Here is a 57,042-nt window from a genome sequence, read left to right as displayed (position 1 = left end):
AGGAGGCGATCTACATCGGGCAAGGCGGGCAGGGTGTCGTGTTCGGCAGCGACGATCGCGCGCATCCCGCGAAGTTCTACCTGAACTGCGCACCGGCCCACACCGCGTATCCGACGCGCACGATCACGCTCGCGCAGGCATCGCCCGAAACGCTCGGCGATGCGGCCACGAGCAACCGCCGCACGATCTACAAGTTCATCGTGCCCGACGTGCTGCCCACCTGCCAGTTGTCGATGGGGATGACGAAGCTCGAGCCCGGCAGCCTGTGGAACACGATGCCATGCCATACGCACGAGCGCCGGATGGAGGTGTATTTCTACTTCAACCTCGCCGCCGACGCGGCCGTGTTCCACCTGCTCGGCGAGCCCCACGAGACGCGCCACGTGGTCGTGCACAACGAGCAGGCGGTGATCTCGCCGAGCTGGTCGATTCATTCGGGCGTCGGTACGAAGGCGTACACGTTCATTTGGGGGATGGCGGGCGAGAACCAGGTGTTCAAGGACATGGATCACGTCGCCGTTGCCGACCTGCGCTGACATCATGAAACGCGATACGCCCGATCTTCCTGCCGCCGATACGCGTGCCGCGCTCGCCGGCCTGTTCGACCTCACCGGCAAGGTCGCGATCGTCACCGGCTGCAACACGGGGCTCGGCGCGGCGATGGCCGTCGCGCTCGCGTCGGCGGGATGCGACATCGTCGGTGCGAACCGGTCGGCGCCCGACGAGACGTCGGCGCGCATTGAAGCGGCCGGCCGGCGTTTCGTCGACGTGCGCGCCGATCTGTCGACGCTCGAGCCGGTCGAGCGGATCGTCGGCGGCGCGGTCGACGTGTTCGGTCACGTCGACATCCTCGTCAACAACGCGGGCATGATCCGCCGCTGCGATGCGCTCGAATTCACCGAAGCCGACTGGGACACCGTGATCGACGTGAACCTGAAGAGCGTGTTCTTCCTGTCGCAGGCCGTCGCGCGCCGGATGGTGCAGCAGGGGCGCGGTGGCAAGATCGTGAACGTCGCGTCGATGCTGTCGTTCCAGGGCGGCATCCGCGTGCCGTCGTACACGGCGTCGAAGAGCGGCGTACTGGGCCTCACTCGCCTGCTCGCGAACGAATGGGCTGCGCGCGGGATCAACGTGAACGCGATCGCGCCCGGTTACATGGAAACCGACAACACCGCGCAACTGCGCGAGGACAGCCGGCGCAGTGACGAAATCCTCGGCCGCATCCCGGCCGGCCGCTGGGGCGTGCCGGACGATCTTGCGGGCGCGGCGGTGTTTCTTGCGTCGCGCGCATCGGACTACGTGCACGGTCACACGCTTGCCGTCGACGGTGGGTGGCTCGCGCGCTGACCGCGCCGCACGGCGAACGCGTTATGCTCTCCCGATTTGCCTCTCACGGATTCACGGACATGACAGCAACGCCCAGACAGCGCAAAGGCGATCAGGCGAACCAGGGATCCGAAGCCGATCCGTCGGCGGCAGGTGCGGCCGAAAAGGCCGACTCGGTTGCCGCCGTCGGCAAGGTCTTCACGATCCTTGCCGCGCTCGGCGATCGCCGCGAGATCGGCATCAGCGAACTGTCGCAGCATCTCGGCATGTCGAAGACGACGGTGCATCGTTTCCTGCAGACGCTGAAGACGCTCGGCTACGTCGCGCAGGAAGGCGAGACCGACCGCTACCGGCTGACGATCCGGCTGTTCGAACTCGGCAGCAAGGCGCTGGAGAGCGTGGACCTCGTGCGCGAGGCCGATCTCGAGATGCGCCGCATCGGGCAGCTGACGCGCGAAGCCGTGCATCTCGGCGCGTTCGACGAGGATGCGATCATCTACATCCACAAGATCGACGCCGATTACGGCCTGCGGATGCAGTCGCGGATTGGCCGGCGCAACCCGCTGTACAGCACGGCGATCGGCAAGGTGCTGCTCGCGTGGATGACGCCCGGCGAAGCGCGCACGGTGCTGGCCGGCATCGAGTTCAGGAAGTCGACCGCGAAGACGCTTGCGTCGGCGGATGCGGTCATGAGCATCCTGCCGCACGTGCGGCAGCAGGGCTATGGCGAAGACAACGAGGAGCAGGAAGATGGCCTGCTGTGTCTCGCGGTGCCCGTGTTCGACCGTTTCGATCGCGTGATCGCGGGATTGTCGCTGTCGTTCCCGACGATGCGGTGCGGCGCGGACACGAAGGCGCATTACGTCGCGCTGTTGAAGGAGGCAGGGCAGGCGATTTCCGAGCGGCTTGGCCATCGCCCGGAGGCGGCTGGCGTCGAGCAGGCGACGGTCGCACAGGATTGAGCACGTGCCGGTAGAGAGCCGGCAAAACGATACGACAATACGACGTCAATAACGGATCATGCAGATGAAAATGACGAAGCGCATCGCGATCGCGATGCTCGCGATCGGCGCGTGCGTGGGCACGAACGGTGCGTACGCAAAAAGCGCGGTGGACTGCACAAAGCTCGACGCGGCAACGAGCGGCCCGGACGACAACTTCCGGCCGCCCGCTTCGGGCACGGTCATCGGCGCGGGGCGCGCATACTTCTTCTCGGCGCCCGATGCACAATGCATGACGAAGCGGACCTTCATCATTCCCGGCGATTCGGTGACCGTCTACAAGTCTCACGGGCGCTGGTACAACATCATGTACATCAACGGCAAGACCGGCGACGACTTCGAAGGCTGGGTCGAGCAGGGCCGCGTGCGCCTGGGCGGTCAATACGGCGCGCAGTAATCGTCGGCGTGCAGGGGGCGGCGGCAACGCCGCTACACCGACACCCACGCACGATCCAGCTTCAAATGCTCCACCCGCTGCGGCCGCTGATACAGATAGCCCTGCGCATACTGAATCCCGACCGCATGCAGCGCGCGATGCTGTACTTCGGTCTCCACACCTTCCGCGATGATCTTCAGATCGTAGTGGTGCGCAACGGACGCGATCCCCTCGATCAACCCGGCACCCCCGCCGTTCAGTTGCGAGACGAACTGGCGATCGATCTTCACGTAGTCGAACGGAAAGCGCGACAGCATGTCGAGATTGCTGTGATGCGTGCCGAAATCGTCGATCGCGAACTTTGCGCCTTTCGCTCGTAGTGCATGGAACATCGCGGTGGTCCGCGCATTCCTCTCGAGCAGGATGCGCTCGGTCACTTCGAGCACCAGCGTAAAGCCGGGTGGCAGCGCGCGGATCGCCTCGTCGACGACGGATACGAACCGCGTGCGCTCGAGATCCTTCGGCGCGATGTTGATTGCGATGCGCAGCGGCACGCATGGTGTCAGCGCGGACAGTTCCGCAACGGCTGTCCGCAGCACGAATTCGGTCACTTTCGGCAGCACCGCGCTCGACTCGACCTGCGGGATGAACACGGCCGGGCTGATGGCCCCCCACTTGGGATGTTGCCAGCGCAGCAGCGCCTCGACACCGACGGTCCTGCGCGTTTCGACATCGACGATCGGCTGGTACATGACATGGAGCTCGTCGCGCCTGAGTGCATTGCGCACCGCCTTCAGCAACAGCCGGCGCGGCGCCATCGCGAGCAGGTAGGCCGCCATCACGAGGCCGTCCGCCAGCAGCACGATCGTGATGCCGATCATCCGATAGTGCTGCCGGACCTGCGACGCATAGTGCGCGGATGCGGCAACCTGCACCGTGAACGGCCAGCGGGGCGACACGATCGTGCTCCCGCCTGCGGGTTCCGTGGCCGACTCCGGCGTGAACTTCCCGTGTTGATCGAGATGGCCCGAACCCGCGATCGACAGCGTCGCGGTTTCCGTCCCGTAGCGGGCGCCGTGCGCGAGCGCGTCGGCCACGTAGTCGCCTTCGATCAGGTAGAGCACACCCGCGCCGGGTGCGGTCGCGTAAAACACCGGCAGCACCGGAATGCCCTGCTGGAACGGCGTCTGGCGCAGCAGCGTGACGAGCGTCGAGCCCGGTTCCGGCTCATGGGTATACGCGTCGAGCGGCAGGTCGATCGCCCCCAGCGCCGACGAGCACATGACACGGCCCTCGTGCACCAGCGCGACGGCGCGCAGATAGCGCAGGCGCGTGCCTATCTCGGCGAGCGTCCGGAATACCGCCGGGCACGGCCGCCCGACGAGCGCAGTCAGTTCGTCCACATGCCGCAGGCGCGCACCGTCCAGGATGCGGTCCACCGAGGCCACGATGTCGTTTGCGATGATGCGTTCATGCTCGGTGACGGTGTCGCGCGCGTAGCGATCGGCAAGCGCGATCGCGAATGCCGGCACGAGCACGCAAACGATTACGGCGGCGAAAAAGGCGACCCGCGGCCATGTGCCGCTGCGCTGGAAAACGGCCTTCGAGCCTGGCGTGAACGCTGACATTCCCGCGGTCGCCTTTGGTGTTGTGTGTATGGAGAGGCGAGTCGAACCGGTCGATACACCCACGGCGCGCGTGCGTCATGCCGGGTTCGGGCCATGCGCGGTGCGTACCGGTATCACAAAGCGATCGATGCTACCCGTCGCCATCGGCCAATCATTCCGGAGGCTTGCCTCTGTAAACATGTGCATATGGCGCATGTATATAGACGTAGCACACCGAAAAAACCCCCGGCCGCATGGTCTTGCGGCCGGGACGAAAAAACACCGTCTCTTTGGCACGAGGATGGTGCGCGGCAAGTATAAGATGTGATCAGAGATTGCGAAATATTGTTATTCAACAATTGGTGTAGTTTTGTCATTGTGTCTCGACAGGAAACATTCTTTCGGGATGCTGTCTTCATCGACTTGCCGGTGGCGTTCGCGCGGTTGCTGCGCGGTACGGTCGCGTTTCTTGCTGATGGTTCGGAATGGAAGAAAGTGCCGTGCCCACGGTCATCGTGACCGATGGTGCCGCCGCAGCCGACGGCGGCTCGCTGTGGATCCGGATTGCCGTGGACGGGCAAGCCCGCCACTACTCACTCGACCGCGCGCTCGCTTCGCGCGGTACGCCGCGCTACAACACCATCAGCGGCGCACATGGGCCGCTTTCGAAAGGTGAACGAAAGGAATTGCTCGCGCTGCTGCGCAGCATCGCCGACCCCGTGATGTGGGCGGCCATGGTCGCCACGTTCATCCAGGTCCTGCAGGCGTCGGAAGACACGTGAAGGATGCGGGGCCGGCGCGTCGCGCGCGGCCGCGATTCAGAAATCGTTGCGCATCTTGCGCAGCAGGTCACCGCCCGACTGATGCGTATCCACCGCGGTGAGCACATCGGTCAGGAACCACGGCAGGTTCAGTTGCGTATTGGAATCGCTGACGCATACGCGGATCGGCGGTGCCTTCGACGGCGAGCGCGCGTCGGGCGTGGCGTCGCGGGACGGCACGCAGTTTCTTGCGTGCGCTTGAACGGGCGCGGGCTCGGCGCTGCCGGACGGCGCACCGGCGGCGGCCGGCAAGCTGAAGACGGCCAGCAGGGTCAGGACAGCGATAGCAGCAGCGCGTTTCATGGAATTCTCCGGCGATGCTCGTTCGACCGCGCGGGCGGACGCGAGTTCGTCGGCGGCACGCTTGCGTGCCGCGCTCAGCCGCGCGCGACGTTCGCGGCCCGCGCCGGTTGCCGGCTGCGCCACTGCTGCGGCGATTCGCCGGTCCAGCGCCGGAAGGCGCGGGTAAAGGCGCTGTGCTCCGAATAGCCGAGCAACCACGCGACTTCCGCGAGCGTCAGGCGCGGATCGTTCAGGTGGTCGATCGCGAGCCGCCGCCGCGTGTCCTCGCGCAGTATCCGGAAATTGAGCCCGAGTTCGGCAAGGCGCCGATGCAGCGTGCGCGACGACACATGCAGGTCTGCGGCGATCTGTTCGAGGCTCGCTTCGCCTTGCGTCAGCAGGCGCGCGACGGCTTCGCGCACCGACTGTTCGAGATCGTCCGTCTGCCGCAGCTCGGCAAGCAGCGCGCTCGCCTGGCGTTCCATCATCTGCAGCAGCGCGTCGTCCGGCTGGCGCAGCGGCTGCATGAGCAGGTGCAGCGGGAAGGCGAGGCGGTTCACGGGCTGGCCGAATCGCACCGGGCAGCCGAAATAATCGATGTACGGTTGCTCGTCGCCGGGCGACGGATGCATGAAGCAGACCTCGTCGGGCCCGTGATGCGTACCGGTGATGTTGCGCGCGAACTGGACGACGGCAGTCAGCGCGACTTCGTCGACGAGCGGGCCGAGCGGCTCGGGCGCGTCGTGCCATTCGATCGCGACCGACGTTGCCTCGATCCGCACTTCCATGCGCGCGACGTTCGCGATCAGGTGTTCGTACTGCTGCCAGCGTGCGAGTGCGGCGCCGGCATCGCGGCACGCATGCAACGCGTAGCCGAGCGCACCGAGATGGGCGGGCGTGATTCGCTGGCCGACGTGCAGGCCGAGCAGCGGATCGTCGAGCGCGCGCGTCGCGCATTCGAGCAGGCGCCGCCAGTGGGCGCTCGCGTACAGCGTGAGCCCGCGATCGTCCTCGGGTGGCCGGGCCTCGCCGAGCACGTGCACGGCATCCTTGCCCTGCTCGGACAGATAGTCGAACAACAGCCGCACGTAGGTGCTCGAGTAGTAGACGCGCTGCGTCGATAGCGGGGAGGCGGCGGGCATGGCGGAAAGTGTCAAGTAATCGTCGGCAAGTGTCAACGCGGGGCGGCCCGTGCGCGACCATACTGCCGGTCAGTTCTTGATCGAGGCCGCGAACATGCCGACCGAGTTGATGACGTGGCTCCATGCGTTCCTGGGTAACGACGTGGACTGGAAGCAGGTGCTGCTGATCGGCATGACGCCGATCTTCCTGATCGCGTTCGCGATCGAATACGCGGTGATGGCCGGGCGCGGCCGCCGCGAGCCGTTTCGCTGGAAGGAGATCGTCGCGAACCTGTCGCTCGGCGCCGGCTATCAAGTGGCCGAGACCGTGATGGGGCTCCTGTTCACGGGCGCGATCTTCGCGTGGGTCTACCGGCACCGGCTGTTCGACGTGCCGGTGAACGGCTTCACGATCGTGCCGATCTTCGTCGTCGTGGAGTTCTGCTACTACTGGTTTCATCGCACGTCGCATCGCGTGCGCTGGTTCTGGGCCGCGCACGTGCCGCATCACAGCGGCGAAGTGATGAACTTCACGACCGCGATGCGGCAGTCGCTGCTGAATGCGTTCGTGGGCGTGTTCGTGTTCTACCTGCCGCCGGTGTGGCTCGGCATCCCGCCGTCCGTCGTGCTGTTCCTGCTCGCGGTCGATCTCGCGTACCAGTACTTCGTGCATACCGAAGCGATCGGGCGGCTGCCGCGCTGGTTCGAGTACGTGTTCGACACGCCATCGAACCATCGTGCGCATCACGGCCGCAATCCGCGTTATATCGACAAGAATTACGGCGGCGTGCTGATCATCTTCGATCGCCTGTTCGGCACGTATGTCGAGGAAACGGAGCCGGTCGACTACGGGATCACGCAGCAGATTCGTTCGTATAACTTCCTGGTGCTGAACCTGCACGAGTTCGTCGACATGTGGCGCGACGTGTTTGCACCCGGGCCCGTCCTGCAGCGGCTGAAACACCTGTGGATGCCGCCCGAATGGGAGCGGCCGGGGCATCGGCCGATTCATACGTGGAGTGTCGAGCGCAAGGGGGAGGACGCGATTCCGACCGCATCGCTTGGCGTGCCTGACGAGGGTGCGTCGCCGCCAGGGCGCAAGATCGTACAAGCCACGCGTACTCGCTCGAGCTAACCTGCGTGCTTTCCTCGGCGAAAGGCACGGCGGGTAATGACGAAGAAAGTGTTCTGGGACGATCCCTACCTGACCACGCTGGATACCGTCGTCAGCCGCGTCGATGGCGATCGCGTGCGGGTGGACGCCACCATCTTCTTTGCGTTTTCGGGCGGGCAGGAAAGCGATGCGGGGTCGCTCGGCGGCTATCCGGTCATCCAGGCGGAAAAGCAGGGCCTCGACATCGTCTATACGCTGCCGCACGATCATGCGCTGAGCGTCGGCGATCGCGTGACCTGGCGCATCGACTGGACGAGGCGGTACCGGCTGATGCGTCTGCACTTCGCGGCCGAAATGGTGCTGCAGCTCGTCTACCGGCTCAGGCCCGGCATCGAGCGCATCGGCGCGCATATCGGTCAGGACAAGGCGCGTATCGACTTCGCGAGCGACACGAGCGTGGCGCCGCTGTTGCCCGGGATCGAATCGGCAGCGGCCGACCTGTCGAAGCGCGACCTGCGCATCGTGACCGATTTCAGCGATGTCGATGCACAACGCCGGTTCTGGACGGTCGACGGCTTCGCGACGATGGCGTGCGGCGGCACGCATCCGGCGTCGACCGGCGAGGTCGGCATGCTGACGCTCAAGCGCAGGAATACCGGGAAGGGCAAGGAGCGGATCGAGGTGATGCTGGTCGAGCCGGAGGTGGCCGGCGGGCAGCGCGATGAGCGGGTTGCGTAACCCGTTGCCCGCGTCACCTCACTGATACCCGTAACACTGCTTCAACCCCGCGTAGTCGTAGAAGTGGCTGCCCGGCGCGATCTTCGCGCCGTCGCACGCGGCCTGGAAATCCGTTTCGCGCTCGTTGTACAGCATCTTCACGATGAGCCGCGAGCCATTGCGATAGACATCCCACTGCATGTTCGCGGCCATCGGCGACACCTGATCACCGCGCCACGGATTGTTCGCGTACGTGTACGTCTGCGCCTGCGGCGTCGGTACGAACACGTTCTTCAGGTTCATGATCGACGCGAACGGAATCACGATCTCCGCATGCGTGAAGCGCAGCTTCGCGGCGCGGGTCAGGTCGCCGCGCGCGATCGCATCGACTTCACCGAAGAAATCGTCCTGCAGCACCTTCGCCATCCGGTACGTGACAGGGTTCGCTTCCTGGATGCCGGGCCCCTTCTGGTAGTAGTCCTCGGCATCCTGCAGATACGCGAGATACTGCGCCTGCTCCGCGCCGATGTACTTCTCCATCGTGACGCCGCCGGTCTCCGCCGTCATCGCGGGCGCGACCTGCAGCAGGTTGTACAGCACGTTCACCGCATCGACGGCCGTCGCGATCTTCGTCTTGCCGTCGCCCTTCAGCGTGTTGGTGAACTTGCCGTCCGCTGACGTGAATGCATAGGTGCCCGTGTTCGCGAACGTGTAGCCATCGGCGCCGAGCTTCGCGAGGAAGGCCTGCGAAACGAGTGCGGACAGTACCGTTTGCGCGACGTCGGCCGCCTGCGGCGCAGCCTTGATCGCGTTGAGTTTCGCAGTCACCGCCGCATCGTTCGAATAGGCCTGGTATGCCTGGCTCGCCTGATAGGTCGCGTAATACGGATTGCCCGAATCGGCCACGAGATCGGTGGCAGGCTTCAGCGAGTGGAAATACAGCAGGAAGCGGTTGGTGCCGGCCGGCTGCGCAACCGGCGCGTTCGCGGGATAGCCGGACGGCGCGGCGGGCAGCGTGATCGCCGTGGCCAGCGCGGGCTGAGCGGCCACGAGCGACGCGGAGAAATACGTCGAGCTGTCGACCGCGCGATCCTGGCCCGAGTTGACGACGACGACTTGCCGGTTGCCGGCCGCGAACAGTGCGGGCAGCCGCTGCGCGAGCCGCGCGGCGAGTTGCTGGTGTTCGCGGATGCCGGTTTGCGTGAGGTTGCCGTACCCCGGTGTCGAGATGCCCGCGACGCCGTACCCGAGCAGCGCGTTGGCCTTCATCATCGCGTACGTGTCGGCCTTGAGCTGCGCGCCGAGCGTGGTCAGTGCGCCGTCGGCCTCGGCCTTGACCAGCATCGCGTAGATCGCGCCGTCGTACTTGAAGCCCGACAATCCACGCGAGCCGTGGCGCGCGACGAGTTCCGTATAGACGGGCGCGTAGCCGGCGGGCGGCGCTTCGTACGTCGCGGCGTCCTGCTGCGGGCGGTACGGTGTCTTCGTCTGGTAGTAAGTCGCGGGTGTCGGCTTGGGCTGAGGCTGAGGCTGCGGTTGCGGTGCGGGCGTCGAGCCGCTGTTGTCGGCAGAGGCCGCGGGCGGTGCCGAATCGTCCCCGCCGCAAGCGGCGAGCAGCAGGCAGGTAATCGCGAGGGCGGTGGCGGTGCGGATCGGGCGTGTCATCGTGGCGGGCAACGGGCGGGACGATGCAGGTTCGCGTCGTCCCGTCTCCGGGAGTGATCGGTCAAGCCCGGAAGTGTTGCAAGCGACTTTGACAGCAGAATGTCAGAATTTGGTCGGGCAATCGTCGGATTGCCGCCGAGTCGCACATGGCCGGCCACCGCCGGCCTGTGTGCCGGCGTTCAGTGCAGGCCGGCCGACGCGATCGAGCGCACGGTGTCGGTGATGTTCACGCAGCGCGACACACCGAAATGCTCGGCTTCGCGGCGCTCCGGTTCGCTGCTCGCAATGGCCACCGCGCGTTCGGGCGGCACGCCGAGCGCCTGCAGTGCGACGTCGAACGGATGCTGGTTTGATCGGGAGTCCTGCTGATTCGCATCCGTGAAGACGACCGAGAAGCGATCGAGGTTCGCGCGGCCGAACTGGCCTTCGAACATGTCGCTGAGCCGTGCGGCCGGCAGCGTCGTGACGAGACCGAGTCGATATCCTTCTTCCGATGCCCGGTCGAGCCACTGGATGATCGCATCGCGTTGATGGCGCGATTCATGCGAATCCGGTGTTGCTTCGATTTGCGCGAATGCTGCGTCGAGACGGGTGACGATGGCTTCGATAACCACGGTGATTCCTCTTCAGAAACGTGATGATCCGTTCGCCGACGGGAATGCCACACACCTTAGCGTCGATCCGGAAATCGCGACCAATTAATATTTATATCCGACCTATACGATTCGACTAATGAATGGGGCGGCGAGCCAAGGTGGGCGCGGGATGCGTGTCGCATGGCCTGTTCCGTGCGAATCGCATCATGTCGACGCCATTCGATGTGATGCACCAGATTCGCGCACGCCATGAATGCGCCGCGCATGTGCATATAAAAAAACGGCATATCGAACGATGCACGCCCGATATGCCGTCTTGCGATGCCGCGTGTGAATCGACGTGATCAGTGCAGCTTGATCGACGGCTGGTTGCGGCTTTGCAGCCAGTGGCTCAACGACTGGAACAGCGCGCGCTTCACGCCGACCACGCTGAACAGGTGCTTGCGGTACAGGAACTTGTACAGTCCGATCGCGGCCAGCCCGTCGACGATCAGCGAGCGCGAACGCACGCTGATGTCGGCCTGGTACGCGGCACCCGCATGCCCGAGCGACACGACGGTGCCCGCATCGCGGAACGTGAAGCCGTCCACCGGCTTGCCGGCGACACGCCGCGCGAACGCATTGACCAGGTACACCGCCTGCTGATAAGCGACCTGCGCGCGCGGCGGCAGGAAGCCGTTCGCGCCGCCCGTCGGGCAGGCGGCACAGTCGCCGAACGCATACACGTGCGGGTCGTCCGGCATCTGCAGCGTATCGGTCACGATCACCTGGTTCGAGCGGTTGAGCGCGATGTCCCCGATCTGCCGCAGGAACGCGGGGCCCGCCACGCCGGCCGCCCAGATCGTGATGTCGCTCGCGAGCCGCTCGCCGGTCGAGGTCGTCACGGCATCCGCGCCGACTTCCGCCACGCGGGTATCGGTCAGCACGTCGACGTTCAGCGCGCGAAGCTGCGCGTGCATCTTGCCGGACAGCCGCTCGTCGAGCGCCGGCAGGATGCGCGGGCCGCCTTCGATCAAGCGGATGTGCACGTCGCGTGCGGACACCAGCGCCTTGAAGCGGTACGTCGTCAGTTGCTGGATCGCATCCCGCAATGCCGCTGCCAGTTCGACACCCGTCGCGCCCGCACCGATCACGTTGATGCAGATCGGCGCTGCGCGCCGCGCAGGCTGCTGCTCGGCCTGGTGATTCGCCTTCGTGCAGGCCGCGAGGAACTTCCGGCGGAAATCCTCGGCCTGGTCGAGGTTTTCGAGCGGCAGCGCGTGGCGCTCCGCACCCGGCACATTGAAGAAGTTCGTCACACTGCCGACGGCGAGCACGAGATCGTCGTAGCCGAGTTCGCGCTGCGGCAGGATCTCCGTGCCGTCCGCGTCCCGCACGGCCGCGATCGTTGCCGTGCGGGCTGCGCGGTCGACCTGTTGCAGCGCGCCCTGCACGAAGCGGAAACCGTGGCGCTTCGCTTGCGCCGCGTATTCGATCGTGTGCGAGGCCGGGTCACGATGGCCCGAGGCGGCTTCGTGCAGCAGCGGCTTCCAGAAGTGCGTCGGATAGCGGTCGACGAGCACGACTTCGGCTTGCCCGCGGCGTCCGACCGTATCGCCGAGACGCGTGGCGAGGTGCAGGCCGCCGGCGCCGCCGCCGACGATCACGATGCGCGGCAGGCGCGGTGCGCGGTCCGTTGCAAGGTTGGGCGTGGTGTTGTCCATGTTGGGCTCCCGCTGAATGACGATTCGGATGACATTGCTCAAGAACCGACGATATAGTTTTGAACCTACACGAACAATTTAATGTTTATAAGCGACTCATATGTATTCACTTATAGGAAAGACCGCGACGTTCCGGCAGCTGAAGGCGCTGGACATGATTGCGCGGCTCGGCAGCGTGTCGCGGGCGGCCGAGGAACTGAACCTGACGCAGCCGGCCGTGTCGCTGCAGGTGCGCCTGCTCGAGGAGGCAGTGGGCGCCGCATTGCTGCAGCGGGTGGGGCGTGGCGTGCAGCTGACCGCGGCCGGCGAGATCGTGTCGCGCTACGCGCGCGAGATCCTGCATCTGTGGAGCGAGGCTGGTGACGAAGTGGCCGCGCTGACGGGCGATCTCGGCGGCACGCTGCGGATAGGCGCGATCACGACCGCCGAGTACCTGATTCCGCCGCTGCTCGTGAAATTCACCGCGACGCGTCCGCATGTGAAGACTTATTTCAAGGTGGGCAATCGCGACGACATCATCCGCATGCTCGCCACGCATGAAATCGATCTCGCGGTGATGGGCAGCGCGCCGAAGGAACTGCGCACGCATGCGGTCGAGTTCGCGAAGCATCCGATGGTGTTCGTCGCGGCGCCCGGCCATCCGTTGATGCAGCGCAAGCGCGTCGCGCTGAAGGATCTCGAATCCGCGCACCTGCTCGTGCGCGAACGCGGCGCGGGCACGCGCTCGACCGTCGAGAGCCTGTTCAAGAACGCGGGTTACCGGTTCCATGTGGGCTCCGAACTGTCGAGCAACGAAGCGATCAAGCAGATGGCAGAAGCGGGGCTCGGCGTGGCATTCCTGTCGTTGCACGCGTGTGCACTCGAGCTGCGCACCGGGCTGCTCGGGCAACTGCCGTTCCCCGGCAACCCGATCGAGCGCGAATGGTATGTGGTCACGCTCGCCGATCGGCGCATTTCGCAGGTCACGGGGTTGTTCCGCGATTTCCTGATCAAGCAGGGCGCGCCGGTGATCGACGGCGCGACGGTGGCGCCGCATGAGCGGCGGCGCAAGTAAGCGGATGCGTCGGCCGGCCGGTCAGACGAGCCCGAAATCGTCGTTGCTGTCGGGGATCGACGCGAGCAGCCGTTCGAGCCGGGTCCAGCCGACGATGCGCAGGCACCAGGCGGCGACGGTGGCGAAGGCGGTGCGGTCGTTGCGGGGGCCGGATGAAGGGCGATTGGCGGCGGAGGGCGAGCGCGCGGCGAACGCTGCGCGTTGCGCAAGGCACTGATGGGGCATGACGGTCTCCGTAGGTGTCGGATGGGGCCATCGTAAGCGGCGCGGCGCCCGCCGGCGCACACGCAAGGATGGCCATGAGCAGGAACGGATGATCTTTTTCTGCTCGACCCGGCGCGTTGCCGGCAGGCCCGGCAGACCGTCCGAAAACGCGTCACAATGCGCGTTCGACATCCCGATCCAATGGAGAAAGGCCATGAGCGATGCGATTCTCGCGGCGCCGACGGACAACGGCGTCCCGGTCAGCCTGCGCTCGAGCCGCGGGCTCGGCTGGCAGGGCTTCGGCGCGTCGCTGCTGGAGATCCGCGCAGGCACCTACCGGATTCCGGCGGCCGACCATCACCGGATCGGCGTGCATATCGGGTCGCCTGTTCGCGCGGATTGCGTGTGCGACGGCGAGCGCGTGTCGCGCATCCAGGCGCATGGCGACGTCGACGTGATTCCGGCCGGCTTGCCCGGCCAGTGGACCGACAGCGCCGACTGCCGGATTCTCCATATCGCGCTCAGCGATACGTTCGTGCGGCGGACCGTCGAACAGCTCGAACTGAAGCCGTCGCAGGGACAGATTCGCCGCCGGCTGCAGGTGCGTGACCCGCGCCTGCAGCACATCGCGTGGGCGATGGCCGCTGAACTCGAAGCGGAAGACGCGTCGGATCCGCTCTACGCGGAAAGCCTGTGCACGGCGCTCGTCGCGCGACTGGTCGACGGCCGGCCGGCGTTCCGCGAACGCCGCCGCACGCTCGCGCCGAAGGCGGCCGCGCGCGTGATCGACTATGTCGAAGCGAACCTCGACCGGCGCATGACGCTTGCCGAACTCGCGGCGCTCGTGTCGATCAGCGTGCCGCATTTCAAGGTGCTGTTCCGCGAGACGCTCGGGATGCCGGTGCACCAGTACGTCGTGCGGCGCCGGGTCGAGCGCGCGAAGGTGCTGCTGCTCGAAGGCCGGCTCAGCATCAGCCAGATCGCGCTCGAAGCCGGGTTTGCCCACCAGAGCCACATGGCGAACTGGATGAATCGCGTGCTGGGTGCGACGCCGACCGAGATTGCGCGGTCGGGGGCAAGTGGCGGGCTGCGGCTCGCGTATGACGGCGAGGGCGGCGGGAATAACGCATAGCGGAGCATTGGCACCGCGCCGGATATGAGTCGTCGCGTGAGATCCCGAGGCAATTGTTCGACAGGTTGGTGGACAATTGCCTCCCGCGCTCTTGGCAAGAGGCAGACCGTACGATTCGAAGCGACTGGCCAGGCAGTGGACGGCTCGCACCGCAGCCGCCAGCCAATCCGTCATCCGTTCCTGCTGTATTCATCTCTCCGTGCGCGCCGTTCCCTTCGCGCAAACCGACAATCACCGCACCTTCATTCCCTCAGGAGCGAACCGTGTTCGTGATCTTCGGTGCATCCGGCAACGTCGGCCAGTCGACCGTGACGGCCCTGCGCAACGCCGGCCATCCCGTGCGCGCGGTATTGCGCGACGCACGCCATCGTGAACGTTTCGCGCAGCTTGGCTGCGAGGTCGTGATCGCCGAGTTGACGGACGCGAACGCGGTCGCCGCTGCAATCGACGGTGCACAGGCCGTGCAGATCCTGTGCCCGGTGCCCGTCGCCGATCCCGATCCGGCCGCGACGATGACACGGACGATCGACGTCGCGACGGCCGCGCTCGCCGCCAACCCGCCGCCGGTGCTGCTCGCGCTGTCGGACTACGGTGCGGAGCGCGACGGCAACACGGGCATCACCCGTCTGTTTCATCACTTAGAGGAGCGACTGAAGGCGATCCCGACGCACCTGACGCTGCTGCGTTCGGCCGAGCATCTGCAGAACTGGACGCGCATCCTGCCGGTCGCGCTCGGCACCGGCGTGCTGCCGAGCTTTCACCATCCGGTCGGCAAGGTGTTCCCGACGGTCTGGGCGCCCGATGTGGGCGTCGTTGCGGCGCGGCTGCTGCTCGATGCGCCCGAAGGCGGCAACGGGCCGCGCATCGTCAGCGTCGAAGGGCCGCGGCGCGTGAGCGTGACCGCGATTGCCGATACGCTTGGCGCGGCGGCCGGCCGGGCAATCGTCGCGCATGAACTGCCGCGCGATACGTGGGCCGCGACGCTGCTGCGCGCGGGCCTCAGCGAACGTCATGCGCAGTTGATCGTCGATCTCTACGACGTGCACAACGCCGGGCAGATCGACGTCGAGGAGGGCGTGTCGGAGCGGCTTTACGGGACGACGACGCTGGCAGACGCGCTCGCGCAACTGGTGCGCCAGCACGCGCGGTAGCAGCGGTGGCGACGCGCCGTGCCCATCACGGTCGCCGCCGCACCTTGTTCAGTACCGCATACGAAAGCGACCCGATCACGATTCCCCAGAACGCGGAGCCGAGCCCGAGCCACGTCATGCCCGACGCGGTCGCGAGGAACGTGATCAGCGACGCTTCGCGGTGGTTCTCGTCGTCGAAGATCCCGTGCACGTTCGCGCCGATCGCACCGATCAGCGCGAGCCCCGCGAGGATCGCGACGAATGCCTTCGGCAGCGCGAAGAACACCGTGACGATCGTGCCCGCGAAGAGCCCGCCGATCAGGTAGATCGCCCCGTTCGCGAGCCCGGCGATGTAGCGCCGGTCCGGATCCTCATGCGCGTCCTTGCCGGTGCAGAGCGCGGCCGTGATCGCCGCGACGACGATCGTGACCCCGCCGAAGCACGCAACCACGAGCGACATCACGCTGGTCGCCGTGATGATCGGCCGCGCGGGCGTGTGATAGCCGGACACGCGCAGGATCGTCATGCCCGGCAGGAACTGGCCCGTGAGGCTGACGACGACGAGCGGCAATGCGAGGCTGAGCGTCGTACCGAGCGTCCATTCGGGCGCGATGAAGATCGGGTGCGCGATGCTCGGCGACACGTTGCCCAGATGTGTCATCCCGAGCAGCGTCGCGAGCGCGGCGCCCGTCAACAGCACGAGCACGATGCTGTAGCGCGGCAGCAGGCGCTTGAAGATCACATAGGCCGCGATCATCCCGAACGCGAGCGCGGGCTGCTCCGACGCGGCAGCGAATGCATGCGTGCCGAACGGCAGCAGGATGCCGGCCATCATTCCGCACGCGATGCCGCGCGGAATATGGCGCACGAGGCGGTCGAAATAGCCGGTCACGCCGATCAGCAGGATGATCAGCGCGGCCGTGATGTACGCGCCGGCGGCCTGGTTGAGCGTCAGCTGCGGAAACAGGCCGACGAGCAGCGCGGTGCCGGGCGCCGACCACGCGGTGATGACCGGCACCTTCAGCTTCCAGCTCGCGAACAGGCCAGAGATGCCCGCACCGATCGAGATCGCCCAGACCCACGACGACACCATCGCATTCGACGCATGGGCTGCCTGCGCGGCCTGGAAGAAGATCGCGAGCGGGCCTGCGTAGGAAATCAGCACCGCGAGAAAGCCCGCGGTAATCGCGGAAACGGACCAGTCGTTGCCGATCGCGCGGATTGCGCCGGGCGGGGTGTTCGGTTGCATCGTCGTGGGGGCGTGCGGCGCGCGGCCGGGAGCAGAGCCGGGGCGAATGATTGTTGGAAGCCCCGGACGAGCCGCCATTCTGGGCATTGCCGACGCAATTGGCAATGCGCGGGTGGGGGCAGGAACGTTGGCATTTCGTAAGAAATGCGTGGCGGAGCGGACGAATCGTTGGCCCAGTCGAACGTCACGTACTGATCTGCAACACCTTGTCGACCACCGCCACCTTCACCCCGCTCCCCGTCGACAACGACGCCGTGCCTTGATCGAACGGGTGCACGGGCGTATCGGTCGGCGTCCACGCATGGCGCGCGAGTAGTTCGCGATACCCGCCGCGAATCACGAAGCCGCCGCATTTCCGCGCATATGCGTCGCGGCGCATCCGGTATGCGCGCGGCAGGTCGTACCACGGCAGCTTCGGCAGGTCGTGATGGACGAGGTGATAGTTGTTGTTCAGGTACAGCAGCCGCATCGCGAAGCCGGCTTCATTGATCGCGATGCGCGCCTTCGGATGCGGCGCGGCGCGGTGCTCGTACAGCGAGCGGATCATCGCGATCGACAGCGCGGGCCACGTGATCGCGAGCAGGTAATACCACCACGGCACGCCGATCGCCCATTGCAGCCACGCGAGCAGCGCAACCACGCAGGCGATATGCGTCACCCACATCGGCAGATAGCGGAAGTCGCCGCGACGAAACACAGCGAATGCATCGATGCACATGGCAAAGATGCTCAGCGGCGGCCCGGCGACGAATCGTCCGATGAACGTCTTGCGGGCAACCGTCAGTACGCGGCGCCAGCGCGGCAACTGCGCCCAGCGTTCGCGCGTGACGTAGTTCGTTTCGGGATCGACGCCCGGCACGGTGAGGTCTTCGTCGCGATGATGGTCGAGATGCGTGTCTCGATACAGCGTGTACGGATACCAGACCATCAGCGGCGGATAACCGAGCAGCTTGTTCACGAGGGCGGAGCGTGTCGGGTGGCCGTGCAGCAACTCGTGCTGCAGCGACAGGTGCCATGCGCCGAGCAGGATCAGCGGCGGCGTCGCGGCCGCGAGCGACACGGTGCCGCCGCGCACGAGCAGCAGCACGGCGAGCCAGCCGCCGTAGATCGCGACGATCAGCAGCCAGGTCGGCCACTCGGTGCGGGCGGTGAAGCGGGTGTCGAGCGCGGCGATCGCACGCGCGTGGTCGACGTCGAAGTATTCGGCCATGGCGTTGAGGCGGATTGAACGGGCAATGCGGGGAACGAGCGGTTGAACCGGTGCGCTCGGCCCGGGTGCGCAGGTGTCTCGCGGATCACGGTCGGCCTGTCCGCTATCGCGCGCAATGGCGATGCTCGGGCAAGCATCAGGACGGTACCGGGATCGCACCGCGCGGCCAACCAATCGATTCGCATTTGCTTATCGCCGCGTGGCCGATAAGCTTCGGGCGCGCTGCGCCACGTTCCGCCCCCGTTTTACCGTGATCGAACCGGGTTCCGCTGCGCGAGCGTCGATGCGTAGAATGCCCGCATGAGCTCATGGATCGCCGCCCTGCCGATGTACAACGTGACGCCGCGCCACGACGCGCTGTGGCGCGCACTGCTGCGCGACGCGCTCGATGCGTTCGCGAACGCGGGCGGGCCCGCCGATGTCACGCTTCCCGACGAACCCTTCGACGACCTGCACGCGCTGTGGCGGCGCGACGATCTGTTGCTGTCGCAGACCTGCGGCTATCCGTACCGGATGCTGGGCTTGCGCGATGTCGTGCGACTGATCGCGACACCGGTGTTCGATGCGCACGGTTGCCACGGCGCGCACTACAGCAGCGTGCTGGCCGTATCGTCACGCGCGCATGCGGGCGGTGCGACGACGCTCGCTGCATGCCGGGGGCTGCGGGCTGCATTCAACGGTGGCGATTCTCACAGCGGGATGAACGCGCTCCGGCATGCGGTCGCGCCGCATGCGCGCGGCGGACGATTCTTCGGATCGGTTGCAGCCCTCGGCTCGCACCTGAACGTGCTGCGTGCGCTGGCTTCAGCGGAAGCCGATTGCGCGGCGATCGATTGCGTGACGTTCGCGTACGTGAGGGACGCACTGCCCGAATTGCTGGAGGACATCCGGATCGTCGGGATGACGGCATCCGCGCCGGGATTACCGCTCATCGCATCGCGAACACTCGAAGATACACAGGTCGCTGCTTTGCGAGATGCGCTCGATCGCGCGGTGGCGACCGATGTGGAGCGGGCGCGCGTGCTGCGGCTGAAAGGATTCGAACGGCTGTCGCCGGATGACTATGAGGCGATTGCGCAGTTCGAGCAGGAGGCTGCTGCGCACGGGTATCCGGCGCTCGCGTAGCAAGCAGGTGATGCGGGCGGCTTGACGGGGCGGCGGCCGATTGCCGAAAGAGGGGCGACGACCGCAGGTTGCACGGGGCGATGCAAAGTCAGGGACAGATTCAGGTTCGGCTTGGGCGCCACGGCGCAGCGATGCCGCCGCGACGCCTCCACGTTACCGCTTATTCCTCGTCCATCAACCGGACCTTGACCCGCTTGCCCTTGATCTTCCCGGCATTGAGCTTGCGCAGCGCATCGCGCGCCACACCGCGCTCGAGCGCGACATAGGTCGAGAACTCGGTCACGTTGATCTTGCCGATCTGCTTGCCGTCGAACCCGGCGTCGCCGGTCAGCGCGCCGAGCACGTCGCCCGGGCGGATCTTGTCCTTGCGCCCGCCGAGGATCTGCAGCGTTTCCATCGGCGGCGTCAGCACGCCGTCGTCGGCCGGCGTCAGTTCCGCGAGCGGATGCCATTCGACGTCGCGCTTCTGCGCCTGTTCGATCGCGCCCACGCGGCCCATCTCGTCCATGCTCGCGAGGCTCAGCGCCCAGCCGTCCTGATCCGCGCGGCCCGTGCGGCCGATGCGGTGCACGTGCACTTCGGGGTCGGGCGTCACGTCGACGTTGATCACCGCCTCGAGCTGCGCGATGTCGAGCCCGCGCGCGGCGACGTCGGTGGCCACCAGCACCGAGCAGCTGCGGTTCGCGAACTGGATCAGCACCTGGTCGCGCTCGCGCTGGTCGAGCTCGCCGTGCAGCGCGAGCGCGTGGAAGCCCTGCGCGTGCAGCACGTCGAGCAGGTCGCGGCACTGCTGCTTCGTGTTGCAGAACGCGATCGTGCTCACCGGCCGGTAGTGGTTCAGCAACTGGCCCACCGCGTGCAGCCGCTCGTCTTCCGTCACTTCATAGAAACGCTGGCGGATCTTGCTGTTGTCGTGGCGCTCTTCGAGCTTGATTTCCTTCGGGTTGCGCAGGAACTGCTGGCTCAGCTTCGCGATGCCGTCCGGATAGGTCGCGGAGAACAGCAGCGTCTGGCGCGTGGTCGGGCACATCCGTGCGACCTTCGCGATGTCGTCGAAGAAGCCCATGTCGAGCATCCGGTCGGCTTCGTCGAGCACCAGCGTGTTCAGTGCGTCGAGCTTCAGGTTGCCGCGATCGAGGTGATCCATGATGCGGCCCGGCGTGCCGACGACGATGTGCGCGCCGTGCTCGAGGCTCTGCGCCTGCGGGCGCATCGGCGTGCCGCCGCACAGCGTCAGCACTTTCACGTTCTCCTCGGCGCGCGCGAGGCGGCGCACTTCCTGCGCGACCTGGTCGGCGAGTTCGCGCGTCGGGCACAGGATCATCGCCTGCACGTCGAAGCGGCGCGCATCGAGGCGCGCCAGCAGCGCGAGCGAGAACGCGGCGGTCTTGCCGCTGCCCGTCTTCGCCTGGGCGATCAGGTCCTGACCGGCCAGCGCGACCGGCAGGCTCGCGGCCTGGATCGGCGTCATGTCGACATAGCCGAGCTGCGCGAGGTTGGCTAGCGTGGCCGGCGTCAACGACAGCGCGCTGAACGGCGTGGCGGTCGGCTGGGTCATTCCAGGTCTCCGAGATAGGGGCGGCCTTCCATCTGCTCGTAGACGACCTTGCCTTCGTCGTCTTCGAAGCGTTCGAGGTAGTTGCGCGCGCCGCACAGCGGGCAGCGGAACAGCAGCCCCTGGCCTTCGTCCTTGATGACGACGTCGGACTGCTCCCACTGCGTGCCGCAGCTCTGGTTTCGGCAGGTAAACACGGTCTTTCTCCAGCTGAATTCGGTTGATGGCGCGCCCGGGCGGGCGCGGCAACGGCGGGCGGCGCTCGCGCGGCTTGGGCGCGGGCCGCACCGGGCGTCGCTTGGATTGCGTCGATGCGGATGATGGATCGGGCGGCGACAGGGTCGCGCGTGCCGCAATTCTAGCGGAAGCGGGCGGCCGGCCGGGCGGTTTCGCCCGCGACCCGCCAAGAAAAACGGCCGCCCCGGAGGGCGGCCGTGTCATGCGGCGCGATGGCGTCGCGCGGCGATCGGCGCGTTACAGCGCCATGTCGGTCGCAGCCTTCGCCGAGCGGGCCGGTGCGTTACCGGTGGCCTGCGGCTGCGTGCCGAGGTCGATCTTCGGCGGCGGCGAGAGTTGCAGCACGTCGCTGGTGTACGTCCATTCGTCGACGACCTTCGCCGGGCTGTCGTTCAGCTTCGTGCCGTAGCTCGGCACGATCTGGCGGATCTTCTGCTGCCACTCGGGCGTCGCGACCTTGTCCTTGAACACCTTCTTCATCAGGTTCAGCATGATCGGCGCGGCCGTCGACGCGCCCGGCGATGCGCCGAGCAGGCCCGCGATGCTGCCGTCCTGCGACGCGACGACTTCGGTGCCGAGCTTCAGCACGCCACCCTTGACCGGGTCGCGCTTGATGATCTGCACGCGCTGGCCGGCCTGCCACAGGCGCCAGTCTTCCTTCTTCGCGTTCGGGAAGTATTCCTTCAGCGCGTTGAAGCGGTCGTCGTCGGACAGCATCAGCTGGCCGGCGAGGTACTGGACCAGCGGGAATTCGTCCACACCCACGCGCATCATCGGCGCGACGTTGTGCGTGTTGGTGCTCTTCAGCAGGTCGAAGTACGAACCGTTCTTCAGGAACTTGGTCGAGAACGTCGCGAACGGCCCGAACAGGATGATCTTCTTGCCGTCGATGATGCGCGTGTCGAGGTGCGGCACCGACATCGGCGGCGAGCCGACCGACGCCTTGCCGTATGCCTTCGCCAGATGCTGCTTCACGACCTCGGGGTTGTCCGTCACGAGGAACGAGCCGCCCACCGGGAACGCGCCGTAGTCCTTCGCTTCGGGGATGCCCGACGCCTGCAGCAGGTGCAGCGCACCGCCGCCCGCGCCGATGAACACGAACTTCGCGTCGACCGATTGCGCCGGTTCATCCGAGTGCAGCTTGACCCAGCTCACGTGCCACGTGCCGTCGGCATTGCGCGAGATCTCGCGCACTTCGCTCGACAGCGACAGCGTGAAGTTCGGCTGCGTCTTCAGGTAGCCGACGAACTGGCGCGTGATCTCGCCGAAGTTCACGTCGGTGCCGATCGGCGTCCACGTTGCCGCGACCTTCTGGTTGCGGTCGCGGCCTTCCATCATCAGCGGCACCCACTGCTTGATCTGATCGTAGTCTTCCGAATACTGCATGCCGCGGAACAGCGGGCTCGCCTGCAGCGCTTCGTAGCGCTTCTTCAGGAAGCGGACGTTGTCGTCGCCCCACACGAAGCTCATGTGCGGCGTCGAGTTGATGAACGAGTGCGGATTCTTCAGCACGCCCTGCTTGACCTGCCACGCCCAGAACTGGCGCGAGATCTGGAACGACTCGTTGATCTCGATCGCTTTCGAGATGTCGATCTTGCCGTCCGCCTTCTCCGGCGTGTAGTTCAGCTCGGCGAGCGCCGAGTGGCCGGTGCCGGCGTTGTTCCAGCCGTTCGAGCTTTCCAGCGCGACGCCGTCGAGGCGTTCGACCATCGTCATCGACCAGTCAGGCTGAAGCTCGTGCAGCCAGACGCCGAGCGTCGAGCTCATGATGCCGCCGCCCACCAGCAGGACGTCGACCTTCTTCGTATCGGCGGCGTGCGCGGACGACGCGGCGACGCACAGCGCGAGCGCCGACAGTATTACCCGTAACGTTTTGATCACAGCAGATCCCTTTTTCAACTTGGATGCATCGGTTTGCCAAGCCGCCCGGCGCGTGTGTCGATCGCGGTGAAACGCGGGTCCGGAGATCCGGACACGCGAATCCGGAATTCCGGATCGACGCCGCGCGCCGTTGCATTTGCGCACGCGAACCCGTCGGGAAGGACACCTTCGGATCGGCTGCCTGCGGGCAGGCAAGCGCCTGCGTCACAGTGGCGCACTACGCGCCCGGGCCCTTGCGGCAAGCCTGAGCGGAAAGCGCTTCAGGCTGCGTGGAAAGAGGCCGCGCGCGACGCGTTTTGCGGGGGGCGGGGTGGCAAGGGGCGCGTAATGTAACCGAACTCGTTTGCTGTGTCACAAACGAAAAAACCCGTTGTTTTTGTGGGGTTTTTTGTGTGTCCGGGTTTCCGGAATGACGGTCGCGGAAACCGGGAAAGCTGGGGATAACTGCGCGGGATCGCGGGGGCGGGCGCGGCGTTGCACCGCGTCCCGATCAGGTCATGTCACGTTGCGTCACTTCGCGAAATTGTTCCGGCAGAACTGCTCGTACGCCAGTGCCGAATTCGCGAAGCCTTTCTGCTTCGCGAGTTCCCAGGGGCGCTCGCATTGCTGCGTTTGTTCGCACCACGAATAGCCGGCAGAAGGGATGCAGCCGTGCGAATCGCGATCGCTGCCGGGCATCGGCGACGCGGGCGACGCGGGCGGCGCGGCAGCTTCGGCCGGCGCCGACGCGGCGGCCGGCGCGGTGGATTGCGCCGCACAGGCGCTCAACGCGAGCGCGCAGGCAATGGCGGCGGCCAGCGAAGCAGACGGAAGAAGACGTTTCATCAGGTAGCGCTCCATGGGATGACGATCGACAACGGATGCCCGGGCACGGGCGCGGAACGGCATGAACGGTCAGTCGCCCGGCACCGGCACGCGCGACGAGAACTTCACCTCGCGCAACGCGAGGCTCGACTGGATCGACGATACCCCGGCCTGCTTGCGCAGCACGCGCTCGACGAACTCCGCATATGCGTCGAGATCGGCCGCGACGACCTGCAGGATGTAGTCGGCCGCGCCGGTGATCTTGTGGCAGGACGTCACTTCGTCGTGACGCCGCATCACGTCCTCGAAGTGATCCGAATCCTGGCCGGAATGCATGTTGAACGTGACTTGCACGAACGCGAACACGTTCATGCCGAGCGCACGCCGGTCGAGGTTCGCCTGGTAGCCGGTGATCACGCCTTCGTCCTCGAGCCGCTTGCGGCGGCGCCAGCAGGGCGTGACGCTCAGCGACAGCTTCTCGCCGAGCGTCGCGTTTGACAGCGCGCCGTCGTCCTGCAGCAGGCGCAGCATGGCGCGGTCGACGCCATCCAGTTCGGCCGAAGCGCGATTTTTGCTCATTTCCGGGAATCCGTAGGCGGTTTTCTCAAAATTGTACGAAAGGCGCGTGGCGAAAGCAAAGCTATTGCCGGTTGCCGTCAATAAACTGTTGCCACCCTCACTGCAACGGTCAACCATGCTCACGGTCTACAGCAGCGATCACCAACTGCATCGCGGCGTCGAGCTGAAGGACGGCGCGATCACCGATTCGTTCGAAAACCCCCTTCGCGCCGAAACGGTGCTCGCGCAGGTGCGTGCCGCCAGCCTCGGCGACGTGATCGCACCGAAGCCGTTCGAGCGCGCGCACTACGCGGCGGCGCACAGCGCCCGCTACGTCGATTTCCTCGCCGGCGCGTGGGGCGAGTGGACCGCGACGGGCCGCACCTGCCAGGCGCTGCCGCTCGTGTGGCCGGTGCGCGCGATGCCGGCCGCAGCCACCGCGCCCGCGTTCATCGACGGCAAGCTCGGCTTCTACGCGATGGACGCGGGCGCGCCGATCAACGCCGGCACGTGGGATGCCGTGAGCGCGAGCGCGAACTCGGCGCTTACCGGCGCCGACCTGCTGTCGAGCGGCGCGGCGCGCGCGGCCTTCGCGCTGTGCCGCCCGCCCGGCCATCACGCGGGCCGCGAGTACATGGGCGGCTATTGCTACCTGAACAACGCGGCGATCGCCGCGCAGCACTGCGTCGCGCAGGGCGCGGCGCGCGTCGCGGTGCTCGACGTCGATTTCCATCACGGCAACGGCACGCAGGACATCTTCTACGACCGCGCGGACGTGCTGTTCGCGTCGATCCACGGCGAGCCGCCGGTGTCGTACCCGTACTTCGCCGGCTATGCGGACGAGCGCGGCACCGGCGCGGGCGAAGGGTTCAACCTGAACCTGCCGCTGCCGAAGGGCACGCTGTGGGACACCTACTCGGCCGCGCTCGACCACGCGGCCGCCGCGATCGCCGCGCATGCGCCCGACGCGCTCGTCGTGTCGCTCGGCGTCGATACCTTCGAGCACGACCCGATCAGCCATTTCCGGCTGCGCTCGCCCGACTACCTGCGCATCGGCGCGGCGCTCGCGCGCCTGAACGTGCCGACGCTGTTCGTGATGGAAGGCGGCTACATGGTCGACGAGATCGGCATCAACGCGGTCAACGTGCTGCTGGGATTCGAAGGGCGCGCGTAACGCGCGGCGCCGCAGGCGTGCCGCCGACAGAGTATGGCCCGCAGTGCAGGAAGCGCCGCATCATTGACTGCAACCGATTCGTGATCCGAACCACAACACGTCCCGCATCGAACGGGGCCTGCAAGACTGACCAGGAGACAGACATGCTTCGACATTCCATGACGGCATTCGCGGCAGCGGCGGCGCTCACGTGCGCGCTGTCGGCGCACGCGGACGAGATCGTGCGCATCGGCCACGTCGCACCGCTGACCGGCGCGATCGCTCACCTCGGCAAGGACAGCGAGAACGGCGCGCGCCTCGCGGTCGAGGAGATCAATGCGAAGGGCCTGAAGATCGGGGGCAAGAAGGTCACGCTGCAGCTCGACGCGCAGGACGACGCGGGCGATCCGCGCACCGCGACGCAGGTGGCGCAGCGGCTCGTCGACGACAAGGTCATCGGCGTCGTCGGCCATCACAACTCGGGCACGTCGATTCCGGCGTCGCGCGTCTATCGCGACGGCGGTGTCGTGCAGATCTCGCAGGCCGCGACCAACCCGACCTACACGCAGCAGGGCTTCAAGACGACCTATCGCGTGGTGGCGACCGACGCGCAGCAGGGGCCGGCGCTCGCGACCTATGCGGCGAAGAACATGGGCATCAGGACGGTGGCCGTGGTCGACGATTCGACCGCGTACGGGCAGGGCCTCGCGACCGAGTTCGAGAAGGCCGCGAAGGCAGCGGGGATGAAGGTCGTGTCGCGCGACGCGACCAACGACAAGGCGATCGATTTCCGCGCGATCCTCACGAGGATCAAGGGCGTGAACCCGGACGCGATCATGTACGGCGGCATGGATGCGACGGGCGGGCCGCTCGCGAAGCAGGCGCGCCAGCTCGGCATGCGCGCGAAGATCCTCGCCGGCGACGGCGTGTGCTCGACCGACTTGCCGAAGCTCGCGGGCCCGGCTTCCGACAACGTCGTGTGCTCCGAGGCCGGCATCGCGCTCGAGAAGATGCCGGGCGGCGCGGCGTTCGCGAAGCGCTACGAAGCGCGTTATCACCAGCCGATGCAGGTGTATGCGCCGTTCTCGTACGACGCCGTGTACATCATCGTCGACGCGATGAAGCGCGCGAATTCGACCGACCCGGCGAAGGTGCTGGCCGCGATGCCGGCGACCGACTACAAGGGCGTGATCGGCGAGACGAGTTTCACGCCGCAGGGCGACCTGAAGCACGGCGCGATCTCGGTGTTCACGTACAAGAGCGGCAAGAAGGCGCTGCTCGATATCGTGAAGATGTGATGTGGCGGTGACGTTGCGTTGACGTCGCGAGGGCCGCGAAGCGGGATGGGCTTCGCGGCCTTCGCCGTTTACAGCGCGTGCGTTTGCGCGCGGTCGGTGCGACGCTCCGCGTCATGCACGATGTGGAGCTCGCGCGTGCGGATCGGCAACGCGCAGTGCGCGTCGGCGAGCGTCTTGCGCACCTGGCGCGCAATGCGCCAGCGCATCGCCCAGAACTTGTCGGTGTGCGTCCATACGCGCATGTTCGCGACGACCGTGCTGTCGTCGAAGCGCATCACCATCACGTCCGGCGCGGGATCCTGCAGCACGTCGGGATCGGCCGCGGCCAGCGCGCGCAGTGCGTCGAGCGCCCGATCGATATCGTCATGCACCGACACTTCCACTTCGAGATCGAGGCGGCGCGTCGGGTTGCGCGTGTAGTTGCGGATCGAGCTGCCCCACAGCGCGCTGTTCGGCACGTATTCGCAGATGCCGTCCGGCTTCGTCAGTCGCGTCATGAAGAGCCCGACCTCGTCGACGGTGCCCGCGACGCCCGTGCCGCCGTCGATATAGTCGCCGACCTTGAACGGCCGCAGCAGCAGAAGCATGATGCCGGCCGCGATGTTCTGCATCGTGCCCTGCAGCGCAAGCCCGATCGCGAGGCCGGCCGCACCGAGCACCGCGACGATGCTCGCGGTTTCGATGCCGAGCTGCGACAGCGCGCCGACGATCGCGACGATGCGCACGCCCCACACGGCGACGTCGCACAGGATCGGCCGCAGCGTGTCGTCGACGCGCTCCTTGTTCGAGAGCAGGCGGTTCAGCCAGTTGCCGATGCGTTTCGACAGCCACCAGCCGGCGACGAGCAACGCCAGGCCGGCGCACAGCTTGAGGGAAAGGGTGGACAGCGCGTTCCACAGGAACGTCCAGCGTTCCGGGTGCAGGTGATCGAGCAACATGACGGGATTCCGGTTTGAAGAAACAATGCGCGACGCGTGGCGTGCCGGCCGTGGTCAGCGGGCTTGCGCTCACGCGCGGACAGCGTTCGACCGGACACGGCGCACGATGGTTCGCGCGAACGTGTGGGGTCGAATGCCGCACGGCCGTGCCGCCGGGCCGTGAAATCGCGATTTCGGTTTAGTACGAAGCGGCTTTTCTTTCAAATGAGACTAGTCCTATTCAGCCGATTCGATCGCGCCGATACACTTGCTTTTACGTTGCCGGGTCGCGACGATCGTTCCTCCGCGATACCCGGTTTTTTCCCGATTTCTCATTGATAGACAGCGAGTGACGACGTCATGCGGTTAGACCTGCGTTTCCGTCTCGCACGCGAACAAGGTCAACCCGCGCAGCGCGGCGTTCACGGATTCCCGATGCACCGCGCGTTGCTGCGCGGCGTCATCGCGGCGGCCTGCGTGGCGGGCGCGCCGGGTATGGTGGCCCATGCGTCGCACGATGCTGCGCCGTTTGAGCCCGTGATGGCCGACCTTGTCGACGTGCCCTTTTTCAATGCCGCGCGCACGACGTGGGGCGGCTTGCACGCATCGACGGCCGGGCCGCTCGACGTTACCTATGCGTCGCATGCGTTGTCCGTGCCGACGGCCGGCGAACGCGACGACCCCGTGGCGCGCTTCGGTGCGTGCGTGGCTTACCGCGTGCTGTGCGACGCGGCGCGCGGGGCGGTCGAACGCGCGTACGCATCGAGATTCGATTACGGCCTTGCGTCGGCGTTGCCCGTAACGGGCGAGCTGGCCGCGGTCAAACGGCGTCCCGTCGATCTTGCCGCCGCCGAGCCGTTCGTGCTTGCGCAAGCCGAGCGCGGCGCGCGTGGCGGCGCGATCGTCGGCAGCCTGCAGGCGTCGCTGACGCGCGCCGAATTGCCGGCCGGCGTTGCCGCGCAGATCACCCGCATGCTCGCCGGTCGCGTCGACCTGAAACAGCGCGGCGCACTCGGCGACACCTTCCGCGTGGCCTACGAACCGGACGACAGTGCGACGCTGCCGGGTGGCGTGCGCGTGACGGCGCTCGAGCTTCGCTTGCGCGGCCAGCGCGTCGCGGCCGTGTGGTTTGCGGCCGAGGCGGGCTCGCCGGGCGCCTATTACGATCTCGACGGCATGCCGTTTGCCGGCTCGCGGTTTGCGATGCCGGTCAACGCCAAACGGATCAGCTCGCATTTCGGCGCGCGCGTGCATCCGGTCACCGGCGCGCGTCATGTGCATTCCGGCGTCGATCTCGCGGCACCGGCCGGGCGTGCGGTTCATGCATCGGAGCGCGGCGTCGTGACGTTCATCGGCACCGAGCCGCGCGGTTACGGCAAGTACGTGGTGATTCGTCACGATGGCGGCTATGCGTCGTACTACGCGCACCTGTCGGCATTCGAGCCGACCCTGCGAGCCGGCACGCGGGTCGCGCGCGGCCAGCGGGTCGGCGCGGTCGGCAGCACGGGCACGGCCACGGGGCCGCATCTGCACTTCGAGGTCCGGCGGCATGCCCGGCTCGTCGACCCGGTCGCGCTGGTACAGGCGGGCAAGGCAGCGAAGCTGAAGGGGGAGCGGCGCGTCGCGTTCAACCGCGTGGTGCTCGATGCGCGTACGCGCCTGGCGTCGGTCGAGTGGGTGCAGCCGGTGGCGATGTCGAAGCCTGCCGGGCCGCGTGCCGGGTGACGATTGGCGAGGTGCCGGTCGCGACGCGCGCCGTCGCGGCCGATCAGGGCAAACCGCTTACACGGCAGGTTCGACCGGCAGCCAGATTTCCAGCACGCCGGCGCCCGTCACCGGATCGTAGTCCGCGCTGTAGCGCTCGAATTCGGGCGCGTCGACCGCCTTGAATCCCGACTTCGGCAGCCAGCCGTTCCAGATGCTGTAGAACGTCTGGTGCAGCGTGGAGATATGCCCGACGTGTTCGAAGACCGCATACCGCTGCGGTTCGAGTTCGACCCAACGAAATGGTGCGGGCAACCGGTCACGGCTCGTAACTTCCACCCCCGCGATGTACTCGAAGCTGCCATCCGCATCCGGGTTGCAGCACACGCCATAGGTCACGTCGTCGACCTGGCCGGGAAGGGTACCGATGTATGGGATGAACGCTTGCCACAGCGCCGGAATGCCTTCGTTGGTTTCGAACGTGTAGCGGTCGCTCATGCCGGCGATCAGCCGCTTGCCGGCGGTTTCGAAACGTGACGGTACAACGTCGATGATCTTCAGTTCTTTCATGCGAAGCGGCTCCATAAGAGACAACCCGTCGAGCGTGCGCCGTGCCCGCACGTCTTCGGGCGTCATGCCGAAGAGGTCGCGGAAGGCGCGCGTGAACGCCTCATGGGAGCCATAGCCGGCATCGAGCGCCACCTGCAGGATGTCCGGCGCACCTTGTGCCAGTGCGTGCGCCGCACGCGTGAGCCGCCTCGACCGGACATAGCGCATCACCGGCCAGCCGGTGTTCATCGAGAACAGGCGCGACAAGCCGAAGCGCGTCATGTCGCAATGGGCGGAAATCCTGTCGAGCGTCAGTTCGCGGTCCAGTTTGGTTTCGATAAACCAGAGTGCTTGTCCTACCGGATTCATGGCTTTCCAATGAGCGTGTCGGGCGGACTATATGGTATCGGCGGCGGGGGCGTTTGATCGTTCTTGCGTGGCGTGGACGGGCAGGGGCAGCCACGCGGATCGCCACGCCGGGCGGCGTGGCGATGACGGGTTGCAGCGTGGCGCCGCTTAGCCCAGCGGCCAGTTCAGGATCGCGATCCCGTCGTTGTAGTCACCGTCCGTCCCATCTTCCGACCCGACCAGACCGAAGTAGGTCTTCTTGAAGATATCGACCTGGCGCGAGCCGATCTTCGACGGCTTGCCGTTCGCCGTCACGACCACGCGCACCTTCCCCTTGCCGGAGTTCACGATCTGCGTGTTCAGGTTCGCGTCCTGCGTGCCGGCGCCCTGGAACGTCGCGGCCGGTTTCGGGTTGTCGTCGACGAAGACCTCGATCGTCTGCTGTGCAGACGAATTGACCAGCGCGGTCACGCCGAACGCGATGTTCGGCGGCAGGTTGAAGACGCCGTCGCGTTCGCCCCCGCCGGACGTCGTGGTACCCGGCTGCGTGGGCTGCGGCTGCGGCGTCGCTTTCGAGAAGTAATTGACCACCGCACCGACGCCGAACTTTGCCGCGGCGCCGGGCAGCACGCCGGGCGCGCCGGCCCACGTCACCGTGCAGGCGACCACTTGCCCGGCCGCATCGGCCTTCACCTTGTTCTGCCAGCTGCCGACGTCGAAGCTGTACGGGATTGTCGCGATGTCGACGAACACATCGTATTGCGGCAACTTTTCCACGAGCTGCGCGGTCACGAACTGGCGCATCCGGTCGAGTACCGCCTGGTCGCCGTTCGCCTGGACGGCGGTGGCATCGTTGCCGGCGAGTTGCAGCAGGGCGTACAGATCGTCATGGGTAAACGGTTGTGACATGTCGTCCTCGTCTCGATGAAATGTTTCGCGTTGCGCGGCCGGCGAATGGATTTCGCCGTTGCCGCGCACGGAGTACAGCAGTGGAACTGCGACTGATTGCTCGAATGAATCGGTTCGCAATGTGTGGTTGGCCCCGTCGCCATTGCGGATTCGACAACGGCGCGCACACGTCGGCGCGCCGTGAGTCATCGTGTTCAGCCCAGCGGCCAGTTCAGGAACACGATGCCGTCGTTGTAGTCGTCGTCGGCGCCGTCTTCCGAGCCGACGATCCCGAAGTACGACTTCTTGAAGAGGTCGACCTGGCGCGAGCCGAGCCGCGACGGCTTGCCGTTCGCCATCACGATCACGCGCACGCGCCCCTTGCCGGAGTCGAGCACCTTGGTGCCGAGGTTCTGGTCTTGCACGCCGGCGCCCTTGAACGTGGCGACGGGCTTCGGGTTGTCGTCGACGTAGATGTCGATCGTCTGGTCGTTCGCCGCATTGGTGAGCGCGGTGACGCCGAACTTGATGTTCGGCGGCAGGTTGAACGTGCCGTCGCGCTCGCCGCCGCCGCCGATCGTGCCGCTACCCGTGCCGCCCGTGCTGCCCGTGTTGCCGCCCGCGCCGGTTTCGCCGCTTCCGCTGCCTTGCGACGACGACTGCGCGGCCGTGCCCCCGATCGCGGACAGGCTCGCGTACGAATCGATGTGCATTGCACTGCCGCGCACGCTTTTCCACTGCCCCTTCACGAACGTGACGCCGGTGCCGACGTCGATCGTCGCGACGAGCGTGAACGGCATGCGCCCGGTGGCTTCGGGCACCTTCGACGAATAGGTGAAGCAGCCGTCCGCGACGACACCCTTGTCGGTCGCGATCGCGAAGTAGATGCCGGGGAAGTTGTTGCCGGTCGCATAAGGCGTCGGCACGTTGAGGATGACCTGCAGTTTCCCGTCTCGAATCTCTGCCTTGGCGATGTCGATGTACAGGCCCGGGATGTCGACGTAAGTCTCCGATGTCGCCACGGGCGCGCTGACGATCGTAGCCGAAAGGAGGGGCATGGATGTCTCCGTTGGTAGGGCGGGTTTCGATGCAAAAGGTGAGGTGCCGCTGAAGGCGGCGCGCAATCGCCGGCCGGCCCGGAGGCGGCCGGCGGAGGTGAGCTGTCAGATGCGCGTCAGACGCGCGTCAGGTCAGCCGATCGGCCACTGGAGCACGACGATGCCGTCGTTGTAGTCACTGTCGTGGCCGTCTTCCGACACGACGATCCCGAAGTTGACCGTGTACGGCGAGCCGTCCGATTTCTTGCCGTTGATCGGCGCGAGGCGCGCGTCGGTGGCCGACGGCTTGCCGTTGACCGACACTTCGAAGCGGATCTTGCCGTTGCCGGAATTCAGCGTCGCTTCACGCGTGCCGTCGCGCGTCGTCAGCTTGTGATACGCGGCGGGTTCCTTGCTGTCGCCGATGAACAGCTTGATGTGTTGCTGCTCGGCGGCATTCGCGAAGAAAATCGCGCGGAAATCGGTATTCGGCGGAATCGAAAACTCGCCGGCGCGATTGGATGACGTTTGAGAATCGGCCATGCTTTCCTCCTGAGGGATGATGGGTAAGGCTTAAAGCCGTGTCGCGCAAACGTTTGCTGTTTGAAATGCGACGTACCGAGCATGCCGAAAAATAAATAAAAAAATATTCGCCGGGGAATCGCTATTGTTCAGTAAATCGAAAATGGAGGTTAATCGATTGAGTGAAATGTATTTAATGGATCCTATTTCGATATATTCAGGAAACTATATCGGCGTGTGTATCGATTTTCTGAATGATGCTCGGTTGCGCAGGCGAGGCAGCGGAGGCGGCGGGAAGCAATCGGGCTTCGGCGCGGACGCTCGGCGTTCGCATATGGCAGCGTTGGTTTCAACATCAGCATCTCAGTCGTGGCCGCGCCCACCGGCCACCACCGAACGCCCACACCGAAACCCGATTGATTGCAACAGGAGGGGGTGCGGCAACCGGCGAAGTACGTAGACCAACTCACTCCGAACGTGAACAGGGGCCTCACCGGCGCCGCACCCATGAAGGATATCGACGGCGCGGTGCGCCGCCTATCGGACAGGACTGATTCTGAGCGGTCAAATTCCGCGCCATTTGCACTCGGCCCGTTGACAGCCCCCATCCCCCTGTGATCTGATTTCGGCCATGCAAGCCGCCCAGCCCCTCTTCTCGCTACGACTACTAGCCCGTTTCTCCGGGCTGGGTCTGCGGCTGCGCGCTTTCCATCTGCTTCGTTCCTGAAGCGCCAGATTTCCCCCGCATCACCGACCTGGCCCCGGTTGTCGACCGGCGCCTGAGTTCGTCCTTCTTCCGAATCGCTCCGCTCCGTCCCGGTCGCTCAACCGCCAAGGCCGTCGTTCGCCGTACCGCTTTGCCGTTGTGCCGCTTGCTACCGTTTTGACCGCTGCGCGCGCAGCCGGCCGCCACGATCCATGGCGCGCCGCGGCTCACCCGACCCACCGACCGAGGACCGACCATCATGATGCTGAAGAACCCCGCGACGAAGTACCGACCGTTCACGCCCGTCAACCTGCCGAACCGCATATGGCCGACGCGCACGATCACGCAGGCGCCGATCTGGATGAGCACCGACCTGCGCGATGGCAACCAGTCGCTGTTCGAGCCGATGGACGCCGCGCGGAAGATGCGGATGTTCAAGATGCTGGTCGCGATCGGTTTCAAGGAGATCGAGGTTGCGTTTCCGTCGGCGTCCGAGACCGACTTCAACTTCGTGCGCGAGCTGATCGAAGGCGGCCACATTCCCGATGACGTGACGATCGAGGTGCTCACACAGGCGCGCGACGACCTGATCGAGCGCACCTTCGACTCGCTGCGCGGCGCGAAGCGCGCGATCGTGCACCTGTACAACGCAACCGCGCCGGAATTCCGCAAGATCGTGTTCGGCCTCGACCGCGACGGCGTGAAGACCCTCGCGGTGAACGCCGCGCGCACGATCAAGCGCTTCGCCGACGCCGCGACCGACACGCATTTCACGCTGCAATACAGCCCGGAAACCTTCACGGCGACCGAGCTCGATTTCGCGAAGGAAGTGTGCGACGCCGTGTTCGACGTGTGGCAGCCGACGCCGGAGCACAAGGCGATCGTGAACCTGCCGGCCACCGTCGAAGTCGGCACGCCGAACTTCTACGCGGACCAGATCGAATGGATGCACCGCAACCTCGCGCGCCGCGATGCGCTGATCGTGTCCGTGCATCCGCACAACGACCGCGGCACCGCGGTCGCGGCGGCCGAGCTCGCGGTGATGGCCGGCGCGGACCGGATCGAGGGCTGCCTGTTCGGCAACGGCGAGCGCACCGGTAACGTCGATCTCGTCACGCTCGCGCTGAACCTGTACTCGCAGGGTGTCGATCCGGGCCTCGATTTCTCGCAAATCAACGAAGTCGCGCGCACGGCCGAGGAATGCACGCAGTTGCCGATCCATCCGCGCCATCCGTATGTTGGCGACCTGGTGTTCACCGCGTTCTCCGGCTCGCACCAGGACGCGATCAAGAAGGGCTTCGCGGTGCAGCGCCCCGATGCCGTGTGGGAAATGCCGTACCTGCCGATCGATCCGAGCGATGTCGGCCGCACGTACGACTCGATCATTCGCGTGAACAGCCAGTCGGGCAAGGGCGGTATCGCGTACCTGCTCGAACAGAGCTATGGCGTCGCGCTGCCGCGCCGCCTGCAGGTCGACTTCAGCGCGGCCGTGCAGCGCCTGACCGACGACAGCGGGCTCGAGGTGACGAGCGCGCAGATCTGGTCGCTGTTCCAGCAGGAATATGTCGAAGGCGATGCGCCGCTGCGTTATGTCGGCCATGAGCTGACCGAGCGCGACGGCCGCGAGACGATCGTGCTGACTGCCGACGTGCACGGCGAGCGTCGCGTGTTGCGTGGCGAAGGCAACGGCCCGCTCGATGCGCTGATGCATGCGTTGCGTACGCCGCTGCGGATCCAGCACTACGAGGAGCGCGCGTTGTCGCAAGGCGCCGATGCGAAGGCGATCGCGATCGCGGAACTGGCCGGCACGGGCGTGCGCGGCAGCGCGTTCGGCGTCGGCATCGACGCGAACCTGACGACCGCGTCGATCCGTGCGGTGATCAGCGGGATCAACCGCGCGTATGCGCGCGCGGACGAAGCGGTGCAGGCGACGTTTTTTGGGGGGCAGCCGGCGGTGAAGGCGGTTGCGTAACAAGGGCGCTGGCGGCCGCGCTGGGGGTGTCCGGCGCGGCCGTGTATCGGGTGTCGATGTCGTCTCGGCACTGCTACGCGGTGCGCCACGTCTCAAGCCGGGTGTCGATCGTGGCGGCCGGATTTGCACGACGGTGTGATTGGGGACTCAACGCGATTTGATGTCCCGATCAATCGATCAAAGCGTTGTTTGCTGCATGGGCGTTTGCCGGGAAGCGATGCCCTTCCTCGTCACGTGAAGGCCCGATGACACTATGCTCCGGCGACAGGGCGCAGATGTCCGAATAGGGCAGGTTCCAGATAGTGAGCCTGACATACCCGACAGGCGACGAATGCCTGCAATGGGCGTATCGTTCCGTCGGATCGGGCAGGCACCGTTCCGCCGCACGATATCGTGCGAACCGTTCGCACACTGATGCCGGCGCGTGTCGCCGGCATGTCGTTTGGGGCAGCCGCGAACGTTGGGGTCGAAGTACCCCGTGCGTCAGCCCGCCCGTGCTCCGAAGTCCTTGTCCATTCAACCGGCCCGCTGCAGGGCCCCTCACGAGGAAAGCGTCATGACGAAACCTGACTCCCTGAAAGGCGACATCAAGGGCCAGGCCCAGGTTGCGGACCGCCACGACCTTGAGCGGCCGGATGGTGACAGCGCACTGTGGGCGCGCAGCCTGACGACGCAGCGCGTGGCCGACCTGTTCCGGACCTTGCCGGGCCTGCCGGGTCACTGGATGCAGTTGCAGATGCAGGTCAACGCCGGGAATCGCCATTTCTGCGGCGGCCAGACCGGCCATCAAACCACCGAAGAGGGCAAGGTGCTGATTCGCTGGATCGCCGATGCCGTGATCAAGGCGGCCGAGCGGGCCCCGTTCGATTTCAACTTGCAGCAACTGCGTTTTACCGCCGACATGGGCTGGCTCAAGCTGCATCGCGTGGGTGGGCGCGTGCTGGTGTTGTCGCGGCCCTGAGCGAATCGGCGCGAGGCACTCGACATTGGCGCGGGCCAGCCGGAAGGTCGACGAAGTGCTCGGACCGGTCTGATAGTGAAGCGACGGGCGCTCTGCAACAATGGACGCCCGATACCCTGGCGAGGCGGCGCACATCGGCCGGCCCCCGCCGTTCGCTCACCCCTACCGTCGAATCGCCGATGCCCACGCTCCGGATTTCATCGCTGCTCATCGCCACCGCGCTCGCTTGCGCGGCATCTGCATCCCAGGCGGCCACCACTGATCGGCCTCGCTGGCTCACCGCTTCGCAACAGAAGCCGCGCATCGGCGTACAGGTAAAGATCCAGTCATTCACGGCGGACGATGCCAGGCGGATCCGCCAGACCGGATTCGATTTCGTGCGCTTCGGCGTGTGGACCGATCGCCTGGACCGCGACGACTACCGTCGCCAGGTCGACGAGGCATTCACGGCGGCGCGGTCGGCCCATCTGCCGGTGTTGCTCACCGTCCGCGCGCTTGCGCCGTTCGGGCAAGGGGGAGCGAAAGGCGCAGGCAACGACCAGACGGCGATGCTCGCGGCTGCCGGCGCACGGCTTGCCGACACGGTCGCGCAGTTGGCCGCGCGATATGAGCGCGAACTCGTGGCCGTCGAAGTATGGAACGAACCCGACCTGAGCCGTTACTGGCCCACCGGCGACGTGACGCGCACGTTCCCGCCATTCGCGGACGGGCTGTGCCGACGGCTCGCCGAACATCGACCTGCCACGCCGGTCGTCGGCTTCGGGTTTGCGCGGCCGCCGTCGCCCGGCAGCGTGCCAGTTCGCTTGCTGGCGGGCATGCGCGCGCCGGTGTCGGGCTGCCTCGCCGCCGTGTCGTACCACGCATACGGGATGACGCCCGCGCAGATCCGCGCGGCCGCGCACGATATCGACGTGCGCTACGGCGTACCCGCGATCGTCACCGAAGACGGCGCAGCGTCGATGAACACCGATGGCGAGCCGCGCCAGGCGCAGCGCTTGCGCACGCTGCTCGACGCTCGCGGCGAACTCGATACGCCGCTGATTTCGGTCTACGAATGGGCCGACACTCCAAACGCGAGCGATGCCGCGCAGCGCAGCTACGGGCTCGTGCATGCGGACCGGTCGCCGAAGCCCGCGCTCGATGCCGTGCGGGAATCGCTGGGCGCGACGCCGTCTGCGCGGTAATCACGCCGGCTCGCGTCGCACGCGAATCGACCACAGCACGATCGCGAACGGCGCGATGCTCGACAGGTGCCGCAGGTAGCTGCCGAGATCGGGCTCGAACAGCATCGACACGGCGACATGGCCCAGCAGCAGGCACGCAAGCAGCTCGCCGTGGCGGCCGAACGCGGTGGCGCGGTCGTGCGCGGTCGGCACCGGCACGCGTTGCCACGTGGCGCCGAGAAACAGCGCGATCAGTGCCTGCATCGCGAATCCCTTCGGATCGAACGAGAACAGCACCGGCAGGTTGAGGCGGACGAGCGAGTACGCGTAGTTGCCGACGAAATGAACGAACGAATCGGGCGGGAACGGGTTGTAGAAGCTCGTGCGCGCGCCGAACGGCGACGCATAGACGAGGTAGTCGACAGCGAGGTCGCGCGGCTGCTGAAGCAGCATGTAAACGGCGTTCGGCAACGCAACCAGCACGGCGACGGCCAGCAGCGCACCGGCGATGCGCGGAAGTGCGGATGCCCGGCGAAACGCCCAGGCCGCCAGCGCGATCGCGAGGATCAGCGCGAAGTAGCTGCGGATCGTCGCCGCGTAGCCGAGATAAAGCGCCCCGGCGATCAGCATCGGCGTGACCGTGCCGCGCAGGCGCACGACCGCGAGCACCGCGATCGACATCGCGACGACGAGCGTGTCCTTGCTCGCGACGAACAGGTTGAAGAACAGGCACGGTGCGATCAGCGCGAGATACGCGGCCGCTTCGCCGAGCCGCCGGGCGTTTCGCAACGCGATTGCGATCGTCGCAATGCCGAGCGCGACGACGAACACGGCGGTGCCGGCGTTACCGAGCGCCTGATAGAGCTTGCCGACTGCATCGAACGACGAGCCGTCGTAGGTCGAGCCGCCGCCGATCTGCGTCTGGATCTTGTCCGCGTCGCGGAAGATGAATTCCGGCAGCAGTGCACGCGCGTTGGCATACACGCCGACATACAGCAGCGCGACGAGTGCGGCGACGGTATCGCGCAAGCCGCGGCTCAGCAGCGGGCCGCTGGCGATCACGTTACGCAGCACGGCCGGCTCCCGCTCGCCGGCCGCGTACGGCAGGCAGCCGCGACGTGACGATCCACGCGAGCCACGCCAGTACCGCGATGCTCGCGACGAGATGGGCGACCGCCGCGCCGAGCGCGCGCTGGTCGTGCACGAGCGCGATCGACATCGGCACGCACGCGATGGTCAGCACGACCAGGATGCCGGCGACCAGGCGCCCCGCACGCAACGCGACGGCTGCCGCCCACAGCACGTCGGCGGCGGCGCGCAGGACGAACGACAGCAGCAGGATCGTGAGGACGGCGACCGACGGTCCCTCGTCGCCCGCATGCGCGAGCCCGAAGATCCACGGATGCAGCGCGGCGATCGCAAGTGCGGCGGCGCCGGTCAGCGCGAGCGACGCGCGGAGTGCGTGCGCGAGTTCCGCGCGGAAGGCCGACGCGACGTCGGACGGGCAGACGAGCACGCGGACGAAGCGCGGGGCCGCCACGGCCGCGATGGTCGCGGACGCGATCGTCTGGATCGCATTCGCGATCGACCAGACGAATACGTACCGGCCGAGTTCGTTCGCGTCGAGCAGCGCGGACGCGACGAAGCGCTCCAGATATTGCAGCACCGACAGCAACAGCAACGCGACGAAGAACGGTGCGCCGTCGCGCCAGACCGTCGCGAGGCGCACGCGTGTGGCCGACAGCGCGGGCATCGCCGGCAACTGGCGTGCCGCGCGCGCGATCAGGATCCAGCCGAGCGCGACGACGCCGACATCCGCCGCGAGCCAGATCGCGAACAGCCCGTCGATCGAATCGATCGCGCGAGCCGTGAGCGCGGCGATCGCGACGCCGGCCCATGCGCCCGTGCGGACGAACAGCAGCCATGACGCGGCACGGGCACGATGCAGCGAGAACAGCCACGTGTTGACTTCGAGCGCCGCGTGCTCCGCGCAGGCGACGAATGCGACGAGCATGAGCGGCGTGTCGGCGAGCAGGCCGATCTGCGCCTGGCCGATGCGCCCGCTGCCCGGCAGCGCGGCCGCGCCGCACAGCAACAGATAGGCGCCCGCATACAGCACGGACAGCCGCACGCAGGTGCGAATCGCGTCGCGCGGGTCGGGGCCGGCCAGCCGCCGGTTGATTTCCGTGCTGAAGCCGAGGCCGAGCACCTTCGACGCGACGACCGACACCGCGAGTGCGAACCCATAAACGGCTACCGCGTCGAAGCCGAGCGTGCGCGCAACCACGATCGTGAGCACGAACTTCAGGCCGAGCGCACCGACGCGCAACATCAGGCGGGACATCGCGGCGTTCATCGCGCGACTCCGCCGTCGACGGCGACCCGGAGCGTGTCGACGATCTTCTCGCGTGCCTGTCCGAGCCGCGCGAGCCCGGTTTCGGCCTGGATCCAGAAGCGGCTCAGCGCGTGGGGCGCGAACAGCGTGTCGCACACGGCATGCGCATCGAAGTCGGCCGCGTTCGCGACCCAGCGGTCGAGCCCGAGATCGGCGTAGGCGCCGAATCCCTTGCGCTCGTAACTCAGGTGATAGGCGGGCACGCCGTGCAGGATCGCTTCGAGTGCGCCGTGCAGGCGCACGGACACGACCGCGTCGGGTTGATCGGCGGCGAGCACGTCCTTCAGCGAACGTGCAGCGTCGAAGCCGCGTTCGCGGTAGTACGCGGCATCGTCGTTGCCGCGCCCGGTGCTTTGCACCGCGAACGTGACGCGGCAGAACGCGCTCAGGCGCTCGATCATCGCGTCGGTCTGCGCGTGATAGCGCGCGCACTGCGCGTTGCTCCACGCGGGCGGGCGGCGCAACACGAGCGCGACGTGCGCGGGTGTCGACGCGGCCGATTCCGCGCGATGCCGCAGGCCCGACGCTTGACGCCCGAACGCGAGTACCGCGAGATCGGGGGCGCGTCGTGTGTTGGCGTTGGCGGCGAGGAAACCGGCAGACCGGTCGTCGCGCACGAACACCGCATCGAGGCCCGCGAGCAGCGAGGTCAGGTGACGGGCGAGCAGCGCGTTGCCGGCCGCAGGCCCGATGCTTTGCGGCAGATAGACGGCCGGCTTGCGCGCCGCGCGGGCTGCGCGCATCTGGACGAGATGCCCGGCTTCGAGCTTGAGCGCTTCGACGGCATTGCGCGCGCGCAGGTAGCCGCCGCCGACGCCGACGATCAGGTCGACGTCGCGCAGCAGGCCGCGCAGGCCCGCGAGTGCCGGATTCGCGCTGACGGGCAACGCCGTGGCGAGTGCGCCGATCAGGCGCCCGGTGCCGGCGGCGGCGAGGACCGGCGCCGGCCGCACCTCGGGATGTGCGGGGAACGAAGCCGGATCGGCGGCGACCACCGACACCTGCGTATCGGGGCCGAACGCATCGCGAAGCAGCGCGACGGACAGCTCGACGAGCAAGCCGTCGCCGGAGTTGCGCGCGCTGTAGGCGTGCAGCAGCGCGACGTGAACGGGGCGGTGGGTCATGCTTTTTCCTGGAGAAGATCGTGGTAGACGGCGAGCGTGCGATCGACCATCGCGTCCGCCGAGAAGTGCGCGCACGCGCGGGCGCACTGGTCGCGCATCTGCTGGTAGGCGGCCGGGTGCTCGACCAGCCGGCCGACCATCGTCGCGAACGCAGTGGGGTCGTCGCTGTTCGGCACGCTCAGGCCCGTGCGGTGCGCGGCGATCAGTTCGGTCGCGCCCGACACCTGCGTGGCGACCATCGGCACGTGCGCGGCGACGGCTTCGAGGCACACGTACGGAAAACCCTCGTAGCGGCTCGGCAGCGCAAGCAGGTCGAACGCGGAGAAGTAGCGGCGTGCTTCGTCGACGCGGCCCGCGATCCGCAGGTTCGCGGGCAGGTTGCGTGCTTCGTCGCCCGCCGCGCGGTCGAAGTCGCCGGACCCGATCGCGACGACCTGCACGCGCTTGCCGTAGCGCGCGTCCAGCAGGCGTGCGACGCGCACGAGGCGATCGACGCCCTTCTGATGATCGAAGCGTCCGACGAAGCCGACGACGAACGTGTCGTCGGCGAGCCCGAGTGCGATGCGCGCGGCCTGGGCGGCGAGCAGGCGCGGCGGCGTCACGCCGTTTTCGACGAGACGGATGCGCTCGCGTGCGATGCCGAGCGTGTGCAGGTGATCGGCTTCGTCCTGCGACACGGCGATCACCGCGTCGGAACACGCGTTACCGAGCACGCGCTCGATGCCGCCGTAGAACGCGCGTTTCGCGGGCGACAGGGTCGGATTCAGCGTATAGACCGCATGCGGCGTGTACACCTGCTTCCACGGGCCGCGACAGAGCCGCGCAAGCGCGCCGGCCTTCGAACTGTGGCTGTGCACGATGTCGGGGCGAATGTGGCGCAGCAGCCGGCGCAACGCGAGCACGCCGCGCAGGTCGTGGGCGCCGACGGCGCGCCGTAGCGGCAGCCGGTGGAATGTCGTGCACTGAGCGGCCGCGCCGGCCAGCATCGCGTCGTCGAAGCGTGCGCCGAGCGGTGCGATCAGGTGGATCTCGACGTTCGAGCGGGCGCGCAGCCCCGCGATCAGGTCGGTCAGGTGCACGGCGACGCCGCCGCCGGCCGCTTCGACGACGAGCGCGAGGCGCAGCGGTGCAACGGTGCGCGCCGAAGGCAGCGATCGGGCGGAGGAGGGGGAGCCCGTCGCGCGGTCGGCTTGCGACGGGACGAAGGCGATGTCGTTCATGCGGACCTCGTCAACAGGCGCTGGAGCGCGGACCGCAAGCGGGCGATGTGCGTGCACCGTGGCGTGTCGCACGTGTAGCGATACGCCTCGTAGCGATAGCCGCCGAATTTCGAGCCGAACGCCGATGCGCCCGAACGCGGATCGAGGCCGTTCAGCACCACGCCGAGCGTCGCGTCGGTCCGGTGAGGCAGCCGCTTCGCGGCTTCGACCAGCTCGCCGGCCCGGGTGGAACCGGCGCGCGCGACGAGCAGCGTCGCGTCCGCATGCGTGTCGAGCCAGGTCGCGTCGGTGGCCGCGAGCAGCGGCGCGGAATCGACGATCACGATGTCGTAGCGTTCGCGCAGCCGCGCAAGCAGTTCGCCGGCGCGCGCATGTTGCAGCAGCGCGGTCGGCGCGGCCGGCAGTTCGCCGGTCGGCAGGAAATCGAGGTTCGGCGCGACGCTGCGAGGCAGGGCGGCGTCGCTATTCGAGCGGCCGTCGAGCAGCTCGGCGAAGCCGGGCCCGCGTTCGAGGCCGAAATACTGGTGCAGGTAGCCCTTGCGCAGGTCGCCGTCGATCAGCAGTACGCGCCGGCCGCTCGCCGCATGCACCGCGGCGAGGTTGACCGACACGAACGACTTGCCGGTGCCCGGCGCCGGCCCGGTGACCAGCACGAGCGGACGCGCGACTTCCGCGAGCGAGAAATGCAGTGCGGTCTGCAGGCTGCGCAGCCCTTCGATCGCCGGCTCGTACGGATCGTCGTACGCGAGCACGTGCAGGCCGGCGGCGCGTCCATCGACCGCGCGCATCAGCGTGCGCTGGCGTGCGGCGGCGGGCAGCACGGCGCGCACCGGCAGCGACGTGTGCCGTTCGATCTCGTCGACGGCGTTCAGGCCGCCGTACAGGAATTCCCGCACGAACGCGGCAAGCAGGCCGAGCGCGAGACCGGCCAGCGCGGCCGCCGCGATCACGACCGGCCGGTTCGGCCGCACGGGGTCGGCAGGCGCGACGGCCGCGTCCACCACGCGTACGCTGGCCGTCCTGCCCGCCTGCACGAGTTCGAGCTGCTGGATGTTGTTCAGCAGCGCGGTGTACAGGTCGGTGTTGACCTTTACGTCGAGCTGCGCGCGCACTTCCTCGCTCTGCTGCGCGGGCAGGCGCGCGATGCGGGAATCGAGCGCGCCCTGCTGTTGCCTCAGCGTCGCGAGCTGCGCGTCGAGCGCGGCCATGTCGGGGTGAGTCGGCAGGAAGCGTCGCGACAGCGCGTCGCGTTTCTGCTGCAGTTCGAGCGCGCGTGTCTGCAGATCGGCGCCTTGCTGGAGTGCGACCTTGCCGGCCTCGGCGAGATCGACCGAACCCGTGCGGCTGCGCAGGCCCGCGTAGCGCGTCTCGGCGCGTTCGAGCTGCTGCTTGACGATCGGCAACTGCCCGTTCAGGAACGTCAGCGACTGCTCGGCCTCCGCGGATCGTCGCGCGATGTTCTGTTCGACATAGCGGCTCGCGATGGCATTGAGCGTCGCGCTGAGGTTGGCCGGATCGTCGCCGCGCAGCGACGCGACGAGCACGCCCGACTGCTTGACCTTCTCCTGCACGTCGAGCGCGGTGCGCAGCGTGTCGATCGTCTCGGCACGCGATTGCCGGATCAGCCGGAAGCGTGTGCCGGGCAACGCGTCGAAGCCGGCGATCTCGATCTGCAACGGGCCGTAGCGGGTCGCGAAGGTTTCCGCCGTGCCGACGGTGCCGATCGCGTCGGCCGTCATGTCGGCGCCGGTCAGGCGGTAGCGGGTCGCGTCGATGCGCACCACGTGGAACGTATCGCCCTCGGCGCGCGTCGGCACGTCGAAGCGGCTGACGTCGATCCGCTCCTGCCCCCACGCGTAGCCGCCGAAGCCGAGCAGGCCGGGCGGCAGGACGCCGTCGTTGAAGCGCGCGACGAATGCGCCGAGCACCGGCACGCGCGACGGCTTCGCGACGATGTAGCTGCGCAGGTCTTCCACCGCACGCGTGACGACGAGCCGCGACGACAGGATCTGCGCCTCCGCCGACGCGGGCGAGGCGACGTTGAAGAAAGACGCGGCGTCGCCGAGCAGGTTCTTCGATGCGGCGTCGGCCGCATCGTCGGTCTGGATCATCAGGTCGGCCTGGTAGGTCGGCGGCGCGACGAACGCGTACAGCGCACCGGCCGCGAGCGTGGCCGCGGCGATCGCGGTGACGGTCCAGCGCGCGTGGCGCAGCACGTCGAGCACGCGGATCAGGTCGATCTCGCGTTCGGGAGAGGCGGAAGTCGTCATGGCTGTGAGTCGTGGAAAGAGGCGGCGGCCTGCGGCCAGCGCGCGGCGAGTCGCGGCAGCCAGCTGCCGACGGCGAGATCGATCAGCGCCGCGCAGCGCACGAAGTCGTCGCGCGTGCCGCGATACGGATCGAAGATGTCGAAGCCGGGCGGCGTGCCGTCGGCAACACGCGCGAATTCGCCGAGGCGGAACACGCGGCCGCGCAGGAGCGGATGGCGCGCTTCGAGTGCGCGACGCTGCGCGTGATCCATCACGAAGATCAGGTCGGCCTGCGCGCTCATCGCGGTCGTCACGGGGCGGGCCGTGTGGCCGTCGAGGCTGAGGCCGCGCGCGCGGGCCATGTCGCGGGCCAGCGGGTCGGCCGGGCGGCCCGGCGGCGGCGCGAGGCCGGCCGACCCGACCCGTGCGCGCGGCAGCTTCGCCGCGAGCATCGCCGCGGCGAGCGGGCTGCGGCAGACGTTGCCTTCGCACACGACGAGCAGGCGGGGGAGCGGGGGCAAGGTCATTTCGCGGCGATCCCGGCGGCGACGCCCGTATTCACGCTCGGCAACAGCAGGCTCAGTACGCGGCTGAAGCGGACGAGCCCGTTGCCGTCGACGTAGACGATGTCCTTCGGCTCCAGCTCGAAGCGGTTCGCGAGCACCATCGCGACGGGCGAACGCGCGTCGAGATGGAACACGGTCGGCGCGTGGCCGTCCGCGCCGCGAATCACGAACATCTGCGCCGCGTCGGCCGTATTCGAGTTGATGCTGCCGGCCTGCAGCAGCGCGTCGCTGAGCGTGAGGCGGCCGTTGCGTTTCGGCAGCGCGAGTATCGGGCGGTTCACCTCGCCCATCACGTAGACGCCGTTGTCGTCGCGCGCGCCGACGCGCAGCAGGTCGCCGCCGCGCAGCACGATGCGCGACGGATCGCGGTGCTGCTCGATGAGGCGTGCGAGGTCGATGCGCACGGGCGTGCCGTCGCGCACGAGCGTCACGTCGCTCTGGTCGGCGGTCGGCGTGAAACCGCCCGCGCGTGCGATCGCATCGGCGAGCGTCATCGTCACGTCGTTGACGGGCTGTGCGCCCGGCGTGTGGACTTCGCCGTCGATGTACACCTGCTGCGAGCGGAACGACGCGACGCGCAGCGTGAGCTGCGGGTCGCGATAGATCGTGCCGAGCACGCGCTTCACGCGGGCCTGCGCATCGGCGGCCGTCAACCCGGCGACCTTCAGCGTGCCCGCGTACGGGAACGTCAGGTTGCCCCGATCGTCGACGACGAAGCCCGCGACGGGGTCCGCCGCGCGCGCCGGCGCCTGCGGCGCGGCGCCTTGCGCGGCGGCAAGCTCGGGGTGGTCCCAGACGGTGATCTGCAGCACGTCGCCGGGGCCGATCCGGTAGGCCGGCGCCTGCGGCGTAGCGGGCTGCTCGAGCGCCGCGACGGCGGCGTCGCGCGCCGCGCGTTGGTGTGCGATCAGCGCCGGGTCGATGGTGACGATCGGCGGCATCGTGGCGGCGGCAGGCGGCACGTGCGACGGGGCCGCCGTGCGGCCATCGGCGGCGATCCGGGTTGCAGCGGGCGCGACGACCGTCCGGGTAGCGGCCGCGGGCGTGCCGACGGGTTCGTCCGCGAGGCGGCCGGGATGCGGTGCGTTCATGTTCATGCCTGGCGCCAGCGCGCATCCGGACAGCCCCATGCTGGCCGTCAGGACGAGCGCGAGCGCACTGCGGCGGCGCGGGGCCGCCGATGCGATCGAAGTGTTCATGGGTTCCTTCCAGTCGTGCCGGGCCATCGCGAGGCGGCGGCACGCAGCGGGCCCGTCGAGGCGGGCCTGCGTCTTGGTCAATCGGGGAGCGGCGGCATCGCGCCGCCATCGCGAACGGCGTTGCCGTTCAGTACGCGTTGGGATGCACGATCCCTTTCAGCACCGTCGCGCCAATGATTCGAAGATCGAGCGCGAACGACCAGTTGCGCAGGTAGTACAGGTCGTACTCGACACGCGACTGCATGCTTTCGAGCTGCTCGGTCGCGCCGCGCAGGCCGTTGACCTGCGCCCAGCCCGTGATGCCGGGCTTGATCCGGTAGCGGTGGATGTAGCCGTCGACGAGCGTGCGGTATTGCGCGTCGTGTTCCACCGCATGCGGGCGCGGGCCGACCACCGACATGTCGCCGAACAGCACGTTGATGAACTGCGGCAATTCGTCGAGGCTCGTGCGGCGCAGGAACGCGCCGACTTTCGTCACGCGCGGGTCGTTGCGTTTCGCTTGCACGACCGTCCCGGGCGACGGCGCATGCACGCGCATCGTGCGGAACTTGTAGATGTCGAACGTGCGGCCGTCCGCGCCGCGCCGCTTCTGCGTGAACAGCACCGGTCCGGCCGAGGTCAGCCGGATCGCGACGGCGATCGCGAGCAGCAGCGGCATCAGCGTGATCAGCACGACGGTGGCGAACAGCCGGTCGAAGACCGCCTTCGCGGCCAGCGCGCCGCGCGACAGCGGCGGTGCGGCCAGCGAGATCGCCGGCTCGCCGAGGATCTCCTCGATACGGCTTCCGAACAGCGCATGCTTGCTGACGTCGGGCATCAGGCGCAGCTCGACGAAGTCGTGCCGGAATTCGTCGATCACGCGCGTGATCGTGGCGTCGTCGTCGAGCGGCAGCGCGATCCAGATCTCGTCGGCGTGCTCGCGGCGCACGGTTTCCACGAAGATGGCCAGGGCGGCGGGCGGCAGCGTGTCGCCGATCGTTTCGCATGCGCCGACGATCCGGTAGTGCGACGCGGCGTCGCCCAGTGCGTCGGTGAGTCGTGCGATGCGGGCGCTGTCGCCTACAACGGCCACGCGGGCGGGTGTCGCCGGCACGCGCAGGCTGCGCCGGCGCGCGATGCTCAACGCGATCCGGAACAGGACGAGCACGATCGCGACACCGACGGTCCAGTCGAAGAACCATGTCAGCAGCAGCATCGTCACGGTGGTCAGCGCGAGCAGCTTCACGAACACGAAGCCCTGCACGACGAGCCACAGCGCGAGCGTGCGCAGTGCGTAGCGCATTGCGGGATGCGGGCGGCCGTCGAGGCCGATGCCCGCGAGCCGCAGCAGGAACGCCGCGAGCAGTGCGCTGACGCCGACCAGCAGCGATTCGGTCCTGAGCGTGGCCAATGATCCGAGCGATCCTCGGTGCGTCGCGGCCGCGATCGCGACGATGACGGCGACGTCGACCGCGCACACGACGATTTCGTGGCGAGGCCCGTGTTCGGTCTTCATGCTGTCCGTTTTTCCTTGCCGTCGCGCACGCCCTCGGAGTGCGTACCGCGCATGGCTTCGTTCCACCTGCCGCGTGACAACGCGGCGCCGTGCCCGGCGCATAGCTGGGTGCTGTCGGGCAGTACGGCGAGTCTATGAGCGACGGCAGGGCGGAACCATCGGACGGAAAGCCAACCCCTGAACGAATTTTTTCGGACTGGTCCGGACCGGGTTCGGACTCTCGATCAACGATGTCAGGGATGGTTAAACGGCGTGCCGGTCGGGAAAAATTTCCTTCCGTGGCGCGCGCGTTGGCGGTGGCGAGTGGGGGGAGAACGAGCGTGGATTTGCGACCGGGATGTTTGCGCGGCCGCGGCGGGGTTCATGCAATCGGCTGGCTGACGGCGAGCTGCGCGCGCCGGGGGCTTCGTATCGTTGGCGGGCGAAGCGGCACCGGGCCGTCGGCCACGTCATTGGCGCGATTGGCGTCGTGGTCGGCGATTCGACCGGTCCGATTGCCGGACCAGTCGGAGGCTGAGTGGCGGCCGGTTACCTGCCGACGCGATTCCGAAGGTCCACCGTCACCTCGTCGAGCACCGGCCGCCAGTCTGCGAACATTCGCTGGCGATAAAGCGTCGCACTCGGATAGAACGGGCTGTCACGCCGGTCATGCTGCCAGACCCAATGCGGGTTCGCATCGAGCAGCACCCAGGTGGACTGGCCCAGCGCGCCGCTCAGGTGCGCGACCGACGTGCAGACGGTGATCACCAGATCGAGCGCGCCGACGAACGCGGCGGTGTCGTCGAGCGTCTTCCATTCGCGCGTCATGTCGATCACGTCGAACCCGGTCGCCTTCGCGGCTTCAACGTCATGCTGCGCGCCCGGTTGCAGCGAGTAGAACGCGACGTCCTTCTGCATGCCGGCAAACGCATCGGCGTAGCGCTCGAGCCCGACCCGGCGGAAGCGGTTGCGTTGATGGGTGAGGCTGCCTGTCCACGCGAGGCCGACCTTCAGCCGCGTCTCGCCGGATAGCGCGTGGCGCCATGCGTCGGTGGCTGCGGCATCCGCATGGAGGTAAGGCGCTGACATGAAGAGGGCATCCGTGTCGAGGCCGAGCATCCACGGAATACTCATCAGCGGCAGTTCGTAGTCGAAGTGGGGCAGGTGCTCGACGCGGGTATGAGTATCGAACACGTCGGCGTGATCGCCGAGGCTGCGTTCGATCAGGGCGCCCATCTGCGGAAACACATTCCACACGAGCCGCCCGCCTTCGCGATGCACGCGCTCCGCGAGCAGCGGCACGTAGCGGCTGAACTGCAACACGTCGCCGATGCCTTGTTCGCCCCAGACGAGCAGCGTCTTGCCGGCAAGCGACTCGCCGCCCCAGCGCGGCCGGGCAAACCCGGGCAGCGTGTCGCGCAGCTCCGCCGCGCCGTGCCAGCGCGCCTCGTAATCGTTCCATCCCGATGCGAAGTCGCCACGCGCGAGCCGCAGCAGCGACAGGTTGTGGCGGTGCGCCAGGTCCTTCGGATCGAGGGCGCAAGCACGTTGCGCGTACTGCTCGGCTTCGTCCCACCGTTGCGCTTCCTTGAGCACGGCGGTCGCATTGTTGGCCGCGAGCGGGCTGTCCGGCGCAAGCGTGACGGCACGCGTGGCTGCGCGCAGTGCGCCGTCCAGGTCGAAGCGATTGAGGCGCGTGATGACCGCGTTGGTCCACGCGTTTGCGTTGCCCGGATCGTCGTCGAGTGCGCCTTCGATGAAGGCGTGTTCCAGCTCGGGATCACCGCCCGATTGCCGGATCGCAAGCGCGAGATTGTTCTTCAGCGATGGCCATGCGGGCGCGAGCGCGAGCGTCTCGCGATACGGAACGATCGCTTCCGCGTGACGCCCGGCCATCTGAAGTGCATAACCGCAATTGAACGCCGCCGCCGGCGAAGCGGGATGCTGTTGCCAGTGCATGACGGCAAGCTCGGCAGCGCGGGAGAGATCGCCGCGCTCGATCAACGTTTGCGTGGCTGCGGCGACGGACTCGTCGAGCATGCCGGGCGCGGCCTGCGCTTCGACCGATACGGATTGCGTCGTATCGGCGAGGTCGGCCGGCAGTCGGGGAATGTCGGCGAGCGTGGGCATGTCGTGCGAGGTGATCTGCATGGGGGGGCTCTCCGGAAAGCCGTTCGTGCGTCGGGCGGCGAGCGGCTGCATCGTGAATCGGGAGGGCTGACAACACTTCGCGATGCGAAGCATGGCGCCGGATGGCATCGCGGGCTGTCGTTCCGGTTGAAGTGGAAGGCCCGGTGCCGTGATGCGCTCCACTTTATGCAGGTGCCATGGGCAAATGAATAGGACATGTCCTAAACGGTTGAGTTTGAAGATTGGAAACGTGCGTACCTCTTGCGTATGCCGACAGGAAGACCTGTTGGACGTGTCCTTGTAGGCCCGGTCTGATTCAGGCGTATCGCGGGGCCCATGTAAGACCTGTCCGATGGAGATCGGCGTTGTCTGCGTCTTTAATGCAAGACATTCGGGGCCGGGATGGCTGGCTTCGGCTTGATGAGGAGGTCGGACGATGATCGATGGGGTGACAGCGAACCCGCTTGCGTTGCCGGCGGGCGAAGTCGCATGAACACGGGCGCGTCTGCCGCGCGAGCGATCGAAGAAATTACGCGTATTAGGACCCGGCTGATTGTGCGGACGCTGATCGTTCTTCGACAATGCGCAGGTCGGGCGGCCGCATGGTATGTGCCCGACGCCTCGTATCCGAAGCATGTCTTCGTTCAATGCGCTGCCCGGCTTCGGGCAGCGTCTTTTTCCCGGCCGCATGCGCGCGCCGATCGACCCGATCGAGCGATGCGTGGCGCGCGGACACACGTGAATGCCTTGCGGCGGCCGGTGGGCTCGGCCGTTCATCGACCCTTCAGGTCGCAGGTTGGGAGAACGCTGCCTCATGCGAGCGCAGGGCATTCACCTCTGTCTGCGGGCGCCCGCTTCACGTTCCCGACACGCCGTCGCGTATTCGCGTGCGCGCGGCCATCCTGGCGCCGACCCGATCGGTCGCCTGCAGCGGCCACGCTGCTTTCCCTGTCGCCGCGATTGCGCGGCTTTTCCACTCCACAATGAAGGACACTTCATGAAGAAGCATCATCTTTCCATCGTATCCACCCTGATCGCACTCGCGTGTGCCGGCGGCATGCCAGCTGCGCGCGCCGCCGGCCCGAAACCCGATTCGTCATTGCCGCCGGGTGTCGAGGCGGTCGTGAACAACGTGCCGATTCCGCGTATCGACATCGACGAAGCGATCAAGACGTCCGGTCAGCCCGACACGCCGGCACTGCGCGCGCAGGTCAAGCAGAACCTGATCATCCAGAAGCTGATCGAGCAGGCTGCCGAGAAGGCGGACTACGGCGTCCGTCCGGAAGTGAACAAGGTCGTGATGCGTGCCCGCACGATCGCTTCGACGGATCTCTACCTGCACGAAATGGCCCGCCCGCAACCGGTGACCGACGCGCAGGTCAAGGCACGTTACGACCAGATCGTCGCGAGCGCCGCGCCGTTCCAGTACCGCGCGGAAGTGATCGCCGTGCGCAGCCCGGCAGAGGCGAACGAGATCGTCGCGGAACTGAAGAAGGGCACCGCGTTCGACGCACTCGCGAAGAAGTTCAACACGACGCCGAACGGCGGTATCGCCGAATGGGCCGACCTGCATACGCCGGTGGCGGAAGGGAACACGGCCGGCGTGCCGGTTCCGGTCGCACAGGCGATCACGACGCTGCAGCCGGGCACTATCTCGGCGCCGATTCGGGTGGGCGACGCCTTCGCGGTCGTGAAGCTCGACGAGAAGCGGAAGACCGTCGTGCCGACGTTCGACGCGGCGAAGAACGTGCTGCGCCAGCAGCTCGAAGCTCAGGCGGATCAGCGGGCGATGGCTGCGCTGGTCGAGAAGCTTGCTTCGCAGGCGACGATTCAGCAGTAAGTCGGTGGTGTGTGAAGGGCTGCCCGGGCTGTCTGGCGCTTTTGCGACGGACAGGCGGGCAGCCCGCTTTTTGTTTGTATCGGAATCGTTTCAGCGTATGGCTGAACAGTGCGTCAGGGGCGAACGTCGTGAGATTGCCGACGCGCGTTGACGCATCGCAGAATCAGCCTGGTCTGATTGGTTGTAACGATCGTTCACGCTAAATTGAACAGGTGTGGTATCGGAGGGGCTTCGGCGGCGACCGTTGGGCCCGGTCGCAGTCATGCTATCCATTGATGGCGCTACTCCTAACGCTGCCTTATGCGAGCGCCGAAGATATTCCGGTGCCACACACTTCCATTCTGAGGAGCGGTGGGCACCCTGGTACGACCGAGGGTGCGTCGCCTGAGTCGCATTGGCGGCGGCCGGAGCCGGCCACCGCACACACTACTTTCCATCTACTCCGACAACCGTCAGATCGAAACCGTGATACCCACCGGCCCCGTTTCCGTCGCGGGCCGCACCACGATTTCCACATGCTGGCCGAGCGATGCGAGCGTCACTATCAGCGTTTCCAGCGAAACGTTCCGAAGCCTGTCGCGCTGCTCCGGTGTAACCACCGGCCGGGTCATCTCGGCCAGCGCGGCAGCCTCATCCTCGCTCAGGCCACGCGACGCGATCAGCGCATTGAGCTTCAGCACGAGCGCGGACTTGGCCGCCAGTTCCCCGACGTCGTAAAGGTCGAAATCGGACGATACGTCGTCGGTGTGTTGCTTCGGGGCATCTTGGTTCATTGTGCTTCTCCTGCCATCACCGATTCCAGTTGCCGGCCCGTTGCGGGATCGTCGTCGGGGCGTTCGCGCCTTGCGCGATGATCGCTGCCCGCATCATCGATCGGGGTAATCACCAGCCGCTTGTGCGATACCTCGATCTGCAAGCGCTGCTCGGGATCGAAACCCGCTGCCTCGATCCACCGGCCGGACAATTTCGTCCACAGATACATGACAGGCGGCGCCATGTCGGTCAGCCTGATGTGCGGGACGAGGTGGCCAGATTGAGACGACGATTGCGGGGAGAAAAAACAATCGCGGAAATACGTCGGTGCGTTATGATTCGCGCCAGCCATGGTCAACTCCTCTGTTGAGTTGGTTGTGGTCAGCGGCCCGCAGGTGTTGTTGTCACCTGCGGGCCGCGCTCGTTTACGCAGCGAATTTCGATCGCCATTCCATTACATGCTTGGCAGGTCGAAATGACCGAACATTCGAAGCGAAAACGTGCAACCACTTTACCGAGATTGACTGCGGGCTGATATCGGTCTTGTACGGTTTTATCGACATTGGCCATTTGGCCGATGCCTTGCATCCTTGATGCTCAACGATTCTAGGGCTGTTGCGCCGGCGGACCGCTTCGTCACTTCATCGCCGATATGTCAGAAAACGTGTCGGCCGGGTGTTGCGACTCGCCTGGCGCACGTCGCTCGAGGATCTCTTTCGCGTCGCGCCGATAGCGCTCGAACTCACGCGCGAACGCTGCGGCGTCGCCCGCCAGCGCCAACGCTTCCATCGATGCGCAAAGACCGGATATCTCATCCTCGCCGATCATCGCGAACGCGCCGCGCATGCTGTGAATCTCCGTGCGGGCAGCCTTCAGGTCGCCATCCTGCAGCGCCCGCGCGATTGCGACATTCGACCGGTGCGCGGTGTCCGAAAGCACCTTGTGCAGATCATGAGGCAGCGGCCCGAGCCGGCGCGACGGTGGCGGAGCGTGCGGCGCCTGCGACGGCCCGGTGTGCTTCGTGATCGCCAGCTCGAGCGATTTCAACGACGTCGGCTTCGCGACGATTTCGTCGATCCCCGCTTCCCGCGCGAGGCGCAATTCATCCGGCTCGGCATGCGCGGTCACCGCGAGAATCGGCCTTGCGCGGCCTCGCTCACGCAGCACGCGCGCAAACGCGTAGCCGTCGAGTCCCGGCATGTTGAGATCGGTCATCACGAGCGCATAGTCGTGCCGGTCGACGAGGTCGAGCGCTTCGGCGACGCTCGACGCAACATCGGCCGGATAGCCTAGAACGTCGAGCTGATCGTGGATCAGCGAACGGTTCACCGGGTTGTCGTCGACGAACAGCACGCGGGCGTTCGGCGCGTCGGCCCCCGCGTCGGCACGCGCGGCGCCCGGCCGGTGATCGAGCGGCAGCGGCAGCGTAATGATGAACGTCGAGCCGACACCCGGCACACTGTCGACCGCAATGTTGCCGCCCATCGATTCGACGAGCTTGTGGCTCAGCGCAAGCCCGATGCCGGTGCCCCCGAAACGCCGCGCGATCGACCTGTCGGCCTGCGCGAACGGCTCGAATATGTGCGCGAGCTGGTCGGCCGTCATCCCGATCCCCGAATCGCTGACGCGGATCGTCACCGGCGTCGCATCGACCGCCGATGCCGATACCGACAGCGCGACCGTGCCGCGATCGGTGAACTTGATCGCGTTGCTGACCAGGTTCACGACGATCTGCCGCACACGCATCGGGTCGCCAACGTACGCATGCGCGACGGCCGGGTCGATATCCACGCGCAGCGCGACGCCCTTCGCGGCGGCCATCGGCTCGAACAGGTCGGCGAGGTCGCGCATCAGGTCGTCGATGCGGAAGCTGGTGGCTTCGAGCGTCATCCGGTCGGCCTCGATCTTCGTCATGTCGAGCACGTTGTTCAGCATGTCGAGCAGCATCCGCGCGGCCGACGTGACCGCATGCAGTCGGCGCTTCTGCCGGCTCGGGTCGGGCGCCTTGTCGAGCAGCTCGAGATTGCCGAGCATCGCGTTCAGTGGTGTGCGGATCTCGTGCGTGATCGTCGCGAGGAAGGTCGACTTTGCACGATTCGCGCTGCCGAGCGCGCGCTCGGCATCGGCGCGCGTCGTGATGTCGGAGAAGCTGCACAGCAGCGTGTCGCGGCCCTTGTAGCGCACGCGGACGAAGTTGATGAGAAGGTCGCGCGTGCGGCCATCGGTCAGCGTGACCGGCAGTTCGACGTCGAGCTGAAATGCGTCGCCGTCCTGGCGCTCGCGGTAGCGCGCCAGCAGGCGTTCATGCAGCGGCGGTGAGCCGGCCTCCTTCTCGTAGAGTTCCATCATCCGGTTGCGCAGCAGCACCTGGCGCGAGCCGAGCGAAATCAGGCCGATGCCGAACGGCGCGGTCGCGATGATCGCGCGGCTCATCTGCTCACTTTCGAACACGCGGCGCGAGCGGCGGAACAGCGGCGCGAACAGTTTCAGGTCGAACGTGATCACGAGCCCCCACAGCACGGCGAGCATCAGCGCGGTCGTGCCGAATTCGCGCAGCATCGCGGGCCAGATCGCATGGGCGATCATCCGCCACGAATACGCATAGACGATCGCGAAACCCGTATCGGAAACCCGGTCGCTGACCGTGAAGATGCCGTCCCGATAGTTCGCAGTGAGCCGGTCGAGGCCGTGCCGCCAGTCGCCATCGGCGAGTGCGTCACGCATCAGCGCAGCGCCGTCGGTCGCCGCGTCGGTGCGGTCCGCGCTCAGCAGGATGCGGCCGGTTTCGTCGACGAGCATGGCCACCGTGTCGTCGGGCGCGTGGTCCATCCGGTCGGCGATCACATCGACGTCGAGGTCGCTGACGAACGTCATCACGTGATCGAGGCCGTCGAATACCGGCTCGACGAGGCGAAACACTGTCTTGCCGGTAAGCGGATCGACCGCGGGCGGCTGCCATGCGATGTGGCGGGTGTTGCGCCAGTGGCGCGCGATCGCCGGATTGCGCCAGTCGACGACGTCGAATGCCAAACGATCGATCAACGCATGCGTGTCATGAACGCCCATGCGGGCAAGCAGGTCAGGGTACGGCGTGTTCGGCGGCGGCGTGATCGCGATCACGCGGTGATCGGGGCTGTACGCATAGCCGGTGATCGGGCGCCCGGTCTGGCGCTCGGCCGCCGCGATCGAGATCGTTTGGCGTTCCATCAACTGCACGTAGCGATCGAATTCGCCGTTGGCGGTGGCATCGGGCGTGGCCGCGACGAACACTTCGGTCGCGCCGCGCATCGGCGACAGCAGCACGTGCCCGTCGCGCCGCAGCGTATCGGACGATGCGCGCGCATGCGGAGGATGACCGTTCCACAGCAGCTCCGCATTGATCACCGCACGGCGCATCGACGCCTGCTTCGCATCGATTTCGAGTTGGACCAGCGCCTTGTGCGTCGTGAGCAGCTCGCGACGCTTCGAGATGTAGTCGCGCACCGAGCCGGTAAGCAGGATGCTCGCCGCGAACAGCATCACGAGCGACAGGAGCACGGTGCCGCCATACAGCGTGAAGCGCTGGTAGCGGTGCAGCAGGCCCAGATCGCGCGGCTCACCGCCGATCGAAGCGAACGGCGCGCCGGCATCCGCCTGGGACGCGAAGAGATGTCGAATGGGCATGGAGCGAATACCGTGAATCGATGCGCAAATCAGGAGCCGCGAACGGCGCGCGCGGCGCAGGCCGCGCGCAAGCCGGGACGTGGGGCGATATCCGTAAGCCGTGTGGTGAGGCAGGCGAATCGCGCTGCCGGCTCGGGGGAACGAGCGAATTATCGGGATAGTGGAGTCGCCCGTATGTAGGGCAATCCGAAACAGTCGAGGGCAATGACTAAGACCAGTCCTATTTGTTCGAGCACTTGCGCGATGCGTATATAAATCCCGCCGCGCGCGCATGTCAAATCAAATCGAAATTCGATCAAGAGAACGTAGCATCGGGGTGGTTTGGCACAGGCGATTGTCAAGCAACGTCAGGCTAGGACCGGTCCTACAAAATAAGTCGTCACACGTCCGGCCGTCTGATTAACCAAATGACAGCCGATCAATACATTGGCATCTGTGGACGAGGCTTGTCCTTTCTTCTTCTCTTTCTACAGAGGCTATCAACGTGAACAAGACTTATCGGACCGTCTGGAACGCGACGACGGGCACCTGGGCGGCAGCGCCCGAAACGGCGCGGATGCGCACGAAATCCAAATCGAGCTCGGCGATGAAGTCGTCGGTGTCGGCGGCGGTCGCGGTGATGGCCGGGGTTGGGGGCGGGGCGATGTCGGTCGATGCGATGGCGCAGGCTGCCAACGGTGGCGGGTCGTTGTCGCTTTGCGCTCCAGGAACGGGTGCGACCGGGACGACATTTGGCGGTGGTA

At 66.9% G+C, this 57,042-nt stretch carries 51 protein-coding genes (2 of these 51 cut by a window edge); 19 read left to right on the top strand and 32 right to left on the bottom strand.

The window, feature by feature from the left end:
* From kduI to C5O79_RS26485, 4 genes are all read left to right on the top strand, one after another.
* Positions 1-536, top strand: partial view of a 5-dehydro-4-deoxy-D-glucuronate isomerase gene (gene kduI / locus C5O79_RS26500; RefSeq protein WP_131931876.1) — the 3' portion only. Its footprint begins 301 nt before the window's first position; 536 of the gene's 837 nt are visible here — the last part of the coding sequence; the start codon falls outside the window, past its left edge; its stop codon occupies positions 534-536.
* Between the two features lie 4 nt (positions 537-540).
* Positions 541-1,347 carry a 2-dehydro-3-deoxy-D-gluconate 5-dehydrogenase KduD gene (gene kduD, locus C5O79_RS26495; RefSeq protein WP_046548926.1) on the top strand — a complete coding sequence of 269 codons (807 nt, stop codon included), beginning with the start codon at positions 541-543 and terminating at the stop codon, positions 1,345-1,347.
* Positions 1,348-1,406: 59 nt separating this feature from the next.
* Positions 1,407-2,288 (top strand): DNA-binding transcriptional regulator KdgR, encoded by an 882-nt coding sequence (gene kdgR, locus C5O79_RS26490; protein ID WP_046548927.1) that lies wholly within the window; start codon positions 1,407-1,409, stop codon positions 2,286-2,288.
* Between the two features lie 64 nt (positions 2,289-2,352).
* Positions 2,353-2,724, top strand: coding sequence for a hypothetical protein (locus tag C5O79_RS26485; protein WP_046549500.1), 372 nt, complete (start codon positions 2,353-2,355; stop codon positions 2,722-2,724).
* Positions 2,725-2,756: 32 nt separating this feature from the next.
* Here the strand turns inward: C5O79_RS26485 and C5O79_RS26480 are convergent, their stop codons facing one another.
* Positions 2,757-4,331: an EAL domain-containing protein gene (locus C5O79_RS26480; protein WP_236862354.1), complete on the bottom strand. Its 1,575-nt coding sequence runs from the start codon at positions 4,329-4,331 to the stop codon at positions 2,757-2,759.
* A 464-nt stretch (positions 4,332-4,795) separates the two neighbouring features.
* Here C5O79_RS26480 and C5O79_RS26475 point away from each other — a divergent pair, with 464 nt between their 5' ends.
* Positions 4,796-5,092 (top strand): hypothetical protein, encoded by a 297-nt coding sequence (locus C5O79_RS26475; protein WP_046548929.1) that lies wholly within the window; start codon positions 4,796-4,798, stop codon positions 5,090-5,092.
* A gap of 36 nt (positions 5,093-5,128) precedes the next feature.
* Here C5O79_RS26475 and C5O79_RS26470 read toward each other — a convergent pair whose 3' ends face one another.
* Together C5O79_RS26470 and C5O79_RS26465 are read right to left on the bottom strand one after the other, a co-directional pair.
* Positions 5,129-5,434: a hypothetical protein gene (locus tag C5O79_RS26470; RefSeq protein WP_122477262.1), complete on the bottom strand. Its 306-nt coding sequence runs from the start codon at positions 5,432-5,434 to the stop codon at positions 5,129-5,131.
* A 74-nt stretch (positions 5,435-5,508) separates the two neighbouring features.
* The gene (locus C5O79_RS26465; RefSeq protein ID WP_122474658.1) at positions 5,509-6,555 is read right to left on the bottom strand and encodes an AraC family transcriptional regulator; all 1,047 of its coding nucleotides are present in this window, start codon (positions 6,553-6,555) and stop codon (positions 5,509-5,511) included.
* A gap of 94 nt (positions 6,556-6,649) precedes the next feature.
* Here C5O79_RS26465 and C5O79_RS26460 point away from each other — a divergent pair, with 94 nt between their 5' ends.
* Both C5O79_RS26460 and C5O79_RS26455 read left to right on the top strand, forming a co-directional pair.
* Positions 6,650-7,669, top strand: coding sequence for a sterol desaturase family protein (locus tag C5O79_RS26460; protein ID WP_122477264.1), 1,020 nt, complete (start codon positions 6,650-6,652; stop codon positions 7,667-7,669).
* A 36-nt stretch (positions 7,670-7,705) separates the two neighbouring features.
* Positions 7,706-8,386 (top strand): alanyl-tRNA editing protein, encoded by a 681-nt coding sequence (locus tag C5O79_RS26455; RefSeq protein ID WP_122474659.1) that lies wholly within the window; start codon positions 7,706-7,708, stop codon positions 8,384-8,386.
* 18 nt (positions 8,387-8,404) lie between these two features.
* Here C5O79_RS26455 and C5O79_RS26450 read toward each other — a convergent pair whose 3' ends face one another.
* The 3 genes from C5O79_RS26450 to C5O79_RS26440 all read right to left on the bottom strand — a co-directional run bounded on the left by C5O79_RS26450 (position 8,405) and on the right by C5O79_RS26440 (position 12,329).
* The gene (locus C5O79_RS26450) at positions 8,405-10,030 is read right to left on the bottom strand and encodes a histidine-type phosphatase (protein WP_122474660.1); all 1,626 of its coding nucleotides are present in this window, start codon (positions 10,028-10,030) and stop codon (positions 8,405-8,407) included.
* A gap of 179 nt (positions 10,031-10,209) precedes the next feature.
* Positions 10,210-10,644, bottom strand: a complete 435-nt coding sequence (locus tag C5O79_RS26445; protein ID WP_122474661.1) for a phosphatase — start codon at positions 10,642-10,644, stop codon at positions 10,210-10,212.
* Between the two features lie 326 nt (positions 10,645-10,970).
* Positions 10,971-12,329, bottom strand: a complete 1,359-nt coding sequence (locus C5O79_RS26440) for an NAD(P)/FAD-dependent oxidoreductase (protein WP_046548934.1) — start codon at positions 12,327-12,329, stop codon at positions 10,971-10,973.
* Positions 12,330-12,429: 100 nt separating this feature from the next.
* Here C5O79_RS26440 and C5O79_RS26435 point away from each other — a divergent pair, with 100 nt between their 5' ends.
* Complete coding sequence (locus C5O79_RS26435) at positions 12,430-13,383, top strand: LysR family transcriptional regulator (protein WP_046548935.1); 954 nt, start codon at positions 12,430-12,432, stop codon at positions 13,381-13,383.
* A gap of 21 nt (positions 13,384-13,404) precedes the next feature.
* Here C5O79_RS26435 and C5O79_RS38660 read toward each other — a convergent pair whose 3' ends face one another.
* The gene (locus C5O79_RS38660) at positions 13,405-13,803 is read right to left on the bottom strand and encodes a hypothetical protein (RefSeq protein WP_240687925.1); all 399 of its coding nucleotides are present in this window, start codon (positions 13,801-13,803) and stop codon (positions 13,405-13,407) included.
* Between C5O79_RS38660 and C5O79_RS26425 the strand changes: the two genes are divergently transcribed.
* Entirely contained in the window at positions 13,802-14,719 is a 918-nt protein-coding gene (locus tag C5O79_RS26425; protein WP_046548937.1) for an AraC family transcriptional regulator, read from the top strand. The genes C5O79_RS38660 and C5O79_RS26425 overlap by 2 nt on opposite strands.
* 263 nt (positions 14,720-14,982) lie before the next feature.
* Complete coding sequence (locus tag C5O79_RS26420; RefSeq protein WP_122474662.1) at positions 14,983-15,870, top strand: NAD(P)H-binding protein; 888 nt, start codon at positions 14,983-14,985, stop codon at positions 15,868-15,870.
* Positions 15,871-15,895: 25 nt separating this feature from the next.
* Here C5O79_RS26420 and C5O79_RS26415 read toward each other — a convergent pair whose 3' ends face one another.
* Together C5O79_RS26415 and C5O79_RS26410 are read right to left on the bottom strand one after the other, a co-directional pair.
* The gene (locus tag C5O79_RS26415) at positions 15,896-17,098 is read right to left on the bottom strand and encodes a benzoate/H(+) symporter BenE family transporter (RefSeq protein ID WP_122474663.1); all 1,203 of its coding nucleotides are present in this window, start codon (positions 17,096-17,098) and stop codon (positions 15,896-15,898) included.
* A 184-nt stretch (positions 17,099-17,282) separates the two neighbouring features.
* Entirely contained in the window at positions 17,283-18,308 is a 1,026-nt protein-coding gene (locus C5O79_RS26410) for a fatty acid desaturase (RefSeq protein ID WP_046548940.1), read from the bottom strand.
* Positions 18,309-18,608: 300 nt separating this feature from the next.
* Between C5O79_RS26410 and C5O79_RS26400 the strand changes: the two genes are divergently transcribed.
* Positions 18,609-19,433 carry a PhnD/SsuA/transferrin family substrate-binding protein gene (locus C5O79_RS26400; protein WP_122474664.1) on the top strand — a complete coding sequence of 275 codons (825 nt, stop codon included), beginning with the start codon at positions 18,609-18,611 and terminating at the stop codon, positions 19,431-19,433.
* 160 nt (positions 19,434-19,593) lie between these two features.
* On the opposite strand, the gene dbpA is transcribed toward C5O79_RS26400, so the two are convergent.
* From dbpA to C5O79_RS26375, 5 genes are all read right to left on the bottom strand, one after another.
* Positions 19,594-20,991, bottom strand: a complete 1,398-nt coding sequence (gene dbpA, locus C5O79_RS26395) for an ATP-dependent RNA helicase DbpA (RefSeq protein ID WP_039344267.1) — start codon at positions 20,989-20,991, stop codon at positions 19,594-19,596.
* The gene (locus tag C5O79_RS26390) at positions 20,988-21,185 is read right to left on the bottom strand and encodes a hypothetical protein (RefSeq protein WP_039344264.1); all 198 of its coding nucleotides are present in this window, start codon (positions 21,183-21,185) and stop codon (positions 20,988-20,990) included. Before C5O79_RS26390 ends, dbpA begins: the two co-directional genes overlap by 4 nt.
* Before the next feature lie 277 nt (positions 21,186-21,462).
* Positions 21,463-23,124: a malate dehydrogenase (quinone) gene (mqo, locus tag C5O79_RS26385; RefSeq protein WP_205746235.1), complete on the bottom strand. Its 1,662-nt coding sequence runs from the start codon at positions 23,122-23,124 to the stop codon at positions 21,463-21,465.
* A 492-nt stretch (positions 23,125-23,616) separates the two neighbouring features.
* The gene (locus C5O79_RS26380) at positions 23,617-23,931 is read right to left on the bottom strand and encodes a hypothetical protein (RefSeq protein WP_046549505.1); all 315 of its coding nucleotides are present in this window, start codon (positions 23,929-23,931) and stop codon (positions 23,617-23,619) included.
* Positions 23,932-24,000: 69 nt separating this feature from the next.
* A complete protein-coding gene (locus tag C5O79_RS26375; protein WP_046548968.1) occupies positions 24,001-24,489 on the bottom strand; it encodes an Lrp/AsnC family transcriptional regulator in 489 nt (162 codons plus the stop codon).
* A 115-nt stretch (positions 24,490-24,604) separates the two neighbouring features.
* Here C5O79_RS26375 and C5O79_RS26370 point away from each other — a divergent pair, with 115 nt between their 5' ends.
* Both C5O79_RS26370 and C5O79_RS26365 read left to right on the top strand, forming a co-directional pair.
* Positions 24,605-25,642 (top strand): histone deacetylase family protein, encoded by a 1,038-nt coding sequence (locus tag C5O79_RS26370; protein WP_071333392.1) that lies wholly within the window; start codon positions 24,605-24,607, stop codon positions 25,640-25,642.
* A 143-nt stretch (positions 25,643-25,785) separates the two neighbouring features.
* A complete protein-coding gene (locus tag C5O79_RS26365; protein WP_131931872.1) occupies positions 25,786-26,919 on the top strand; it encodes a branched-chain amino acid ABC transporter substrate-binding protein in 1,134 nt (377 codons plus the stop codon).
* A gap of 68 nt (positions 26,920-26,987) precedes the next feature.
* On the opposite strand, the gene C5O79_RS26360 is transcribed toward C5O79_RS26365, so the two are convergent.
* Entirely contained in the window at positions 26,988-27,857 is an 870-nt protein-coding gene (locus C5O79_RS26360) for a mechanosensitive ion channel family protein (protein WP_046548971.1), read from the bottom strand.
* A gap of 339 nt (positions 27,858-28,196) precedes the next feature.
* Between C5O79_RS26360 and C5O79_RS26355 the strand changes: the two genes are divergently transcribed.
* Positions 28,197-29,561, top strand: coding sequence for a M23 family metallopeptidase (locus C5O79_RS26355; RefSeq protein WP_131931870.1), 1,365 nt, complete (start codon positions 28,197-28,199; stop codon positions 29,559-29,561).
* A gap of 57 nt (positions 29,562-29,618) precedes the next feature.
* Here the strand turns inward: C5O79_RS26355 and C5O79_RS26350 are convergent, their stop codons facing one another.
* The 4 genes from C5O79_RS26350 to C5O79_RS26335 all read right to left on the bottom strand — a co-directional run bounded on the left by C5O79_RS26350 (position 29,619) and on the right by C5O79_RS26335 (position 32,905).
* Positions 29,619-30,458 (bottom strand): AraC family transcriptional regulator, encoded by an 840-nt coding sequence (locus C5O79_RS26350; RefSeq protein WP_046548973.1) that lies wholly within the window; start codon positions 30,456-30,458, stop codon positions 29,619-29,621.
* Between the two features lie 147 nt (positions 30,459-30,605).
* A complete protein-coding gene (locus C5O79_RS26345; protein WP_131931868.1) occupies positions 30,606-31,346 on the bottom strand; it encodes a fucose-binding lectin II in 741 nt (246 codons plus the stop codon).
* Between the two features lie 194 nt (positions 31,347-31,540).
* Complete coding sequence (locus tag C5O79_RS26340) at positions 31,541-32,383, bottom strand: fucose-binding lectin II (protein ID WP_122474667.1); 843 nt, start codon at positions 32,381-32,383, stop codon at positions 31,541-31,543.
* Positions 32,384-32,515: 132 nt separating this feature from the next.
* Complete coding sequence (locus C5O79_RS26335; RefSeq protein WP_043178912.1) at positions 32,516-32,905, bottom strand: fucose-binding lectin II; 390 nt, start codon at positions 32,903-32,905, stop codon at positions 32,516-32,518.
* Between the two features lie 947 nt (positions 32,906-33,852).
* Between C5O79_RS26335 and leuA the strand changes: the two genes are divergently transcribed.
* From leuA to C5O79_RS26320, 3 genes are all read left to right on the top strand, one after another.
* The gene (gene leuA, locus C5O79_RS26330) at positions 33,853-35,562 is read left to right on the top strand and encodes a 2-isopropylmalate synthase (RefSeq protein ID WP_163009043.1); all 1,710 of its coding nucleotides are present in this window, start codon (positions 33,853-33,855) and stop codon (positions 35,560-35,562) included.
* A 556-nt stretch (positions 35,563-36,118) separates the two neighbouring features.
* The gene (locus C5O79_RS26325) at positions 36,119-36,523 is read left to right on the top strand and encodes a peptide ABC transporter ATPase (protein ID WP_131931866.1); all 405 of its coding nucleotides are present in this window, start codon (positions 36,119-36,121) and stop codon (positions 36,521-36,523) included.
* Between the two features lie 179 nt (positions 36,524-36,702).
* On the top strand, positions 36,703-37,707 hold the full coding sequence (locus tag C5O79_RS26320; protein ID WP_131931864.1) for a beta-xylosidase: 1,005 nt from the start codon (positions 36,703-36,705) through the stop codon (positions 37,705-37,707).
* On the opposite strand, the gene C5O79_RS26315 is transcribed toward C5O79_RS26320, so the two are convergent.
* The 9 genes from C5O79_RS26315 to C5O79_RS26275 all read right to left on the bottom strand — a co-directional run bounded on the left by C5O79_RS26315 (position 37,708) and on the right by C5O79_RS26275 (position 50,064).
* Positions 37,708-38,760, bottom strand: a complete 1,053-nt coding sequence (locus tag C5O79_RS26315; RefSeq protein ID WP_131931862.1) for a hypothetical protein — start codon at positions 38,758-38,760, stop codon at positions 37,708-37,710. It abuts the gene before it with no gap.
* Complete coding sequence (locus C5O79_RS26310) at positions 38,750-40,042, bottom strand: oligosaccharide flippase family protein (RefSeq protein WP_131931860.1); 1,293 nt, start codon at positions 40,040-40,042, stop codon at positions 38,750-38,752. The genes C5O79_RS26315 and C5O79_RS26310 overlap by 11 nt, the downstream gene beginning before the upstream one ends.
* Entirely contained in the window at positions 40,039-41,205 is a 1,167-nt protein-coding gene (locus C5O79_RS26305) for a polysaccharide pyruvyl transferase family protein (protein WP_122474673.1), read from the bottom strand. Before C5O79_RS26305 ends, C5O79_RS26310 begins: the two co-directional genes overlap by 4 nt.
* The gene (locus tag C5O79_RS26300; protein WP_131931858.1) at positions 41,202-42,425 is read right to left on the bottom strand and encodes a glycosyltransferase; all 1,224 of its coding nucleotides are present in this window, start codon (positions 42,423-42,425) and stop codon (positions 41,202-41,204) included. Before C5O79_RS26300 ends, C5O79_RS26305 begins: the two co-directional genes overlap by 4 nt.
* The gene (locus C5O79_RS26295; RefSeq protein ID WP_131931856.1) at positions 42,422-44,695 is read right to left on the bottom strand and encodes a polysaccharide biosynthesis tyrosine autokinase; all 2,274 of its coding nucleotides are present in this window, start codon (positions 44,693-44,695) and stop codon (positions 42,422-42,424) included. The genes C5O79_RS26300 and C5O79_RS26295 overlap by 4 nt, the downstream gene beginning before the upstream one ends.
* Positions 44,692-45,201, bottom strand: coding sequence for a low molecular weight protein-tyrosine-phosphatase (locus C5O79_RS26290; protein WP_122474676.1), 510 nt, complete (start codon positions 45,199-45,201; stop codon positions 44,692-44,694). The genes C5O79_RS26295 and C5O79_RS26290 overlap by 4 nt, the downstream gene beginning before the upstream one ends.
* Complete coding sequence (locus C5O79_RS26285) at positions 45,198-46,439, bottom strand: polysaccharide biosynthesis/export family protein (RefSeq protein ID WP_131931854.1); 1,242 nt, start codon at positions 46,437-46,439, stop codon at positions 45,198-45,200. The genes C5O79_RS26290 and C5O79_RS26285 overlap by 4 nt, the downstream gene beginning before the upstream one ends.
* 127 nt (positions 46,440-46,566) lie before the next feature.
* Positions 46,567-47,934, bottom strand: coding sequence for an undecaprenyl-phosphate glucose phosphotransferase (locus tag C5O79_RS26280; protein ID WP_122474677.1), 1,368 nt, complete (start codon positions 47,932-47,934; stop codon positions 46,567-46,569).
* Positions 47,935-48,462: 528 nt separating this feature from the next.
* Positions 48,463-50,064, bottom strand: coding sequence for a hypothetical protein (locus C5O79_RS26275; RefSeq protein WP_122474678.1), 1,602 nt, complete (start codon positions 50,062-50,064; stop codon positions 48,463-48,465).
* A gap of 976 nt (positions 50,065-51,040) precedes the next feature.
* On the opposite strand from C5O79_RS26275, the gene C5O79_RS26270 reads away from it, so the two are divergent.
* A complete protein-coding gene (locus C5O79_RS26270; protein WP_122474679.1) occupies positions 51,041-51,883 on the top strand; it encodes a peptidyl-prolyl cis-trans isomerase in 843 nt (280 codons plus the stop codon).
* 452 nt (positions 51,884-52,335) lie between these two features.
* Here C5O79_RS26270 and C5O79_RS26265 read toward each other — a convergent pair whose 3' ends face one another.
* From C5O79_RS26265 to C5O79_RS26250, 4 genes are read right to left on the bottom strand one after another with little or no spacing between them, the layout of a single operon-like run.
* Positions 52,336-52,656: an XRE family transcriptional regulator gene (locus C5O79_RS26265; protein ID WP_122474680.1), complete on the bottom strand. Its 321-nt coding sequence runs from the start codon at positions 52,654-52,656 to the stop codon at positions 52,336-52,338.
* Positions 52,653-52,988 carry a SymE family type I addiction module toxin gene (locus tag C5O79_RS26260; RefSeq protein WP_122474681.1) on the bottom strand — a complete coding sequence of 112 codons (336 nt, stop codon included), beginning with the start codon at positions 52,986-52,988 and terminating at the stop codon, positions 52,653-52,655. Before C5O79_RS26260 ends, C5O79_RS26265 begins: the two co-directional genes overlap by 4 nt.
* Before the next feature lie 29 nt (positions 52,989-53,017).
* On the bottom strand, positions 53,018-53,224 hold the full coding sequence (locus C5O79_RS26255) for a hypothetical protein (protein WP_131931852.1): 207 nt from the start codon (positions 53,222-53,224) through the stop codon (positions 53,018-53,020).
* 48 nt (positions 53,225-53,272) lie between these two features.
* Positions 53,273-56,572, bottom strand: a complete 3,300-nt coding sequence (locus C5O79_RS26250) for an ATP-binding protein (protein ID WP_236862355.1) — start codon at positions 56,570-56,572, stop codon at positions 53,273-53,275.
* A gap of 211 nt (positions 56,573-56,783) precedes the next feature.
* Between C5O79_RS26250 and C5O79_RS26245 the strand changes: the two genes are divergently transcribed.
* Positions 56,784-57,042: the beginning of a YadA-like family protein gene (locus C5O79_RS26245; protein WP_236862356.1), read on the top strand. 9,269 nt of this gene lie beyond the right edge of the window; only the first 259 of its 9,528 coding nucleotides appear in the window; its start codon is at positions 56,784-56,786; its stop codon lies off the right edge, out of view.

The sequence above is a fragment of the Burkholderia sp. SRS-25 genome (assembly GCF_004343765.1).
Classification (GTDB): Bacteria; Pseudomonadota; Gammaproteobacteria; order Burkholderiales; family Burkholderiaceae; genus Burkholderia; species Burkholderia contaminans.
This window is presented reverse-complemented; position numbering and strand designations above follow the sequence as displayed.

Coding starts and splice junctions, on each gene's coding strand:
- C5O79_RS26410 (WP_046548940.1), bottom strand. CDS start 18,308: ATGGCCGAATACTTCGACGTCGACCACGCGCGTGCGATCGCCGCGCTC.
- C5O79_RS26345 (WP_131931868.1), bottom strand. CDS start 31,346: ATGTCACAACCGTTTACCCATGACGATCTGTACGCCCTGCTGCAACTC.
- C5O79_RS26270 (WP_122474679.1), top strand. CDS start 51,041: ATGAAGAAGCATCATCTTTCCATCGTATCCACCCTGATCGCACTCGCG.
- kdgR (WP_046548927.1), top strand. CDS start 1,407: ATGACAGCAACGCCCAGACAGCGCAAAGGCGATCAGGCGAACCAGGGA.
- C5O79_RS26260 (WP_122474681.1), bottom strand. CDS start 52,988: ATGGCTGGCGCGAATCATAACGCACCGACGTATTTCCGCGATTGTTTT.
- C5O79_RS26295 (WP_131931856.1), bottom strand. CDS start 44,695: ATGACGACTTCCGCCTCTCCCGAACGCGAGATCGACCTGATCCGCGTG.
- C5O79_RS26370 (WP_071333392.1), top strand. CDS start 24,605: ATGCTCACGGTCTACAGCAGCGATCACCAACTGCATCGCGGCGTCGAG.
- C5O79_RS26335 (WP_043178912.1), bottom strand. CDS start 32,905: ATGGCCGATTCTCAAACGTCATCCAATCGCGCCGGCGAGTTTTCGATT.
- C5O79_RS26455 (WP_122474659.1), top strand. CDS start 7,706: ATGACGAAGAAAGTGTTCTGGGACGATCCCTACCTGACCACGCTGGAT.
- C5O79_RS26350 (WP_046548973.1), bottom strand. CDS start 30,458: ATGAATCCGGTAGGACAAGCACTCTGGTTTATCGAAACCAAACTGGAC.
- C5O79_RS26265 (WP_122474680.1), bottom strand. CDS start 52,656: ATGAACCAAGATGCCCCGAAGCAACACACCGACGACGTATCGTCCGAT.
- C5O79_RS26355 (WP_131931870.1), top strand. CDS start 28,197: ATGCGGTTAGACCTGCGTTTCCGTCTCGCACGCGAACAAGGTCAACCC.
- C5O79_RS26275 (WP_122474678.1), bottom strand. CDS start 50,064: ATGCAGATCACCTCGCACGACATGCCCACGCTCGCCGACATTCCCCGA.
- kduD (WP_046548926.1), top strand. CDS start 541: ATGAAACGCGATACGCCCGATCTTCCTGCCGCCGATACGCGTGCCGCG.
- C5O79_RS26470 (WP_122477262.1), bottom strand. CDS start 5,434: ATGAAACGCGCTGCTGCTATCGCTGTCCTGACCCTGCTGGCCGTCTTC.
- C5O79_RS26475 (WP_046548929.1), top strand. CDS start 4,796: ATGGAAGAAAGTGCCGTGCCCACGGTCATCGTGACCGATGGTGCCGCC.
- C5O79_RS26325 (WP_131931866.1), top strand. CDS start 36,119: ATGACGAAACCTGACTCCCTGAAAGGCGACATCAAGGGCCAGGCCCAG.
- leuA (WP_163009043.1), top strand. CDS start 33,853: ATGCTGAAGAACCCCGCGACGAAGTACCGACCGTTCACGCCCGTCAAC.
- C5O79_RS26365 (WP_131931872.1), top strand. CDS start 25,786: ATGCTTCGACATTCCATGACGGCATTCGCGGCAGCGGCGGCGCTCACG.
- C5O79_RS26460 (WP_122477264.1), top strand. CDS start 6,650: ATGCCGACCGAGTTGATGACGTGGCTCCATGCGTTCCTGGGTAACGAC.
- C5O79_RS26425 (WP_046548937.1), top strand. CDS start 13,802: ATGAGCGATGCGATTCTCGCGGCGCCGACGGACAACGGCGTCCCGGTC.
- C5O79_RS26415 (WP_122474663.1), bottom strand. CDS start 17,098: ATGCAACCGAACACCCCGCCCGGCGCAATCCGCGCGATCGGCAACGAC.
- C5O79_RS26255 (WP_131931852.1), bottom strand. CDS start 53,224: ATGCAAGGCATCGGCCAAATGGCCAATGTCGATAAAACCGTACAAGAC.
- dbpA (WP_039344267.1), bottom strand. CDS start 20,991: ATGACCCAGCCGACCGCCACGCCGTTCAGCGCGCTGTCGTTGACGCCG.
- C5O79_RS26360 (WP_046548971.1), bottom strand. CDS start 27,857: ATGTTGCTCGATCACCTGCACCCGGAACGCTGGACGTTCCTGTGGAAC.
- C5O79_RS26440 (WP_046548934.1), bottom strand. CDS start 12,329: ATGGACAACACCACGCCCAACCTTGCAACGGACCGCGCACCGCGCCTG.
- C5O79_RS26435 (WP_046548935.1), top strand. CDS start 12,430: ATGTATTCACTTATAGGAAAGACCGCGACGTTCCGGCAGCTGAAGGCG.
- C5O79_RS26310 (WP_131931860.1), bottom strand. CDS start 40,042: ATGAACGCCGCGATGTCCCGCCTGATGTTGCGCGTCGGTGCGCTCGGC.
- C5O79_RS26485 (WP_046549500.1), top strand. CDS start 2,353: ATGAAAATGACGAAGCGCATCGCGATCGCGATGCTCGCGATCGGCGCG.
- C5O79_RS26380 (WP_046549505.1), bottom strand. CDS start 23,931: ATGAAACGTCTTCTTCCGTCTGCTTCGCTGGCCGCCGCCATTGCCTGC.
- C5O79_RS26305 (WP_122474673.1), bottom strand. CDS start 41,205: ATGACCCACCGCCCCGTTCACGTCGCGCTGCTGCACGCCTACAGCGCG.
- C5O79_RS26300 (WP_131931858.1), bottom strand. CDS start 42,425: ATGAACGACATCGCCTTCGTCCCGTCGCAAGCCGACCGCGCGACGGGC.
- C5O79_RS26450 (WP_122474660.1), bottom strand. CDS start 10,030: ATGACACGCCCGATCCGCACCGCCACCGCCCTCGCGATTACCTGCCTG.
- C5O79_RS38660 (WP_240687925.1), bottom strand. CDS start 13,803: ATGGCCTTTCTCCATTGGATCGGGATGTCGAACGCGCATTGTGACGCG.
- C5O79_RS26320 (WP_131931864.1), top strand. CDS start 36,703: ATGCCCACGCTCCGGATTTCATCGCTGCTCATCGCCACCGCGCTCGCT.
- C5O79_RS26375 (WP_046548968.1), bottom strand. CDS start 24,489: ATGAGCAAAAATCGCGCTTCGGCCGAACTGGATGGCGTCGACCGCGCC.
- C5O79_RS26340 (WP_122474667.1), bottom strand. CDS start 32,383: ATGCCCCTCCTTTCGGCTACGATCGTCAGCGCGCCCGTGGCGACATCG.
- C5O79_RS26250 (WP_236862355.1), bottom strand. CDS start 56,572: ATGCGCGCGCGGCGGGATTTATATACGCATCGCGCAAGTGCTCGAACA.
- C5O79_RS26480 (WP_236862354.1), bottom strand. CDS start 4,331: ATGTCAGCGTTCACGCCAGGCTCGAAGGCCGTTTTCCAGCGCAGCGGC.
- C5O79_RS26285 (WP_131931854.1), bottom strand. CDS start 46,439: ATGAACACTTCGATCGCATCGGCGGCCCCGCGCCGCCGCAGTGCGCTC.
- C5O79_RS26280 (WP_122474677.1), bottom strand. CDS start 47,934: ATGAAGACCGAACACGGGCCTCGCCACGAAATCGTCGTGTGCGCGGTC.
- C5O79_RS26465 (WP_122474658.1), bottom strand. CDS start 6,555: ATGCCCGCCGCCTCCCCGCTATCGACGCAGCGCGTCTACTACTCGAGC.
- C5O79_RS26290 (WP_122474676.1), bottom strand. CDS start 45,201: ATGACCTTGCCCCCGCTCCCCCGCCTGCTCGTCGTGTGCGAAGGCAAC.
- C5O79_RS26400 (WP_122474664.1), top strand. CDS start 18,609: ATGAGCTCATGGATCGCCGCCCTGCCGATGTACAACGTGACGCCGCGC.